This is a genomic window from Bifidobacterium tibiigranuli (assembly GCF_022655035.1).
GTDB lineage: Bacteria > Actinomycetota > Actinomycetes > Actinomycetales > Bifidobacteriaceae > Bifidobacterium > Bifidobacterium tibiigranuli_A.
The window spans coordinates 574,672-628,193 of the sequence record NZ_JALCUA010000001.1; the positions used below are offsets into that span (position 1 = coordinate 574,672).

The following is a 53,522-nucleotide window of genomic DNA, read 5'->3' on the forward strand; positions in this document are numbered from 1 at the left end:
GCGGCTCACCGATCAGGGCTGGGCATGGCACGATGCGGACATTCTGGGCTCGAAACAGGTCTTTGCGCGGTTGGCCTTGCAGCACGCTCCCCTCGTGCGCACCATCGATCTCGCTCTCAAACAGTCGGAAACCGGTCGTCTGCGCGGTGAACTGGTGCTCAATCTGCTGCGCAACCGCCACGAGGATGCCAAGGCATGGCAGCAGTTCCACATCGCCGTCACATGGGGCCGCTACGGCGAGCTCTTCGATTATGATGCCGACGACGACCTGCTCATCATCGACGAGGAGAACAGGTAATAAGCGTCACCTTTTGACCGCTAACACATGGCTGACGTACATTTCGTAACGTTAATAGGCTGATTTGCGTCGCCTTTTGTACGCCAGCCTCGCGTTATCGGTCAAAAAGCGACGCCGAGGCACGACGGCAGCGTCACAACGCCCGCACTATCTCCGTGATAGTGCGGGCGTTGTGACGTTCGAGGCGAGGAATCGCTGTCAGAACTGATATATCAGAACTTGCGGTGCTCGCGGTAGAACTTGATCAAGCCCTGGGTGGAGGCGTCCTGCTGCGCGAGGGCGTCATCATCCTGCGAAATCGCGGGAGTGATCTGCTTGGCGAGCTGCTTGCCCAGCTCCACGCCCCACTGGTCGTAGGAATCCAGGCCCCACACGGTGCCTTCGACGAAGGTGATGTGCTCATAGAGCGCAATCAGCTCGCCCAGCGAGAACGGGGTCAGCGCGTCGCCAAAAATCGAAGTGGTCGGGCGGTTGCCTGCGAAGACGCGCGCCGGCACGATCTCCTCGGCTGTGCCTTCCTCACGCACTTCGTCAGCGGTCTTGCCGAAGGCCAGCGCCTTGGTCTGCGCGAGGTAGTTGCCCAGGAACAGCTCGTGCACATCCTGGCCGCCGTCCTTGGTCGGGTTCGGCGTATTGGCGAAAGCGATGAAGTCGGCCGGAATGAGCTGCGTGCCCTGATGGATGAGCTGGTAGAAGGCGTGCTGGCCGTTCGTGCCGGGCTCGCCCCAGAAGATCTCGCCAGTCTCGGTGGTGACGGGCGTGCCGTCCCAGCGCACGGACTTGCCGTTGGATTCCATCGTGAGCTGCTGCAGGTAGGCCGGGAAGCGGTGCAGGTACTGGTCGTAGGGCAGCACCGCGTGCGACGCGGCCTTGAAGAAGTTGCGGTACCAGACGTTGAGCATGCCCAGCAGCACGACGGCGTTCTTATCGAACGGCGTGGTGGCGAAGTACTCGTCAATCGCGTGGAAGCCGTGCAGGAACTCCTCGAAGCGCTCCGGCCCGAAGACCACGGCGAGCGAGGTGCCCACTGCGGCGTCGACGGAGTAGCGGCCGCCGACCCAGTTCCAGAAGCCGAAGGCGTTGGTGGGGTCGATGCCGAATTCGGCGACCTTCTCGAGATTCGTGGAGACGGCCACGAAGTGCTTGCTCACCGCTTCGGAATTCTTCTCGTCCGAACCGTCGACAGCGCCGGCGGCCTTGAGGCCCTTCAGCAGCCAAGTACGCGCCTCGCGGGCGTTGGTCAGCGTTTCGAGCGTGGTGAAGGTCTTGGAGACGATGATGAACAGCGTGGTCTCCGGGTCCAGGCCCTTGGTCTTCTCAGCGATGTCATTGGGGTCGATGTTGGAGATGTAGCGTGCGCTGATGCCCGCGTCCGCATAGGCCTTGAGTGCCTCGTACACCATGACGGGGCCGAGGTCGGAGCCGCCGATGCCGATGTTGACGACCGTGGTGATCTTCTTGCCGCTCACGCCGGTCCACTCGCCGGAGCGAACCCTGTCGGCGAAGGCGTAGATGCGCGAAAGCACTTCGCGCACGTCCTTGACCGTGTCCTGGCCATCGACGATGAACTTGCCCTCGTCCTCGGCCGGGCGGCGCAGCGCGGTGTGGAGCACGGCGCGATCCTCGGTGTTGTTGATATGCACGCCGGTGTACATCGCCTTGGTGCGCTCATCGAGCTTGACGGCCTTGGCAAGGTCGGCGAAGAGCGCCAGCGTCTCGGGCTTGATCAGGTTCTTGGACAGGTCGAAGTGCAGATCGCCTGCGTCGAAGCTGAGCTTATCGACACGCGATGCATCATTGGCGAACCAGGTCTTGAGGTCTACGCCCTCATCCTGAAGCTGGTCGAAATGCTGCTGCAGCGCAGCCCATTCGGGCGTCTGCGTCGCATCGATAGGAGGATTGATGGCCATGTATGGTCCTTTCGTCGTCACTACGAACCAGTGCGGCATACGGACGGCTGCAATGCTCGCAGCGCGGTCACGCTGATTCCTTCAGTTCACAAGATACTCACAAAATAGGACAGCGGACGCGCCCCGGCGATGCTCCGGCGAGGCCCCGGCGACCCACGCCTACAAGGCCATGCCTACAGAATGGCGTCCCGGCCTTCGTCCTGCAGATGCGACACGACGGATTTGATCTCCTGGCTGCGGGCGCGGGGGGCGATGAGCAGGGCGTCCGGCGTGTCGGCCACGACCATGTCATTGACCCCGAGCAGCACGATCGTGCGCCCGGACATGGGCGCGACCACGTCTCCGGCGGAATCGAGGCACACCACCTGGTCGGTGTCTCCCATGACCTTGAGATTGCGCTCATTCACGCTGGGGAGCAGAGCCGCCACCGAGTTGAAATCGCCGATGTCGTCCCAGCCGAAGTCGCCCGGGATCACCGCGACGCCGCCGCTCAAGCTCAGCGGCTCCGCCACGGCGTAGTCGAAGGCAATCTTCTCGATGCCCGACCAGTAACGGGCCATGGCCTCGTCCACGGCCTCCTCCCTAGTTGCGGCAGGAGCCATATAGGCGTCGGCGATGCGCGAAATCGCCTCGAACATCGCCGGTCTGCTCGTGCTCAGATGACCGAGCAGCACGTCGGCGCGCATCACGAACATGCCGGCGTTCCAGCGGTATTCGCCGGTCGATAGGTACGCCAGCGCAGTGGAAGCGTCGGGCTTTTCCACGAAGCGCTCCACCTCGCGCGCGCTGGGCGCCTGCGGGATACGCGCGGCGAGCGAAGCCCCCTGATGGATGTAGCCGAACGCGGTGGAGGGACGCGAGGCGGCGATGCCGATGGTCGTGACATACCCGGCGCGCGCGGTCGCCACCGCCTGTCGCACCGATTCGGCGAAGGCCTCGCGGCCGCGTATCACATGGTCGGCGGCGAAGGAGCCCACGATGGTCTGCTCGCCGTAGCGCCGCGCGAGCACGGCCGTCGCCAGTGCGATTGCGGCCGTGGAATCGCGGGGAACCGGTTCGGCGAAAATGTTCTCGACATCCACATCGGGCAGCTGCTCGCGCACCGGCTCCACATACCGCCAGCCGGTGCTCACTACGACGTGGTCCTTCCCCGCGAGCGCCGCCAACCGGTCAAAGGTCGACTGCAGCAGCGTGCGCCCCTGGCCGAGCGGATCGAAAAGGAACTTCGGCTTGGCGACGCGGCTGAGCGGCCACAGCCGCGTGCCGGTGCCGCCGGCCGGAATAATCGCGTGGAAATCGCCAAAATCGTTCGTCTCGCTCATGTGCACCATTGTCGCGCAGCGACCGAACAAGGCGGGACACGGTGGAGATACGGCAAGGACACGGCAGGGCCGATCCGCATTGGACAAATTCTAGGGCTTCCAGTACACTCTATTTTTTGTGCGCGAGTGGCGAATGCCGCTCGGGCAGATGCCGCTTTAGCTCAGTTGGTAGAGCGTCTCACTCGTAATGAGAAGGTCGACAGTTCGATTCTGTCAAGCGGCTCCATCTTTTTCGTGTGTGCATATAGCGATTATCCCGCATTCCGCATTGCTTTATCGTGCTTTACCGTTCTTTATCGCTTCAGGTATTACCGTATTAAGCATTACTGCTAGGCATCACCGCATTACCCGTCCGTCCTAAAGACGGCTCGTCAGCCATGGAACGATGACATCGAAGCCGATGAAGCCAATCAGCCACAAGATGGCGATGACAACGTAGGGCCATATGTGGGCGCGGCTGATGGCTACGAATTCGCGGATGAACGCGGTCGGCCAGTAGTAGCCACTCGTGCGGCTGCCGACGCCGTCCGCCTTCAGCCCGATCTGATGCGCGTACTCGCTCGCGCGGAACACGTGGTAGTCGCTGGTCACGAGCGCGGCGCGATAGGCGTGCGGACCCGCGCCGCTGCGCCCGTCCATGATGTCCTTCGAGAATCGCAGGTTCTCCATGGTCGTCGTCGAGCGGTCCTCCATGAGTATGCTCTCCTCGGGAATATGCCGTTCCTCGGTCAGGTATGCGCGCATCGCGGCGGCCTCGCTGACGACTTCGTCGCTGCCCTGCCCGCCGGACACGATGAGCACGCCGTAGCGCTGCTGACGCTCCCACAGCTCCACGGCCTTGTCGATGCGCCCGCGCAGCAGCGGCGTCGGCTTGTCGCCACTCAGCCCCGCGCCGTGGATGATGATGTAGTCATAGCGCCGGTTGCGCGGCATGATGCGGTACAGCCATGAGTATGCGAGCAGCGCGGCGAACGAGAAGAAGAACCACAGGCCTTCGAGCAGCACCAGCCCGATCAGGCTGGCGAGCCAACGCGGCCCGCGGCCGGAGTCCCATGCGTACAGCGCGAGGAAGGCGACCACGGCGAGTGCCAGCGCACCCGGCAGCATGGTGGCCAGCGACAGCCCCTCATGCCGGATGACGCTCACCGAGTTGACCACGAGGAACACAATCACGAGGAACGGCGCCAGACCGACCACCGCAATCGCCAGCACGACAAGCCATACCTGCTGGGAGACCACCAGCCCCGCGCCGATCAGCGACATCACCAGCAGCATGAACCAGATGGCATTGCGGAACTGCCGCGGCTCCTTGATGAACGACACGAGGAACACGGTTCCGAACACGGCTGCGGGCACGAAAAGCACCGCAATCGCCCAAGGACTCAGACTCATCGCTGCACTCCCTTTCTCATCATGGAGCTTCATTGCCTCCCCATCCTACCGGTTCGGATTCGCCGTCGAAAGCTTCGCTCCACCCGCCCGAAATACAAAGGGGGGTCACAAACGCGCCAAACATTGCTATATTGGTAGGGTTTACGGTCGAAGAACGAGAGCGGGAGCGCATGTCAGTACAGCAGGAAATGGCGTTGCAATCGGATATGCGTCGCGTCGTCGAAACGCTTCACCGCGAAGAGACCAACGTCACACCCTACCGCAGCGAGTACCGCCAATTGCTGGACAACCACGGCAAGATGATTCGCGCCACGCTCGTCGTGCTCTTCGCGCGGACCGCCAGCAAAGATTCTGGGAGACTTGACGAGCAGGTGATAACCGGCGCCGCGGCAATCGAAATGCTGCATCTGGCCACGCTTGTGCACGACGATGTGCTCGATTCGGCGCCCATTCGGCGCAACCAGCCCACCGTGCACATTACGGCCGGCAACAAGGCCGCGATATACCTCGGCGATCTGATTCTGTCGCGATACATGGAGATCATGGCCGGAATCGCGCCGAGCACCGATTTTCTGCGTGAACAGGCCTCGACGGTCTGCGAGATCGTCGGCGGCGAGCTGCTGCAGGAATCGGCGCGCCATCACGCCGAGACGACGCTCGACTACTACCGCAAGGCCATCGGGGGCAAAACCGCCGCGCTCTTCCGACTTGCCTGCCTCACCGGCGTGCGGCTGGGTGCGCAAGGTTCGCAGGGTCCCAACGCGTCGCAGCCTGACCCAACGTTGGTGGATACCGCGCGGGCCTTCGGCAACCATCTCGGCATGGCCTTCCAGATCATGGACGACATCGCCGATTTCGACCTCGCCCACGACACCGGCAAGCCCAAGCTCGAAGATGTGGCGGACGGCATCTACACGCTGCCTGTGCTGCTGGCGCTGCGCGACGATCCCGATTTCGCCCAGTTGCTGAGCCGCGATGACCCGCAGGCCGTGGAAGACTACTTGCAGGCTCATCCCGAGCTGCTGGAACGCTCCCGGGACGAGGCCATGCAGCATCTTGACGACGCCGAGGCGTGTCTTGGCGACTTGGCTGGTACTGTCCGTCCAAAGGCGATTGTGCAGCTCAGCGACGTGCTGCACCGCATCCGCAAGCAGCTGTAGTTACAGGCAATTACCACTACAGGCAGTTGTATTACGCGGCGAGTTCGCCGACGTCGAGCCGGTAGAGCTCGCGGAAACGGGCGTTGCTGCGGTAGAGCTCGTGCGGCGCGCCTTGCATCGCGATGCGGCCTGATTCGAGGAACACCACACGGTCCGCATCCTCAAGGCCCTGCAGGTGATGGGTCACCCACAGCAGCGTGCGCTGCTGGCTCACTCGGAAAATCATGGTCATCAGCGCCCGCTCGGTAAGCGGGTCAAGGCCGATGGTCGGCTCGTCCAGCAGAATAACCGGCGTGTCCTTGAGCAGTATTCTAGCCAAGGCGAGGCGCTGGCGCTGGCCGCCGGAAAGCCGCTGACCTGATTCATCGACCGGCTCGGCAAGCTGCCCAGGCAAGCCACGCACGAAATCACCGAGCTGCACGTCATCCAGCGCCTGCCAGACCTCGCTATCCGGGGCGTCGGGCCGGCCGAGCCGCACGTTGTCGCCGATAGTCGTGTTGAATACGAAAGCCTGCTGGTTGAGGTAGCCGAACAGCCGCGTGCGCTCGGATTGCAGCGCCCGCACCGGTATGCCGTTGACGCGAATCTCGCCGCGCTGGGGCACAAGATCGCCGAGCAGCAGCTGCAGAATCGTGGTTTTGCCCTCGCCGCTGGGGCCGAGCAGCGCCACCTTCTGGCCGGCGTCGATATGCAGACTGAAATCATCGAGCAACATGGGCTGGTCAGGGCCATAGGAAAACGTCACATGGTCGAAATCGATGTTGCTCAGCGGCCCGGCAAGCGTCTGCTGCGGCACTTCGGCGGGCTGATGCGATTCCACGCGCTCGGTCAGCGCATTGAGATGTTCCAGCGAATCGCTGTACAACGGCACTTCGGCGAAGGCCTGCGCCACGACAATGAAGCAGTCGATCAGCGGGAACAACGCCAGCACCACGGCGGCCGCGAAATCAGCGCTATCGGCGTTGGATGTCAGGAACAGCGCCGAACCGGCCAGCAAACCTACCGCCATCACGGCGAAGATCATCTGGATGGCGAAGTTGCGCCAACGCTCGAAGCGCTTCTGCTCGGCCTGGCTGGCACCGATTGCCGAGAACTGCTCGGCCCCCGTTGCACCGAACTCCTCGCCGCGATGCGTGATAACCCAGTCGCCAAGCCCCAGATAGCTTTCGGTCACGGCCGTGTATTCGTGCTGCTGCGCCGCCTTCTCGCGCGCATAGCGGGCATCGGAGAACGCCAGCGATATCAGTGGTATGGCAATCAGCACCAGCGCGAAGAGTAGGAAGAGGATCAGGCTGGTCTGCCATGAGAAGACGCCGACCGCAATCGTAACGGCAACCCACATGATATAGGCCACAATCGTGGGGAAAATCGTGCGCAGATAGAAGTTCTCCAAATGGTCCAAGTCGTCGGCGAGCAGGCCGAGCACGGTGCCGGTGCGCTCGTGCTCGGTCAGGAAGGCCGCATCGCGCGACAGCGTGCGGTACAGCTGCACACGCAGCTTGGAGACCACGCGCAGCACCCAGTCGTGGCTGGCGATGCGTTCGAGGTACTTGAATGACGGCCGGCCGATGCCGAAGGCGCGCGTGAGCACGATGGGCACGTAGACCGCGAAGATGTTGTACGGGTGGCGGGCCGAGCGGCTGATGAGGAAGCCGGAGGTGAACATCAGTCCGGCGCCGCATACGAAGGTCAGCGCGCCGACAAGGAAAATCGCCGCCAGCAGCGCGCGATGCTGGCGCAGATAGGGCCAGAACCAGTGGTCTTTGCGCCAGATGCCCAGGTAGCGCGAGAAACCGGTGGAGCGTGAGGTGCTGCCGTTGCTGGAAGCGGCGCTGTCAGGATTGCTGCCGGAGTTCGCGTTAGTGTCCGTATTAGTGTCCGTATGCTGGGACAGCGAGTCCACGTTGATGTCGTTATCGTTCATGACATTGTCGTTGATGACTGTATCTTCGGCGTTATTCATTGAAGTACCCCTCAATCCGGTTGCCGCCCAGCTCGCCGATCAGCTCGCTCAGCGGGCCGCTGTGGCCTATCAGCTCGCGTGGCGTGCCAGCCTCCACGATGCGCCCGCCGTCCAGCACAAGCACCTTATCGACGTTCGCCAGCCAGTGCAGCCGGTGCGTGGCGAATATCACCAGATGATCGTCCATAAGCGGCAGCAGGGTCTGCTTGAGGTCATATTCGGTTTCGATGTCCAAATGCGCGGTCGGCTCGTCGAAGAGCAGAATCGAGCGCGAATGGTCCGCGATGACCCGGGCCAGGGCGATGCGCTGCGCCTGCCCGCCGCTGATGCCGCGATTGCCCTCTCCTATCAGCGTGTCAAAGCCGTCGGGAAGCGTGCCGAGCCAATCGCCCAATCCGGCCTGCTCGGCGGCGGCGCGCACGTCGCTGTCACTCGCCGACTGGTCATAGAAGCGGATGTTGCTGGCGATGGAGCCGCTGAAGATATACGGCGTCTGCGGGATATAGCTGATATGCCGCTGCCAGGCGGGCGCGTTGAACTGCGTGAGCTGCCGCCCATCGAGTTCGATAGCGCCGCTCTGCGGGATGTTGAAGCCGGCCAGCAGGTCAATCAGCGTCGATTTGCCTGCGCCCGACCGCCCGATGATGGCTACTTTCTCGAAGCCATGCAGGGTGAAGGAGAGATCGTGCAGCGCGGGGTGGGCGTCGTCAGATTGGTTGGCTGCTGCGGCATCGCTATGAGCCTCATTGCCACCTGCGGCATCATAAGCAAAGTCAAGCCCGCGCACGCTCAGCGTGCTATCGCTCCCCCAGCCTCGCCAGTCGAGTTCGTCGTCCGGCTCGGGTTCAGGCGTATCAAGCAGACTGTTGATGTCCTGCAAGGCGTTCTTGCCATTGAGTGTCGCATGGTAGTCGTCGCCGAATTGGCGGATAGGCAGGAAATACTCCGGCGCGAGTATCAGCGAGAGCAAGGCCGGAAGCAGTGCGACCGTGCCGTTGATCAGCCCGTTGCCCAAGGCCACGGCCATAATCGCAATCGCCAAAGTCGTGAAGAAGTCGAGCGCGAAGGTGGAGGTCATCGCCACTCTGAGAACGCTATTCGTGCGCTTGCGGAAGCGGTCGCTGGCACTGGCGACCGTGCGCTCGTACTCCTTGTCGACGCCGAGCATTTTCAGAGTCGGCAGACCCAGAATCGTATCGACGAAGGTGTTGTTCAGCTCGCGGAACTCCGCGTACTGCTTGTCGGATTTGTCGCGGGCGGCGATGCCCAGAATCGCCATGAAGAAGAACAGCAGCGGCATCATAAACAGCAGCACCAGGCCGCTGAGCCAGCTCTGCGACCACACGGCGACCAGCACGATAACCGGGATGAAGCCCATATCCATCATTTTCGGCAGCACGGTCTGGATATAGGTTTTGGTCTGGTCAAGCCCGTCGATGAGCATGGTCACCGAAGCGCCGGTTCCCCGCTTAGCCAACGCTGCCGGCCCGAGCCGGAAAATCTTGCGCTGCACCTGCGGACGCAGCTCGCCGACCACGCCGCCTGCGTAACTGGTGGCGACCCGCTGTTTGCCCACCTCGCACAGCTGGCGGCAGGCGAAGGCCACGGCGAATATCGCCACGGGCAGCGGCAGCGATGATATCGCGTGCCGCTGCCAGATCTCCACAAGCGCGCGGGTCAGGCCGTATGCCTGCGCCACGATGCTGGCGCCCTGCACCAGCGAAAGCACCGCCAGCAGCCCCATGGCCTGCCTGAACCCGGGGAAACGAAACAGGCTTTTGTCGATCACCGCACACCTTCTTTTCTGGGCTTGCACCGCACAGTACCCACTACCCAGTACCCGGTTACCCTGTACCATTACCGAGCGTCAATTCAAGCGAAGGCTGCGCCGGCATTCCGCCAACGCAGCCTTCGCAATTTTCGCAGTCTCACTGTGCAACGCAGCCTATAGATGCTAGGGGCGCTGCGCTGCACCAGCATTCGTTAGCCAGCGTATTCCAGATTCGCGTTGGGCTTGCTCTCAGCCGCGTCGATGGCCGGCAGGCGCTTGCGCTGCAGCGCATAGCTCCACACGAAGTACGCCACGACGACCGGCAGCAGCACGCACAGCACGACGGTCATGATGCCCATCGTGTACGGCGAGGCCGAAGCGTCCCTGATGAGCAGGTCGTTGGCCGGATTGGTCGCGATCATCACGCGCGGGAACAGCCCGTTGAAGATGAAGGCGATGATGCCCGCCAGCGTCACAGCTGAGGAAACGAAGGCCCAGCCGCCGCGATGCGCGAACGCGGCCGCATGCCCGGCGATGGTCGCCGCGAGAATCACCACGGTAATCAGCCAGCTCGAAACCGGGCGGGCAGCATAGAAATCAGTGAATATCAGCGCGAAAATCACGAACACTACCAGCGCCGGATAGGCAATCCAGTAGATCTTCTGCGTCACATTGAGCATTTTGCGCGACAGATCGCGGTCGAGCTTGAGGCTCAGGAAATGTAGGCCATGCACGAAGCAGAAGAACACGGTAGCGATGCCGCCGACCACGGAGAGCCAGTTGAACACATCGAAGAAGCTTGCCCAGACATTGCCTTGGCTGTCCATCGGCACGCCCTGGATGAGGCTGGTGAGCATCATGCCCAGGAAGAACGGCGCGAAGAGGCTGCCGACGAAATTCGCCCACTGCCACACCGAGCGTTCGCGGTCGGTGAGCGCGTGCGCGGCGAACTCGAAGGACACGCCACGCAAAATCAGCGCCACGAGCACGAGGAACAGCAGAATGTAGTAGCCGGAGAACAGGCTGGCGTACCACAGCGGGAAGGCCGCGAACATCGCGCCGCCTGCCGTGATGAGCCATACCTCGTTACCGTCCCAGTGCGGACCGATAGCGCGCATGAACAGGCTGCGTTCGCGGCCATTCTCCGCGACGAAGCGCGTGGACATGCCGACGCCGAAGTCAAGCCCGTCGAGCACCAGGAACAGCGCGAACAGCAGCGCAATGACAAAGAACCATAAACCTTGCAGGAAACTCATGAGAGTGCCACGCTCCTTTCAGCGCCCGACTTGCCGGCGATTGACCCAGCCGATGCGGCAGCACCAGCAGCCGCAGAGTCCGTTGATTTCGCCTTAGCCGCCTTAGCTGCCTTGGACTGCCTCACCGGCAGCTCGCCCTCGCCGTCCGGACCCTGGTACAGCACCCGGCGCGAGTAGAAGATCATCACCGCTCCCAGCAGCAGGAACAGCAGGAAGTAGACGATATTGGTGAACAGCAGCCCCGGCACGGTGGCGGTCGGGGAGACGCCGTCAGCAATGGTCAGCAGCCCGTAGACGATCCACGGGTAGCGGCCGAGCTCGGTGATGAGCCAGCCGCCGGTTGTGCCGATGAACGGCACGAAGGTGCACGCGCCCATGATCCACAGCAGCCAGCGGTAGTTCATCAGCGTGCCTGTGCCATCACCCTTGCCCTTGCGCGTGAACCACAGCGCCAGAATCGAGGCCAGCCCTGATATCGCCGCGGAAAGCGCCATGAATCTGAAGCTCCAGAACAGCGCGTTGACCGGCACGTAGTAGTTCATATCCTTGCCGAACTTCGCGTCGTACTGCTCGTGCAGCTCCTTGTCTACCGTATCCATGCCCTTGACCGAGCCGGAAGCCTTGTGATACGAGAGCAGCGAAAGCATGTACGGGATTTCGATGCTCTTGGCGGTCTTGTCATTCTCGTTGATCAGCGAGACGACGGCCCACGGCGCCGGATCCTTGGTGTCCTCGTAGATGGCCTCGGTCGCCGCGAACTTCATCGGCTGATCCTTGATGATGAACTGCGTCTGCAAATCGCCGGCATACGTGACGAACACGGCGCCCACGAGCGCGACCACCGCGCCGAAGCGGATCGACTTGGTGAAGAAGGCCTTGTCGCCGTCATGCTGCTGCGTGCGCTTGTGCAGCATGGCGAAGGCGCTCATGCCCAGGATGATCATGCCGCCGGTCATCACCGCTGCGAAGATGACGTGCGGGAAGGCTCGCCACAGCTGTGGATTGGCGACCACGTCCATGAAGCTGCGCAGCCGCACATGCCCGGTCGCCTTGTCGATCTCGAAGCCGGTCGGGTGCTGCATGAAGCTGTTGGCTGCCAGAATCCAGATGGCCGACAGCGTCGAACCCAGCCAGGTCAGCCAGATGAAAAGCGCATGCACGCCGGGCTTGAAGCGGTCCCAGGTGAACATCCACACGCCGATGAAGGTCGATTCCAGGAAGAAGGCGAGCAGCGCCTCGATGGCGAGCGGAGCTCCGAAGATATCACCCATGAAACGCGAGTAGTTCGACCAGTTCATGCCGAACTGGAACTCCTGGATGATGCCGGTGACCACGCCCACGGCGAAGCTGAGCAGGAAGATCTTGCCCCAGAATTTCGCCATTTTCAGGTACAGCGGGTTCTTGTTCACCGCGTAGATCGTCTCCATGATGGCCACGGCGAGCGCCAGCCCGATCGAAACCGGGATGAAGAAGAAATGATAGATGGTCGTCATCGCGAACTGGAATCGCGACAGCCCCAGAATGGATAATCCCACGATTATGCCTCTTTTCGAACGATGTTTCGCACGATATCTGCCCGGGCAGAGCCACGCGCCATGCCCGGCGGGCGGCTCTGCCCAGTTGCTCAGTACTTGGTGCTCAGTGCCTGTTAGCCAGTACTGTGCTTATTCAAGCACTGTGTTTATTGAGTACCAGTCTACCGAGCGCCGGTGTGCCGAATGTCTAGTTGCTTTCCAGCATTTCCTTGAGATGCGCCAGCTCGAATACGGAGCGGTCGTTGACCATGCGCTTGACCATGCTGACCTTGTGGCCCTTGAGTTTCCAATGGCCCATCACGTTCAGCTCGGCCACGCCGGTGTGCGGCCCGAGCGAGCAGACCGTGCCCAGGCTCTTGAAGATGAACTTGTGCGGTTCGCGGCCGACCAGGCGCGCCGCGACATTGGCTGCGACGACATCGGCCTGCGCGATGGAGATCTGCGCGGTCGTAGGGTAGAGCCGGCCCGATGTGGCGTCCGGCACGGCGCTGACATCGCCGACAAGAAACTCGTTCGGATGGCCCTTGACGGACAGATCGTCCTCGACGACCACGCGGTTGCGCTTCTGGTCATAGCCGGAGTCGCAGATCACATGGCTGCCGCGCACGCCGGTGGTCCAGATGATCGTGTTGGCGTGGAACTCCTGATCCGCCGTCACCACGACGCCGGGCCTGACTTCGGTGATCACGATGCCGTTATGGATTTCGATGCCCTTGGAGATGAGATAGTCCACCGCCCACTTCGAAAGATTGTCAGGCAGCATCGCCAGAATCTTCGGCGAGGCCTCGACGCAGGTGATGCGGATGAGGTCTTCGGGCAGCGAATACTGCTTCGCCAGCTGTGGCACGCGCCAGGCGAGTTCGCCAAGCAGCTCGATGCCGGTGAATCCGGCTCCGCACACCACGATGTGCAGGTCGTTCTCGTCGTGGCTGGTCGTGTAGTTCGCCAGCGTCTTCTCCATATGCTCGCGTACGGCGAGCGCGGAGTCGATGTTGTTGAACGACACGCTGTTCTCCTCGGCGCCCGGGATGCCGAAGGTCTCCGATTCGAAGCCCAGTGCATTGACCAGATAGTCGTAGGCGAGCGGCTCCCCTTCCTTGAGGATCACCTGGCTGTGCTCCCGATCGATGCGCTCCACCGTGTCGATGACGACCTCGACCTTGTCCGAGACGGCATCGCGGATGTCGAAGGTGATGTCGGACGGCTCCTTGGTCCCGGCCGCGATCTCGTGCAGCTGGGTGGATTCGTAGTGATAGGGATTGTTGTTGATCAGGACGATGCGCGCATCGACTTTCTCATGGACCAGTCGCTTGACCGTGCGCATGCCTGCATAGCCCGCGCCTAGAACAGCAATTGTCGTCATAATGCCACCTTCGTACGATGAGACTGCTTCTGCGTAGGCAGCGCCGAACGACGCCGCATCGCGCCGCGTCGAAACCACTGCCTGACTTATTCACCTAAAGTATATATACGGTCGTGTCTCGAAACGTGTAACAATGGGCGACGCGCAGCCGATTCACCCGATTATGAGGGAAATATCACATTTTGCGGACACGGTGTTGCGAAAACACAATGTGTGTGGTGCAGATGTGCGTGGTGCAGCAATATGCGTGTTGTGAAGGCCCTGCGTTTCAGAGCTGCCGCGTTTCAAAGACGCACCGTTTCACAAGCACCGCGTGCGCACAAAGGGGCTCGAACCCTCACGGCCGCAAGGCCACAGGAACCTAAATCCTGCGCGTATACCAATTCCGCCATGTGCGCGTGGCCAGCGCAACCGTAATGGTCGCATGGCCCCCATTAATCTAGCATGCCTTCGGGAGCGACGGACCGGCAGGCGCTCTGAGCATGTAAAACAGCATCGGCGATGATATCCAACCCATGCCCGATAACAGCGGGGGCCTATCATGGCTGGTGGCATACCAGCCGCGAACATCGCCGCCAGCCCAGAGAAGAGGAAGTCATGTCTGCGATCATCCAGCCGACGACGCTGTTGCTCATCATCCTGGCCGGGTACCTGTTCAAGCGCACGCGCCTGTTCGGGCCGCTCGACTATCGCGTGCTGCAGACCGCCGAATTCAATCTGGTGCTGCCCGGCGCCATCATCTACTCCTTCGCCACCAATCCGCACCACATCAGTCTGCTCGCCATCTCGGCATTCTCGCTCATGGCCGCGCTGCTGCCCGCGCTGGCGATCTTCCTGACTTCACGGCACCGCCCGGTGAGCGACCGCGCGTTCCTCATGCTCAACGGCTCCGGGTTCAACGTCGGCTGCTTCTGCTTCCCCATGCTGCAGTCCCTGCTCGGCCCGGCGGCGCTCATCCCTGCGGCGATGTTCGACATCGGCAACAGCGTCATGGTCGCGGCCGGCACCAACGTCATCATGCAGACTCTGCTGCACATCGAGCCTGGCAAGACCCTCACGCAGCAGCATGCCGGAGCTGCGCCGACTCTGCCATACACCCGCCCGGTCGACCGCGATGCCCGCAGGCTGCGGCGACGCGCCCTGCGACGCAATGTGGCGCGCGGTTTCCTCACATCGCCCTCATTCGACACGTATATGCTGATGGTGCTGCTGACGCTGATCGACTTCAAGCTGCCGGCGTGGACCGCGACGGTTGCGCAGCCCTTCGCTTCGGCCAACGCCTTCTGCTCGATGCTTATGGTCGGCATGCTCACCGAATTGCCACGGGATTCGCACGATGTCAAAGCCGTCCTTACGGTGATCGGCTGGCGGCTGCCATGCTCATTGATTTTCGCGGCGGCGGCCTGGTTCCTGCTCCCCTTCGACCCGCTCATGCGCGAGGCTGTGGCATTGTGCTGCCTGGCTCCGACGGCGATGTTCTCCACGATGTTCACTGACAAAGTGCTCGGCAACGCCCGGCTCGCCGGCTTCACGCTGTCGCTGACCGCCGTGATCGCCATCGTGATGATGATGGGATTCCACTTTTTGGTCGGTATATAGATGCGGCTCACACTTTTTAGCATCGCGTGAAAAAGTGTGAGCCGATATCACTGCAATAGCCGTTCGATGCTGGGCATCAGCGCGGCGATGGCCTTGCCGCGATGGGAGATGGCGTTCTTTTCGGCCGGCGTCATCTCGGCGCTGGTCAGCGGCTCGCCATGCTCATTCGTGCGGCCGGGCTGGTCATCGGGCACGAAAAGCGGATCGTAGCCAAAGCCCTGCTCGCCACGCGGCTTGCGGATGATGCGGCCCGGCATATCGCCGGTCTGCACATATTGCGCGGCGACGGTGTACGCGGTCGGGGCTGTATGGGTTGTGCCGTCATTATCGCTACGGTCGCCGTCTTCGGCGGCGCAGCGGTCGTCAGCATTCGCAGCCACGGCAACGCCAGCAGCAATTGTCGCAAGGCCCTCCGGCACCGCGAGCGCGGCGGCACAACGGAAGCGCGCGGTGCGATGCGCGTCGGGGATGTCCGCGATCTGGGCCAGCAGCAGGGCGTTGTTTGCCTCGTCGTCGCCGTGGACGCCGGACCAGCGCGCCGAAAGAATGCCGGGTGCAGCGCCCAGCACATCGACTATCAGGCCGCTGTCGTCGGCGATGGCCGGCGAAGCGGTGCGGCTGGCGACATCGCGCGCCTTGAGCAGAGCATTCTCCTCGAATGTCGTTCCGGTTTCCACCGGATCGGGCAAGCCCAGCGACCCTGCGGAGACCAGCTTCACCCCGTCCGCCAGCTCGCCCAGATCCTGCTGCAGGATGCGGCGAATCTCGACAAGCTTGCCTTCATTATGCGTGGCGACGATGATTCTCATGCATGCTCCCTCAATGTATGAATGCGTGGATGTGTGAATGTACGAATGCGCGAATGCGTGCGATCGATGACGCCCGCAGCCACCAGCGCGTCAGCCCTGTGCGAGGGCCTCGCTCTGGGCCTGCTGCAGTTCGCGGTTGCCCTTCTCGGCCAGGTCCAGCAGCGTGCCGAGCTCCTTGCGGTTAAAGGGGCGATGCTCGGCGGTGCCCTGAATCTCGATGAAATTGCCAGCGCCGGTCATAGCCACGTTCATGTCGGTCATGGCCTGGCTGTCTTCGACGTAAGGCAGGTCCAGCATCGGGGTGCCGCTGATCACGCCGACCGAAACCGCGGAAACGGCATCGGTGATGACCTTGTCCGCCGACTTGATGTGGCGCTGTTCCTCGGCCCAGCGCAGCGCGTCCACCAGCGCCACATACGCGCCGGTGACGGAGGCAGTGCGCGTGCCGCCATCGGCCTGCAGCACATCGCAGTCAAGCTGAATCTGATTCTCACCCAAGGCCTTCATGTCGATGATGCCACGCAGGCAGCGGCCCACGAGACGGCTGATCTCATGCGTGCGGCCGCCGATCTTGCCTCGTACCGACTCGCGGTCGGTGCGCTGGGAGGTGGCGCGGGGCAGCATCGCGTATTCGGCGGTGACCCAGCCGAGGCCGGAGTCGCGCCGCCAGCGCGGCACGCTGTCCGTGAATGTCGCCGTGCACATCACGCGCGTGTTGCCGCATTCGATCAGCACCGAGCCTTCCGGCGCATCGGTGAAGTGGCGGGTTATCTTCACCGGTCGCAGCTCGTCGATTGTGCGGCCATCGGCGCGAATCACGGTCGCGTCGCCCATCATATTCTTGATTTCAACCATGCTTTCAACCTATCACCACGCATGGCGCGGGCACCGTATCGCGCAAGCTGCCGCCCAGCGCAATCGCCCGGCCCAACCACCCGGACCGTTCACCCCGCTCAGCCCAGCAGCGGCTTCTTCGGCAGGATGCGGTCGATAAGAAACAGCAGCAGCCCCAGCAGCATGAAACCGATGAGTATGAAGCCGATGTTCTTGCCCATCTGCGCCCATCCCAGCTGCGCGAGATCGATGAAACCGTACGGGTAGGCGCTGCCGTCGGGCTGGGGGCCGGAGTGGGGCCAGAGCTGGGCGCGCACGAGCACGAAGGTGAGGTAGAAGGGGAAGTAGATGAGCCAGGTCAGCGGATAATGCCATGCGAAACGCCGGTGCTCGTCGAACAGCAGAAAATCGATGGTCGCGATGATTGGCACCGCCTGATGCAGAATCGTGTTGGTCAGGATGCCGAAGACGTACTTCGATGTCGCCGGGTCGGGCGGTGGCAGCAGCGTCGCCGCCACGATGCCGGTGACGGCGATATAGAAGGTCAGGCAGCCTTTGAGCCAAGCGGGCGGCTGCTTGCCGCCGATAAGGCTTGCGGCACCCGCCCACAGCATCACGAGGCCGAGCACGAAGCCGGTCTGATAGGTGAAGTAGACCCAGTAATTTGGTGTATGCCAGGCCACGCTCGTGGCCGCAAAGCACAGGAACGCGCACGCCAAGCGCCAGAGCCCTGCAACGAATCTCATCGTGCTTCTCGATTTCATAGTGAACCACCCTATCGCCAGAATCTGACTGGGCGACTAGGATGAATCGGCAAAGGCCCGCTTTCCGGCGGCAATGCGTGTCAACGGCACAACGAAAGGGCGACGATGGCTGACTGCTCAACGGCACTGATGACGGATATGTACGAATACACCATGCTGGACGCGGCGCTTCGCGACGGCACGGCACGGCGCAAGTGCGTGTTCGAGGTGTTCACCAGGCATTTGCCCGAAGGCCGTCGTTACGGGGTCGTGGCCGGCACCGGGCGCATTCTGGACGCGCTTGAGCGTTTCCACTTGGGCGACGAAGAGCTCCGATTCCTTGCCGATCGCGGCATTGTGGGCCGCGAAACTATCGATTGGCTTGAGCATTTCCAGTTCTCCGGGTCGATTACCGGCTACCGCGAGGGCGAGATGTTCTTCCCCAATTCGCCGATCCTGCAAGTGGAGGGGACCTTCGGCGAATGCACGCTGCTGGAAACGCTGGTGCTGTCGATTCTCAATTATGATTCGGCCGTCGCCTCGGCGGCTTCGCGCATGGTGACTTCAGCCAAGAACCGCCCGTGCATGGACATGGGGGGTCGCCGCGCCAACGAATCGGCCGCAGTCGCCGCCTCGCGCGCCGCCGTGATCGGCGGGTTCCAGGGCACCGCGAATCTGCTGGCCGCGCAACGCTACGGTCTCAAGGCGATCGGCACCGCCGCGCACTGCTTCACGCTCGTGCATGACTCCGAACGCGACGCCTTCCAGGCGCAGATTGACGCGCTCGGCAAGAACACCACGCTGCTCGTCGATACCTATAACATCGAGGAAGCCGTGAAAACCGCCGTCGAAGTGGCTGGGCCGGAATTAGGCGGCGTGCGCATCGACTCGGGCGATTTGGCGTCGCTCGCGCAGCGCGTGCGCAATCAGCTCGATGCGCTAGGCGCGAAGAACACCAAAATCACCGTGACCAACGATCTGGATGAATACGCGCTGGCCTCGCTGCAGTCCGCCCCCGTGGACTCCTACGGCGTGGGCACGATGCTCGTCACTGGCTCCGGCGCGCCGACCTGCGCGATGGTCTACAAGCTGGCAGAGCGCGAGAACAGCGCGGGCGTGATGCAGCCGGTGGCCAAGAAATCCAAGGACAAGGCGAGCGTGCCCGGCCGCAAGCTGGCCTATCGCTCGTACGAATACAGCCTCGCCGACTGCGAGCATGTCATCTCCGGCTCGGAGTCCGGCCTCGCCGATTATCAGGTGCCGAGCGACTGGAAGGACTTGCTGGTGGACTATGTCGACCACGGCAGCATCGACGCCCAGTACCAAGGCCATGACGCGATCATGACCGCGCAGGCATACCGAGCGCAGGCCCTAGCCGAACTGCCAATCACCGCGCAGTCGCTCATGAAGGGCGATCCGGCAATCCCAACCGAGGTGACGGTGCTGTAACCCTGTGAACCTGTAACTCCGTAACCCTATAACCCGCAGCGTTTCGCGGTCTCGTATTGGAAAACGTACACTGAATGCCCGTCAGTGTACGTTTTCCGATATGGCCCACGTCTCACTTGCCGCCGGTCATCTCCTCGTAGATGCGCTTGCAGTCGGGGCATACTGGGTACTGGGACGGGTCGTGCTTCGGCACCCAGATCTTGCCGCACAGCGCCACAACAGGCCGGCCGGTGATGCGCGACTGCATGATGCGGTCCTTGGAGACGTAATGGGCGAAGCGGTCGGCGTCGCCGTCGTCCGACCTGCTCGTCTGCTCCTCTGTCTGCGGGCGTTCCAGAACCGCAGTGCCGGTGCTGGAATCGGGGTTCGAAAGCGGCGAGACCGGATCGGCGTCGTCGAACGCGCGCACGCTCACGGCCGCGCTGGCGTCAGGCTCGCCATTCATTATCTCAGCCATATATCCGTGCCTTTCCTTAGCCATTCATTAGCCATCGTCGTGCGTCGGTCATTGCTCTGGCCTGTGCACCGTTATGGCGCAAGTCCTTGGGTTTCGCGCCACCACCGCGCCCTGCGATGCCGCGATTCTGTTTGCCTTCCATCATAGAAGACACGGTGTTCATCACAACACCCCCTTGTTAATAAACACTGTAGTTAATAAACACTGTATTGAGTAAGAGCAGTAAGAGCACTGTGTTCATACACAACTTCATACGCAACTCACTTCCATGAAACACCCGCATGCCATCATGGCGTTTATGGAAAACGCCCTGCCGAATGCAGTACAGCACCGGGCACAGCGCCGGACACGCCCACTTGGCGGCTCGCAGCGTTACCCTAGAACCATGACTATCGCAGTGTGCCCCGGCTCATATGACCCCGTGACCGCCGGACATCTCGACGTGATCGAGCGCAGCGCGCGCTTCTTCGACGAAGTGCATGTCGTGGTAGCCGTCAACGCCGCGAAAACGCCGATGTTCACGGACGCCACGAGGGTCGATTCCATCCGCCGAGCCTTGGACGAGGACGGCTACTCACAGGTCAAGGTGGCCTCCACCTCAGGGCTGATCACCGATTACTGCCAGCAGGTCGGCGCAAGCGTGATCGTCAAGGGGCTGCGGCAGAACGGCGACTACGAGGCCGAACTGGGCATGGCGCTGGTGAACCGCAAGCTCGCGCATATCGAGACGCTGTTCCTGCCGGCCGACCCGGTGCTTGAGCACATTTCCAGTTCGATCGTCAAGGATGTGGCGCGCCACGGCGGGGATGTGACCGGCATGGTGCCCGATTGCGTCGTGCCGCTGCTTGCTGACGCGCTCAAAGAAGAAGGGAGCCGATAATGGCCGGCACGAATGCCATGAACGACGGTGATTACCCGGGCGAACCGGCCGACGACACTGCGGATTCGATGCGCTCCAATCTGGGCAGCCAGCCCATTCGCAGCGAATCGCCGAATGCAGGCGGCGCTGCGGATTCGGATTCGCCCAATCAGGGCCAGGTCCGCAATCTTTTCCCGATGTCATCGCTGCCCGATCTGCGCGAGGACTCTGGCGCAGATGCACCGGATTCGGCTCAGAGCCGAAGTCGTGCCGAATTCACCACGGTCTACGACATCCTCGACCATCTTGAGGAAACGCTGCACGAAGCCAAGGGCAGCCTTTTCTCGCCCGGCACGGTGAAGGTCGATCGCATCGAATTCGAAGAACGCATCGACGAGCTGAAGGACAAGCTCCCCGTGCAGCTCGAGCGCGCGTCCTCCCTGATGCGCGAATCGGAGCGGCGCCTGGAGAACGCGCAGAGCCAGTCGAACGCGATCATCGCCTCGGCGCAGAGCCGGGCCGCGCAGATGGTGCAGGAGGCGCAGGATCAGGCGCAGTTCCTCGCCGGGCAGGAGAACGTCACCGAACTTGCCCGCCAGAAGGCGCGTGCTATCCTCGATCAGGCGCAAGCCAAGGCCGAACAGCTCACGCAGGGCGCGAACCAGTACTGCGCCACGGTGATGAGCGGCCTGCAGGAGCAACTGGGCAAACTCGGCCACGATGTGCAGGCCGGCCTCGACGTGCTGAACGAGCGTCAGCAGGCCGCCGCCGAACAGCTGCCGCATCTTGATCGCAACGACTATCCGGAAGGCTGATTGCAACACATGATACGTCCTGAAGATTCCGCATGGGCCATACCCGTGGCCCAGGTTTCCTCGCGCCCGGGGCAGCGCCAGGAAATCGACGCCGCGTACCCGGCCCCCGATGGCATCGGCGACCAGATTGTGGGCGTGCAGGAAGGCAGCGACATTCGCGTGGATGGCGCCTTCGATTCGATCGTGGACGGACTCGTGTTTCAGGCGCATGTCGTCGCTCCGCTGCATGCGGAGTGCACGCGCTGCCTCACGCCCATCAATCGCGATTGGGGGCTGGACACGACCGTCTTCTTCCCTTATGCGCCGCAGCCTACGGGTGCCATGCACCACAATGCGCGCGCTGCCGAAGACAGAGCCAATAGCGAGGTGGAGATCATCGCCGGCGAGGACGAGTCCGAGGATACCTACCCGCTGAGCGCCGATGGCGCATACGCCGATATCGAGGCGCTGCTGCGCGATACGCTAGTCGAGAACCTGCCCCTGCAATTGCTGTGCAAGCCGAACTGCCGCGGCCTATGCCCGCAATGTGGCATCAATCTCAACGAGCATCCCGACCACCGCCACGACGTCACCGATATGCGTTTCGCCTCGTTGGCTGGTCTCAAGGCCCAGTTGGAGCAGGAGCAAGGCGACCAGGAATCGTCGGGAAGAGCCTAACTGCGACAGGCCTGTACCGAACAATGGACAATGTACGGCGGTCGCGTTACGATATTGGACGCTTAAGCTCAATTGTTCGAACGAAACAGAGGAATTACCATGGCATTGCCTAAGTACAAGACTTCGCGCGCCAACACGCATTCGCGTCGTGCCAACTGGAAGGCGTCTGCTGCGCCGACCATCACCTGCCCGAACTGCGGCGCTCCGTCGCTGTCGCACATGGCCTGCCCGAGCTGCGGCTCGTTCCGCGGCCGTGTCTACCGCGAGGCCATCCAGTCCGGCCACACCAAGTGAGCGTAGTCACATCCGGGCGATACGTCCGGCTATGAAAGCTATGAAACCCTGCCATCGACGGGTGGCGGGGTTTTTGCGTACTGTGAGGAACATCCGTGAAGGAAGAATCCACGATGCATACCGCGACAACACCCGCGAACAATCATCAAGCTGCTGAATCGTCGTCGCCCAACAGCGCACCGGCGTCGGCGGGCACCGCCCCGGCGGGCGGCTCATCCAGCAGCGCACCGACCGACGAACTGCTCGCCGTGCTGGGCACTACTATCGAGCCCGAGCTGCTGGTGCAGGCGCTTACGCATCGCTCGTTCTCGCACGAGCACGCCGGTGCCGCGAACTACGAACGCCTTGAATTCCTCGGCGATGCGGTGCTCGAACTCGTTTCGACCGAAACGCTCTACCGCTTGCATCCGGATATGAATGAGGGCCAACTGGCGAAAATGCGGGCAAAGGCGGTCTCCGAGGAGGCGCTTTCCCAAATCGCACGGGAGAAGCTGCATGTCGGGCCGTATATTCTGCTGGGCAACGGCGAGGCCGAAAGCGGCGGTGCGGATAAAAGCTCGATTCTGTGCGACATCGTGGAATCGCTTATCGGCGCGACCTTCGTGCAGCACGGCATCGACGAGGCGCGCGCCGTGGTGCACCGGCTGATTGACGACACGCTCGAAGAGGTCTCCCATGAAGGTCCGGCCCTTGATTGGAAGACTTCGCTGACGGTCAAAGCTCATCAGTTGGGTCTTGAGGATCCGCAATACCGCATGGCGGTGTCAGGCCCCGAATACGCGCAGACCTTCACGGCCCGCGCTGTGCTGCCCGATAATGACGAAGTGCTGGGCACCGGCTCCGGGACCAGCAAGCGCAAGGCGCAGCTCTCGGCAGCGCAGGAAGCCTGGAAGGCTTTGGACGCCAGAAGCTCCGGACACGCGAAGCACTGATCCGGCTCACCTCGTGAGAACCTCTGCTACCTCGCGATAATCCACCGCCTAACCCTGCGAAACCGACACAACCCGTGCAAATCCGCCACAATGTGGGCGCTCGGGCGTTTCTGCTGTCGCTTGCTATTACCATGATGGCAACTGTGCCCTGTCGTTCGCGCCGCCACAAGCGGACACGCGTCAGGCGCGCGCATTCATCCGCCACGCCACGACCATGCAATGCGTCTGACGCTGGCGACCTCCAGCAAACCGAGAACAAGTAAGAGGAATTATGGTGTCACCAACGCCTCTCCAGGCATTCAGCGGCGTCCCCCGGCCTTCCGCGCCGGAACACCGGCAGGCGATAGTCGACGGCGAGAAGATGACCGGCGCTCAGGCGCTGGTCCGATCCCTGGAAGATCTGGGGGTGAAAGACGTATTCGGCATTCCCGGCGGCGCTATTCTGCCGGTCTACGATGCGATCAACGACAATACCTCATTCCGTTTCGTCCTGACGCGCCATGAGCAGGCGGCCGGGCATGCCGCCGAAGGCTATGCCATCACGACCGGACGGGTCGGCGTATGCATCGTCACCTCCGGCCCCGGCGCCACCAACGTCGTCACGGCCATCGCCGACGCGAATATGGACTCGGTGCCGCTGCTGGTCATCACCGGCCAGGTCGGCGTGAGCGCCATCGGCACGGATGCCTTCCAAGAGGCCGATATCGTCGGCATCACCTACCCGGTAGCCAAGCATTCCTTCCTCGTGACCCGCGCGCAGGACATCCCGCGCGTCCTCACCGAAGCGCATTACATCGCCAACTCGGGTAGGCCCGGGCCGGTCGTCGTGGACGTGACCAAGACGGCGCAGAAGGAGCTGATGTACTACTCCTGGCCGCAGCGCATGATTCTGCCCGGCTATAATCCGGTCACCAAGGCCCACGGCCATGTGCTCAGCGAGGCCGCCAAGCTCTTCGAACAGTCCTACCGGCCGGTGCTCTATGTGGGCGGCGGCGCGGTGCGCTCCGACGCCGGAGCGCAGGTCAAGACGCTGGCGGAGCTGGTCAACGCTCCTATCGTCACGACGCTGCCCGCGCGCGGACTCGTTTCCGACCGCGATGCGAAGGTGCTCGGCATGCCCGGCATGCACGGCACCATCGCCGCGACCGGAGCCATTCAGCGCTCCGACCTGCTGGTCGCCATCGGCGCGCGCTTCGACGACCGTGTGACCGGCGACCTCAACGCCTTCGCGCCAACGGCACGCGTGATTCACATCGACATCGACCCGGCTGAAATCGGCAAGAACCGGCAGGCCGACGTGCCAATCGTCGGCGACGTAGCCACCGTGCTCGACGATCTGATCGTGGAGATCAGGCGCACGCAGTCCATTCAGGGCAGGCCGGAGCATGCGGCTTGGTGGCAGCAGATTAATGCATGGCGCAAGGACTATCCCAATGCCTACGCCGAGTCCGACGACGGCTCGCTGGCTCCGCAGTGGGTTGTCGAGCAGCTTTCGGATATGGCCAATCCGCTGACAATCTGGGTTTCGGGCGTAGGCCAGCACCAGATGTGGGCCTCGCAGTTCATCGACTTCCAGACCCCCCATTCCTGGATTTCCTCGGGCGGGCTGGGCACGATGGGCTACGGCCTGCCTGCGGCGCTCGGCGCATGCGTCGGCTCGGAGCGCGATTTCAAGGGCGCCAAGCCAGTCTGGCTTATCGACGGCGACGGCAGCTTCCAGATGAATCCGCAGGAGCTGGCCACCGCGTTCCAGGAGCATATGCCGATAAAAGTCGCGATACTCAACAATTCCACGCTCGGCATGGTGCGCCAGTGGCAGACGCTGTTCTACAAGCAGCACTATTCGCAGACCGATCTCTTCGATGGCGATGACGTGCCCGAGGAGAGCGACATCCCCGACTTCGTCAAGCTCGCCGACGCCTACGGATGCGTGGGGATGCGCGTGCGCACCAAGGACGAGGCGATTGCCGCAATCGAGAAGGCCAATGCCATCAACGACCGCCCGGTGCTCATCGACTTCCGCGTGTGGAAGGATGCGATGGTCTGGCCGATGATCGCCGCCGGCACGTCGAATGACGAGGTGGTCTACAAGCCGGGCGTCACGCCGCTGAAGGCGGGTGGTGCAGCATCTTCCACCGCAGCACCTTCCACCGCGCAGCAGAGTACGAACGACTAGGGCTAGTCAAGGAGACAAGGAGCTTCATCATGGCCAATTATCCTGCTTCACAGCCCGGTTCCAAGCGCCACACCCTTTCGGTGCTGGTGGAGAACCGCCCGGGCGTGCTCGCCCGCATCGCCGGCCTGTTCGCACGCCGCGCATTCAACATCAACTCGCTGTCGGTCTCCCCCACCGAGCGCCCGGACATCTCCCGAGTCACGGTCACCGCCGATGTGGAGGATGTGCCGCTTGAGCAGATCATCAAGCAGCTCAACAAGCTGCTCCACGTGCTCAAGATCGTTGATCTCGATTCGAACACCACCGTCGAGCGCGAACTTGTGCTCATCAAGGTTGCCGCCGACGAGTCGAGCCGTTCCGACGTTTTGGAGATCGTGCGGCTCTTCCGCGTGCGCGTGGTCGATGTGCATACCGAATCGCTCACCATCGAGGCGACCGGCGCCGAAGGCAAAATCGACGCGCTGCTTGGGCTGCTGGGCCAGTACGGCGTCATCGAGCTCGTCCGCTCCGGCGCAGTCGCAGTGACCCGCGGCCCCCACGCCCTGAGCGAGAAGGTCATCGGCTCGGAGATCACTGGGCGCTGACCGATCCGCATAACGATGAAGAGGGAATGCACACGTAGTGCATTCCCTTTTCATATTCTTGGTAATATCAGCCTTGGCAATATCCTTCCGATGGAATTACCTCAATCCGGTCAGCAGAGACTGCCTCATTTCATGCTTGCATGATGACAGCACTGCATGCTTGCACAATGACAGCATTGTATGCTAGCATTATGCCAGCAACAAGAAGGTGCATTATGGCAACACTGACTCTGAGAAAAGTACCCGATGAATGCGTAGCTGTGCTCAAGCAGGCGGCCCAAGACAACAATCGATCCATGGAATCTGAAGTGCGATCAGTTTTGGAAGAATATACAGCTCAGTACATCACGCATCGTGTCATATCGAATGCCGATCTCGTTCAAGAGATGTGGCGTCTGCTTGATGGTGATGGCCTTGACGAAGACGAGGAATTAGCTCCGCCTCGTAACACATACGATGTCGAGCCTCGCCCCATCGATTTCGGAGACGATGATGATCGTCCTTGACACTAACGTAGTGAGCGAAATCCTCAAAGAAGGCAAAGGCAATTCACATGTCATCGACTGGTTCATCACGCTGCCACCCCAAAATTGTCATACCACCGCAATCAATGCAGCAGAACTACTGTACGGACTCGCCCTTCAACCCGCCGGACGAAAACGAAACGCGATGTCTGACGCCATACAGTCTTTTCTTCGAGTTTACGAACAACGAATCCTGCCGTTCAGTCGAGAAGTCGCGCCACATTATGCGGCCATCGTCGCTGAACGGCGGCAGGTCGGCCGACCCATCGGCGCACAGGACGCGATGATTGCCGCTATCGCTCGCGCTCATGGCGCAGCTGTTGCCACACGCAATGTCAAGGACTTCGAAGGCACCGGCGTGGCATTGATCAATCCTTGGGAATGTGAATAGCTGAATGCATATGGGCCCGACTCACCCGGGCGTATCAACAGCTGAGCCTTGGGCACAGCAGCCCTATTTCAACCGCACCTGAGTAAAGGCCCCGGCAAAACCTGCCGAGGCCTTCTGAACGTTGCGGTTTCTCCCGCTATTCGACCTGCTCGGAAAGCTCCATCCATTCGTCCTCAAGGGACTGGGATTCGTCCTGCACGCTGTTCAATTCCTGATTGAGCGCGTTGAGCCCTTGGAAATCGCTGGGATCATGCGCGGCCATGCGGCTTTCGATGTCGGCTTTGCCCTCTTCGAGCTTGGCCAGCCGCCGTTCGATGGCCGAGATGCGTTTGGTCGCATCGTGGAAGGCCTTGCCGGTGAGCTTCTCGTCATTCGACGCGTCGCCGGACTGCGCGTTTGCGCCATTGTCGATGCCAGCCGCGCTGGAACCGGCGGAATGCGATTGCTCTGAAGCCTTCGCAGCGGCCGCGTCGCCGCCTGACTGCGCCGCCTCGATCATCGCAAGATAATCGTCCACGCCGCCGGGCAGATGGCGCACCTTGCCGCCGATAAGCGCGTACTGCTGGTCGGTGACGCGCTCGAGCAGGTATCGGTCGTGCGAAACGACGATGAGCGTGCCGGGCCAGGTGTCGAGCAGGTCCTCCATCACGGCGAGCATATCGGTGTCCAGATCGTTGCCCGGCTCGTCCATGATGAGCACATTCGGCTCGTCAAGCAGAATCAGCAGCAATTGCATGCGCCGCTTCTGGCCGCCCGACAAGTCGCCGATGGGCGTCATGAGCTGCGCCGATTCGAAGCCGAGCCGCTCCATGAGCTGCGCCGGCGTGACTTCCTTGCCATCGACGATGTAGCTGGGCTTGTAGCGGCTGAGCACCTCTTTGACCTTGTAGGCGTTGAGCTTCTCCAACTCGTCCAGACGCTGCGAGAGCACCGCGAACTTCACGGTTTTGCCGATATTCACCCGCCCGGCGGTCGGAGTCAGCGTGCCGTCGATGATGCTCAACAGCGTCGATTTGCCCGCGCCGTTCGCACCCACGATGCCGAAGCGGTCGCCCGGGCCGATCAGCCAAGTCACGTCGTCAAGAATCATGCGGCCGCTGACACGCACGCGACGCGCCGCCGAAGTCACCTCCGAGTCGGCGTCGTCATCGGCAGCAGCGAGCGCAATCCCGGCATCCGCAACGGAATCAACGATGTTGCCATTGTCAGCAGCATCGTCAGTGTGAGCAGTAACCCCAGCATCCGCCAGACGCGGGTCGTCGGCATCGTCAACATCCAGATCGAGGGAACCGTTGAGCATCGGCTCGGCGTATAGCGCCGGCACGATATCCATCTGCGTGGGGGACGCGCCCGACAGCGCGGCCGACGCCACGTCCGACGCCTGAGTATCGCCGTCTCCACCCGCCACAGCCGCATCCCCCGCAGCCGCACTCCCCTGCACACGATCCTGGAAAATCTGCGTCACATCGATGAGGTCCACCACCTGCTTGCCCAGCCGCGAGGTGGCCATCTGCCTGAGCTGCAGGGTGTTGCGCAGCGGCGGCACGTCGGCGATCAGCGCATTCGCCTGCTTGACATGGAACTTCTGCTTCGTGGCACGGGCGCGAGCGCCGCGCGAAAGCCATGCGAGCTCCTTGCGCGCCAGATTGCGCCGATGCTCCTCGCGCACCCCGGCCTGCCGGTCGCGCTCGACGCGCTGCAGCATGTAGGCGCTGTACCCGCCTTCAAACGGGTCGATGACGCCGTCGTGCACCTCCCACATGGATTCGCACACCTCATCGAGGAACCAGCGGTCATGCGTCACCAGCAGCAGCGCGCCCTGACCCGCAGACCAGCGCTGGCGCAGATGCTCGGCGAGCCAGTGAATCGTCACGATGTCCAGGTGGTTCGTCGGCTCATCAAGCGCCAGAATATCCCAGTCGCGCAGCAGCAGCCGGGCCAAGTCGGCGCGGCGGCGCTGGCCACCCGACAGCGTGCCGATTGTCGCTTCGAGGCTCAGGCCCCCTAAAAGTGCCTCGACTATCTCTCGTGAGCGCGAGTCCGCAGCCCACTCATAGTCTTCGCGGCCCTCAAGCGCGGCTTGCCGCAGCGTGGCATTGTCGTCCAACGGGTCGCGCTGGTCAAGCATGCCGAAGGTCAGTCCGTTGCGTCTGGTGACGCGCCCGGAGTCTGGCTCCTGATTGCCGTCCAGCAGGTGCAGCAGCGTGGATTTGCCGTCGCCGTTGCGGCCGACGATGCCGATGCGGTCCCCTTCGAACACGCCCTGTGTCACGTCGGTGAATACGGTTTTGGTGGCGAAGCTGAGCGAAACATGCTCTAATCCCAAGTCATACGTAGGCATAAGGATTCAAATTATACCGCCAGCCCTAGGCACCGCTCACGCAAGACGCCGTCGAAGCCCGCGATGCTATGACGCCCATGTGTCGCAATACCTGTGTCGCCGATACCTGCGTCACACGCCTACGGCATGCGGACGTTATGCCGTGCGTCTACGCCTTCAGCGTGCGGGCGTAGGTGCTGCAGCGAGCGGCGAAGCTGGAGAACACCTGCTCGGCGAGCGGCTGCAGCTGGGCATTGTATTCATCGAAATCGTCACGCATCTTTGCGATATTCGCCTTTTTCAGACCCTTCGTCATCGCGGGCTCGCTCAGCCATTCATCCAGCAACGGCCGGCTGACTTCGAGATGGAATTGCAATCCCAGCGCCGAGCCGAATCGGAAGGCCTGATTGGGAGTGCCCGGCGACTTTGCCAGCAGCTGCCCCCCTTCCGGCACGGCCACCACGTCCTGATGCCAGTGCAGCACGTTGAGCTGCTTGCTCCACATCGAGAAGTAGTCGTGCTTGGCGACGCTTTTGATAGGCGCGAATCCGATCTCCGGGCTGTCGTTCGTACTGAGCTTCGCGCCGAGCGCGGTGGCGATGATCTGATGGCCCAAGCATATGCCGAGCACCGGCTTGCCTACGCTGATTGCCGCCCGCACTAGCTTCGCCTCGTTTTTCAGCCCCGGGTACTGGTCGAAATCGGTGGCGCCCATAGGCCCGCCCATAATCACCAGCCCTGCGAGATCTTCGAAATCAGGCAGTTTCGCCTTCTTGCTCTTGGCAATGTTCACGGTCGTTGCGGGCAGACTCAGATCTTCGAGATTGTCGAGTATCCGACCTGGTTTCTCCCACGGGACATGCTGCACGATAAGCACTTTCGGTGAAGTCATACCCTCTATTGTGGCATTGCCCATGTAAAGGGCGCGCGCACGGCGTTCTTATCAACTGTGCTGCCAACATTCTTGCCGGTGTTCTTGTCGCGGAACGCTAATACCCTCGAAGTCATGACAGATGCCGAGAAACCGCTCGATTCCAACAGTTTGCAAGCCCATGCGGCCACCGAACTGCGGCTGTACGACACCGCTTCGCACGCGGTGTCGCGCTTCGTGCCCATCGTGGCAGGCAAGGTCGGCATCTACGTGTGCGGGGCGACGGTGCAGAGCTCGCCACATATCGGCCATATCCGCGCGGCGGTCGCCTTCGACATCGTGCGCCGATGGCTGCTGCGGCTAGGGTACGACGTCACATTCGTACGCAATGTGACCGATATCGATGACAAGATTCTCGATAAGGCCGCCGCCGCTGGTCAGCAGTGGTGGGAGCGGGCGTATTTCTACGAGCGCGAGTTCACGCAGGCCTATGATGCGCTCGGCGTGCTGCCGCCGACCTATGAGCCGCGTGCCACGGGCCATGTCAGCGACATGGTCGAGCTGATCGGGCGCATCATCGACAACGGGCATGGCTACGTCGTGCGCGACGAGCAGGGCGAGCCGACCGGCAATGTGTACTTCGATGTGGCGAGCTGGCCGCAGTATGGTGAGCTGACGCATCAGAAGCAGTCAGGCGGCGCGAATTCGGTTGCGGGGGTGCCCGACGAAGCCGCTGCGGTCGCCGATCGCATGGGGCCGAGCGTGGATGCGGCTGGTGACGACAAATACAATCCCGTCGACCCGGCCGATGCCTTCCCCGACAAGCATGACGTGCGCGACTTCGCGCTGTGGAAGGCCCCAAAGCCCAGCGACCCGCAGACCGCACGCTGGGCGACGCCGTTCGGCACGGGCCGCCCCGGCTGGCATATCGAATGCTCCGCGATGAGCCATCGATATCTTGGGCGTATGTTCGACATCCACGGCGGCGGGCTGGACCTGCGCTTCCCCCATCACGAGAACGAGATGGCGCAGACCAAGGCCGCTGGCTGGAATTCTGCGGCCCGTTGGATGCATTCGGCATGGGTGACCGCCAAGGGCGAGAAGATGTCGAAGTCACTGGGCAACGGCCTGTCGGTGCCGGCCGTGCTGGCACAGGATTCGCCGTGGGTCGTGCGCTATGCGCTGGGTTCCGTGCAGTACCGCTCGATGCTCGAATGGTCGGATCAGACGCTTGCCGAGGCGCGTTCGGCCTTCGAGCGCATCAGCAACTTCATCGAACGGGCCGGCGCTGCTCTGGCCGGTACTGCTCTGGCGACTGACGGGCAGCCCTCGCGCGAGGAGGTCAGGGCTGTTTCGGCCGACGACCTGCCTGCCGATTTCGTCACTGCCATGAACGACGACATCAATGTTTCGGGCGCAGTCGCCGCGATCTTCACCGCAATCCGCAGCGGCAACACGCTGCTGGCGGCGCTGGCTGCGGGCTCTGCGAAGGGTGCTACGACAGGTTCTGCGGCAACCGAGACTGAAAACCTGCGCGCCGCACTGCTTTCGGTGCGTGCGATGCTCGACACGCTCGGCCTCGACCCGCTGGCCGAGCCGTGGGTTGGCGATGCCGGCAACGGTTCTGCCGCCGCCGGTGCCGGTGCGTCCGAGCACAAGGCCTTGGACACGCTCATCACCGAGCAGCTCGACGCCCGCGCCCAAGCCCGCAAGGCCAAGGACTTCGCCAAGGCCGATGCGATACGCGACGCCCTGAACGCCGCCGGCATCACCATCGAAGATGCCCCCCAGGGCTCCACATGGAGCTTGGCGTAGCGGCGCTATCGTCGCCGGTACGCCAACAGTGCTAACAGTGCTAACTGCGCTAACCAGCCAGCGTACGTTTTCTGTCACGCTTCGCAACCTCGTGTTGGAAAACGTACACTGAGCATCAGTTATCGTACGTTTTCCAATACGAACCTCGGCAATGTGACAGAAAACGTACGCTGACTCGGGCACCAGCTGCACTGTGACCACGGAAACGCAAAGGTGCCTGCGGTCACGCGGACCGCAGGCACCTCGTTACATCAGGTACTAGAACCTAGAACCTAGAATCCGCCCTGCTCGACGGTTTCGATGCGGGCTGCGAGGCCTTCCTTCTCAAGGAAGTAGCTCAGCGGCTTCAGATCGTCGGCCTCGTAGCGCTTCTTGAAGGCGTCGATCTGCTCAGCCGGGTACAGGCGCGGCTCAAGCTCGAGCATTTCGGCCGGCAGCGGGCGCTCGTTGCTGATCTTGGCGTCGATGACGACGACCTTGCCCTCGCGCACCTCCTGCACGGCCTGCGCGAACACATCATGCACCTGGCTGATCTCGGTGACCGTGTGACCCACAGCACCCATCGCGTCGGCCAGCTTGGCATAGTCGATGTCCATGAACTGCACGCCGAGGTAGCCGAGGTTGGTGTCCTCCTGCTCGTCCTTGATGAAGCCGAACTGCTGATTGTTGAAGACCACGTGGAGCGTCGGCAGCTTATACTGCACGGCGGTCGCGAGATCCTGCATCGTCATGTTGAAGCCGCCATCGCCCGCGAGGTTCCACACCTGGCGGTCGGGGAAGTCGAGCTTGGCGGAGATCGCGCCGGGGATGCCGATGCCCATCGTGGCGAAGAGCGAGGAGGTGCGCCACATCTGCTTGGGGTTCATGTGCAGGTGGCGGATGGAGGTCTGGGTCACGTCGCCGACGTCGACCGAGAAGATCGCGTCCTCGTCGGCCACCTCATTGATCGCGTTGTAGACCTGATAGAGCTGCAAGTCGCCCTCGGTCTTCTTCTCCAGCTTGGTCACGTACTCGCGCCAGTTGGCGACGTTGTCGAGGTTCGCACGCCACCAGCCGGTGCTTTCCTTCTCCTCGACCTTCTCGTAGATAGCGCGCAACGCATCGCCCGCATCGCCCAGGATGGCGACGTCGGCGTGATGGAGCTTGCCCAGCTTGGAGGGGTCGATATCGATCTGGATGAACTTCTTGACGTTCTTGAAGACCTTGGAGACTTCGGCGAAGGGGTAGTTGTTGCCCACGAACAGCACCGTATCGGCCTCGGGGAAGCATTCGACCGATGGCTTGGTGGAGACGCGGTTCGGGCTGCCGAGCAGCGCCTCGAAATCGGACGGGAAGTTGTCAAAGCTGATGCCGGTGTTGGCCAGCGGGGCCTTGATCTTGCGGCACAGGTCCAGCACGATCTGATGCTCGCCGCGCGTGCCGATGCCGGCGAAGACGACCGGGCGCTCGGCCTGGTTCAGCAGCTCGACGGCCGCGTCGATGTCTTCGGTGTTCAGCACCGGGTTCGGGTAGGGGCGATGCGCGTTGGCGGCGGAATACCAGCCGTCCTGCGGGATGTCGACCCAGCCGAGATCGACCGGGATCTGCACGACGGCGACGCCGTTCTTGGCGTAGGCCTGGCGAATCGCCTCATCGATGACGTGCGGCATCTGCTCGGCGGTGGAGACCTGGCGGTTGTAGATGGAGACGTCGGCGTAGATCGGGTTCTCGTTCATCTCCTGGAAGGTATCCCAGTTGAGGCCGGCCGTGCCGAACTGGCCGATGAGCGCCAGCAGCGGCACATGCTCTTCGCGCGCATCGTACAGCCCTTGCAGGGTGTGCGTGCCGCCGGGGCCCGCCGAGCCGAAGCACACGCCGATGTGGCCGGTGTACTTGGCGTGCATGGAGGCGGCCAGCGCGCCGACTTCCTCGTGGCGCACCTGAACGTAGTCGATGTTGTCGCGCTCGACGTAGAGCGCATCCATCAGCGAGTTGATCGAGCCGCCCGGAATGCCGAAGATATGCTTGACACCCCAGGATTCGAGGACCTTGACGGTGGCGACGCCGGCCTTGATGGTCCCCTCCTCATGCTGGTTCGCGGTTTTCGCATCGAAACCGAACTGAATGACGTTCTTTGCCATGACTCTCCTTTGCGTTGCAGCCTTGTGAGCTGCGAGTAGCCGGGTTAGCAGTATCGCTTATTATCATTTGCCCGTGCGCGCGGCCACCACAATCGACCGACCCCATTGTTGTCTTCAGTCCGCCGACTCGCCTTTGCGTTCGCTGCGGCAGGCGTCGTGCGACACGTTTACTGCCAGATTACCATTCCAGTTTTTCCGCACTCCGAGCTTTCCTATGACCTTCATCACACTGGCTTTGCTGCACTGTTTTCATCACGCTGTGATAAAGCTTATATTCCTTTGGATTCATGGGACAACAAGCCCGAGGGGGTGGCTTCTTCCCTCGGACTATTCACATGCCGCTGCCTCAGCTCTTGTCAACCGGACCGAGCAGTTTCTTGAGCGCCGCGAGATAATGGTCGAAGGCATCCCTGCCCTGCTCGCTCACGGTGACGAAGGTGGCAGGCTTGCGGCCCTCGAAGGTCTTCTCGATTGCCACATACCCGGCCTTTTCCAGCTTGGTCAGGTGCACCGAGAGGTTGCCCGGAGTCATGTCGAGCAGATCGGCGAGCTTTGCGAACGACAGCGAGGAATCCTTGCCGATGGCGGCCAATGCCGTCATAATGCGCAGCCGAGACGCAGCGTGGATGACGGGGTCGAGTTCGTCCTCCATATGCTCACCGCCTGCCCATGAGCGGGGCGAAGGAGGCGTTGCGGCTGCCCAGCGTTACCGCCCAGAGCGCCAGCAGCAGCATGGCACCGCCGCCGAGGAATGCCATGACGAAAAAGCCTGCGATGACGCCGAGCATCGGCAGCACAAAAGCAATCACAATCATCCATACGCCGATAATCAGCTGCGACAGATCGTTCCACAGCGCGCCGCCGACCATGTACAGCACACCAACCAACAGAATCGAAATCATATTATAGAGAATCGTAGTAGCCTCGTCGGCAAGCGCGAAACGGTTCACGAACATGCTCAGCCCGCCCATGCCGAAGAAGAAGGCGGCGAACCACGTCCAGCCATAGATTGCGCCCTGTTTGGCATAGCACCGGGCCTGCTGGGCCGATGACTTGTACCCCGGAACGCCCCTGATGCCGATGACTACCGAGAGCGCGACCGAGGCAATCAGCAAAGCCGCTGCGACACACCACGCCCACCAAGGCGTCGCTCCGTCGGCGGCCTTGGTCGCAAACCCGAGCACTCCGTATCCGACGAGCCACGACAGGCCCCACACCAAGCAGAATTTCCAATGAAACACATTGAACATGCGGCCTATGCGCTGGGTTTGATGCTCGATGAGCCTGAGCGCCTCGTGCGGGTCGGATAGCGATTCGCCGTCGAGCGCTGCTGCCGTCTGCGGACTTGTTGGCACATCTATCTGCGGGGAGTCCTGCGCGCTCGGCTTACCAAGACGATTATGAGTTCGCTGTTGCTGTCCCACGGTCACCACCTCTTTCTTATTGCCTATCTGCATTCCCTGCTTTACGAATGCAGTTTACTTTGCGTTACTATTTAACTTTATAACACAAAGTACACTATGTCAACAAACGGTGGTTGCGGGCGGCCTCGAACACTGGTTTTGCTTCCCGCTCGCCCAATTGCCCCCCATCGGCACCTCAGATACCCTTTTCCGCCTCCACGAGGCACCAGTTCAGCCGTATCTACGTTATGTGAGGCGCTAATTCGCCCTTGCAGAGGTCTATCTGCGTTGTGTGAGGCGTTAATTCCTTGGCACCCCAAGTATCGCTGGCCGAAAACGGCGGTTTTGGCCGCCCGATACTCGACCTTCCGAAAAATAGCGCCTCACATAACGCAGATAGACCTCCGCGGTACCCCAATAACGCCACACATAAGCGAGATACCCCTTGCCAGCGGTGGCTGAAGGAGATTATGCAGCAGATTTGTGCGCGCGGATGCATATGCCGCCGGTCTGTGCCGCGCATATGGTGTTCGGCCGCAGGCGTGCACGTGCGAATGCGCAAAACGGCAGTGAGAATATCCGCCGCCAACCCCGATCTGCGCACAGTGCAGCACCCGTCCCAGCCCATACCCCGCCAACGCAAAGACTTCTAGGTCGGTAAATATTGAATCTTCGGCTTACATTCTCTCTTCTTAAAACCGCACAAGCCCGGGAACGTCATAGAGCCTGCTATTCGGAATCCGCTCTGCAGCACGCGTGAGAAAGTTGAGTTTCTCGATGCGCTCGCCGGAACGAGGGGCACCATTCTTCTGGAATGGAACCTGAAGACCAACGGACAGGTCCATGACGACGTCATCAATCACGCCGCCTGAGCGCCCGGACGGCACGGAGATGATTCCGTTTTCAACAGCGTATGCGTGTGTCTCGAGCGACTCAGTAATTGTGCCGATCTGGTTTGGCTTGAGGATGAAGCCGTCGACCGCATGGGTCTTGACAGCTCGTTGCAACCGCTTGCGGTCTGTCACGATGAAATCGTCGCCTAAAATGATGGTCCGATCAAGTTCACTCACCGCGAGCGGCCAATGCTCCCAATCGTTTTCGTCGAGAAGATCCTCAACGAAAACGAAGTCGAAGGTCTCCGTCATCTTCTTGGCATAGGCAATGATGTCTTCTGCTTTCACACGTTTGCCGAGAAGAAGATAGGTGTCCGTCTCTTTGTCATACATTTCAGAAGAGGCACAGTCTAAGGCGAACGCAAACTTGCCTGTGTATCCCGCCTCCTCGATCGCCTCGGCAAGAACGCCGACCACTTCCATAGGGTCCTCGGAAGGCGCGGCATATCCGTAGGAGGCGGCCACTTGGGGCGCATGACCGAGGCGACGCGACAGCACGCCGCGGAGCGTCTCGAAGACATTGACGCTCATCTCCACAGCAGAGTAGATGTCGTCTGCCTTGTAAGGCATGACAATGAATTCGTTGAACGGCTGAACGAGATCGTCATACCTGCCTCCGTTAATCATGTTGAAACTAGGGACAGGCACCGTGGAAAGCTTGCCATCTCCGATGATTTCATACGGATGCTTTCCAACGGCTGCTGCAGCCGCGCGGAACACCGCAATTGATGTGGAATAGATAGCATTGCCACCAAGCTTTGATTTGAACTCGGTTCCATCCAGCTCGACCATGAGTTTATCAATGCCCTTCTGATCAGCCGCATCGTGACCGATGAGAGCTGGGGCAATAATCTCCTCGACATTGCGAACTGCCTTGTGCACGCTGAGGCCGCGATACTCGTTCGGATCGCCATCACGAAGCACCGTGGCCTCGTACATGCCGACGGAAGAACCAGTTGGCGCTGCACCTCGGGCGACGAACCCGCCCTCGGTCTCCACCTTCACTTCAACCATAGGGCGGCATTTGCAATCGAGAATCTGGCGAGCCTTGACAGAGGTGATGTTCATTGGATGTTGCTCCTCACTGGAACGTAGAGAATATTAAGGTCACAAAGATTGGTACCGGTGTTTCCGGTGAAGACGGAGTCACCGACGGCGGCAAGTAGTTCATGAGTCGCGTGACCGCGCAATGCGTCATGCACATTGAGATTGACTTCGTCCGCACGGGCGAGAGTCGTTGAATCCGTGAGTCCGCCCGCTGCCATCGCAGTGCCGTCAGTTCCTTCAGAATCAATGGAGAACAGTACCGAACCCGGTGCATTCGGTGCAGTCAACGAAAAACCTGTCGTCATCTCACACCCAGGACCCCCGGTGCCTGTAATCTCCGAGTTGCTTGGGATTCGTGTGGTGACCTCGCCGGAAGACAGCACAATGCAGGGGGCAGGAACCGGGTTGCCATACTGCTGGATTTCGCGAGCGATAGAAGACATCACCATGCCAGCATCCTTGGCCTCCCCTTCGAGGAAGGAAGTGAGAATGATGGCTGGAACACCGAGTTCCTCAGCGGCTTCCTTAGCATAAATACAGGAATCAGGGAGCGTGTTGAGAAGGTAGTAGGTGTTGTGCGGGAAGCTTTTTGGCGTCTCGCCCTCGTTACCGACATTCATGAGGTAGTTGACAACAGAAGCAGGCAGTCGATTTTCAAGGGCGTAGTCACGAATCACCCGACGAGCATCAGCGAGGGTGGTCTTGTCTGGTCCAATAGGCGTCGAGGCGTAGTTGGCGTAAGGAACACCGTAATCGCCGGTGGGCGGCGTTCCAACGGCATCCGAGATTCCGAAGCCGATGAGTTCAGCTCCTTTCTCGGCGATTGCCTTGGCAAGCATTCCACCGTTCATACGTGAGATATGGCGTCGAATAGCGTTGATTTCGTATATGCCAGCACCGCTTTTAAGCAGGATGTCGGTGGTGTCCATCTCGTCCTGCAGCGAAATTCCCTCGACTGGACAGCTCATGAGCGCGGAGGAGCCGCCCGAGATGACGGCAATGAAAAGATCGTCCGCCGTAGCTTGCTCGACGAGATCGAGGATATCGAGCGAGGCGGCGTATCCCTCTTCGTTGGGAATGGGATGGCCGCCCACCCTGATATCCGTCCTATGGAAGACATCTCCCTCCTCAGCGATCTTGACAATCACAATGCCCTGGGTGAGTTTGTCGCCCAAGACCTCGTCCACTGCACGAGCCATATGATTGGCGGCCTTGCCCGCTCCGACGAGGTAGACGTTGCGCTTCGTGGACAGATCCCACACTTTGGTGCCAATCCGAAGCACATTGCCTTCGACGGCCGTAATCGCCTTGATACGGTTGTAAGCGTCAAGGCGGCCAAGGGTGGCTTCGGCAACATCCAGCACGATGGTGCGGGATTCGGTATCGCCACGAGAGACAAGCTCATCGTAGTTGCGTATCTTTCGCATCGTATTCCTTACTCCACGTAAGGTTCGTCCCACAACGCGAGCTGTGTTCCGATGTTCTTGGAAAGCGCGTTTTGGTAGAGCTGGTAAGCCCATCCGAGATCGAATACAGACATTCCGCAGGCAACGAAGGTAATCTTCTCAGTGTCGTTGGTTCGGCCGCCCGTACCGGAGTTGATGATGCCGCCCAAATCGATTGAATCTTGAAGCGCTGGCAGCCGCCCGGAATCGATGAGGCGGTATATAGGTCCACCAATTACACCCGAGTAGTATTCGTCTTTGTCGCCGGAAGCGACAGCTTCCTCGACATAGGCTTCATGCAGACCGATATTGTCATAAACAATCTTGTTCTTCAGCCAGAAGTCCTCATCGGGATGAATCGGGCCTGAGGTGAGCACAGTGCAGCCCTCCTTGAGCCACTCGTCCTTGAAGACGAGTGGCTTGATACGCGAGGCAGCGATGGTGACGACGTCGGCATCCCTCACGGCTTTCTCAAGATCAGGCTCGACCGTCGCGGTCTTACCATGCGCAACCGCGAAGTCGGCAACCGATTGTGCTGCCTTCTCAAAGAGGTCATAGCAGACCACATGCTCGATTGTGTCGATTTGGGTCAGAATAGCCTTGACACAAGCCTTGTTAATGGGGCCGCAACCCAGCACAGCGAGGGTCTTCGAACCTTTTCGTACGAGGTAGCGGGCAGCCACTCCCGGCACCGCTCCGGTACGTGCCGAACTAACCAGATTGGCTGACATGAGGCAGAGTGGCTCACCGGTGTCCTTGTTGTTGAGGAGGACGGTGAGCACCGAGCGTGGCAGACCTTTCTGGATATTGGCTTGATTGGAACCGTACCATTTGACGCCACAGACGTCGAACCGCCCGCCGAGATAACCTGGCATGGCGACAAACCGACGGTCTGGGCCGGAGACGGGCATGTTGGGGAACTTCGTCTCCTTGGGAAAAACAATCCCCAATCCATGACTGTTGTGGTTGGGGCCACCCATGAGGTAGTCGCCAGCGTTGAGCAATGAAAAGACCTCTTCGCAGACGTTGACGCACTCGTGTGCATCGAGGACACCCGCTGCGATCATGTCTGGTTCCGAAAGATACAGGAATTCGGTTTTAGGTTTCTTTTCCAAGTACACTCCTTGATAAATTTTGCCTTGTACAAGGCATATTTGATTCGGATGCATTCAACGGATGCTTCCGTTTTGCTATTTGGCTACAACTGTCTCGTTAGCCTTACGAGCCAGCCAGTTGAGATGATGTTTTTTACGAAAAATCGGGGATTGATGTCTTGCGTTGGGTCGCACGAGGCCCGGATGCCGGACGCTCAGGACCAGAGTCCCAGCGCCCGGAGCCCATTCAGGTCCCGGCTCTCAGATCTCCTTGAGCAGGGCCTTCATCTTGTCGCTTTGCGGGTTGTCGAACACGGATTGCGCCGGGCCCTGCTCCACGATCCGGCCATCGTCCATGACGATGATCTGATCGGCGATGCCACGCGCGAACGCCATCTCATGGGTCACGATCATCATCGTGGTGCCCTCGTCGGCGATCCTGCGAATCACCTGCAGCACCTCGCCCACCAGCTCGGGGTCCAACGCGCTGGTCGGCTCGTCGAACAGGATCGCATGCGGCTTCATAGCCAGCGCCCTGGCGATGGCCACGCGCTGCTGCTGACCGCCCGAGAGCCGGTCGGGGTACATGTTGAACAGCTCCTCGGCGATCCCGACCTTGTCAAGGCTGGCCACGGCCGCCTCGCGGGCCTCGTCGCGGCCCAGCCCGCGGATGTCGCGCAGCGGCATCATGACATTGCCGATCACGTTCTTGTTGGCGAAGAGATTGAAATGCTGGAACACCATCGCGATCTCCGAGCGCTGCGAGGCCAGCTCGCTCGTCTTGGCCGGCATGTTCACGCCGTTGATCGACTGCATGCCCATCTCGCGGCCATTGACCACGATCTCCCCGGAATCCGGTATCTCCAAGTGGTTGATGCAGCGCAGCAGCGTGCTCTTGCCCGAGCCGCTCGACCCCAGCAGCGCGAACACCTCGCCCTCGCGCACCGCCACGTCAATGCCCTTGAGCACCTCCTTGGCCCGCCGCTCGCGATGGAGCCGCTGCCCGAACGTGGGATGCTCGAGCCGGATCATGAAGCTCTTATGCACGTCCTTGCATTCGATGATGAACGGCCTGTCGGCCTTATCGGGATTATCAGCCATATCGGCCCTGTCATTTGGCGACATTGCGGTTCACCCTCCATTCGGCGACCTTCACCAGCCCCGACAACGGCAGGCTGATGACGAGATAGAGAATCGCAGCCGCCGTGTAGGCCTCGGTGACCTGGAACGTGGTCGAGGCGAGCACATTGGCCTGCTTGAGAATCTCGGTCACGGCTATCACCGAAGTCAGCGCCGTGTCCTTGACCATCGAAATGGCATAATTGCCCAGCGGCGGCACCGAGACGCGCAGCGACTGCGGAATAATGATCTTCGCCATCGCGCGCGGCGGCGTATAGCCCAAGGACAACGCCGCCTCCATCTGCCCCCGATCAATCGAATTAATCGAGGAACGGAACACCTCCGACATGTATGCGGAGTAGTTCAGGCCCAAACCAAGGATGCCCGAGGTGATCGGGTCGATATTGATGCCGATTTTGGGGAACACGTAATAAGATGTAGACGAGCTGCACCAGCAGCGGCGTACCACGCAGAATCTCAACGATGACCGTCGCTATCTGACGCAGCACGGGAATCCGCGCAATGCGAACGAGCGCGATGACTAGGCCGAACACTACGGCCAGCACCAGCGAGCCGAGAGTGAGGTTGATGACCACGGGAGCCGTCTGCACCATCGAAGGAATCATCGAAAAAGTATCTTTAAGGAATTGCATCATGACCTTTCATCAGGCGGCAACGCCGGTGATCCGCTCCGAACGAATCACCGGCGAGCGAAGGGAGCGCACACAGTTTTCGCGCCCTACCGCCGGCTTCACAGCATCCACTGGCTTCACTTGATATACGCGGTCTTGGGCATATCCCATTTCTTCATGATCTTGTCGTACTCTCCGTTGGCCTTAATCTTCTTCAAGCCTGAATTGATGGCCGCGAGCCGGGTCTTATCATCCAGACGCACTGACGGAGCAACTGGACTGAGGAAATAGGGGGTGGGAGCGTTTACAACGCGGATTTTCAAGCTCGGATCTTGCTTGAGGCTGTAAGCCGCAACTGGCTGATCGGTGACCCCTCCGAAGATGTCGCCATTCACAATCGCTTGGATCATGGTCGCTTGGGAATCAAAGAGTTTCACCTTGCCCGGAGAAAGTTTATTGAGCAAATCGGGGTAGACCGTACCGGTGACCGTCCCCAGCGGCTTTCCTTTGAGCTGATCGTATCCAGTGACGGCGGTCTCCGATTTCTTGACGATGATGGAATCAGACAGGTTGTAGAAGGGATCAGAGAAGTTAACCTTCTTTTGCCTTTCTGGCGTGATTCTCATGGAATCGTTGATGATGTCGATTTTATTTGTATTCAGGCTGGCGATAAGCGTGGAGAAGTTGCTGACCGAGTTCTTAACCTTCCACCCGTTCTCCTTCGCGACGGCCATCATGATGTCGCCGTCGATGCCGGTAAGGTTGCCGCTCTTGTCGATGAAGGCGAGCGGTGCGTCATTCGACGTGCCAATCGTCACCGTCTCAGCGCCGGAACTGGAACTTCCCCCGGTGGCACTACTTGACCCGCACGCGCCGGCAAAGGCGAGCATGGCGACCGTGACGGCCGCAATAGCTGTTCTGGCAAACTTCTTCATGAAACTGACCCTTCTTTTGATTGCTGACGATTGGCGCTGGCCGGCTCGGTTGGCATCGCCTCCCAGCCGCCGTAGGCACCTCTCAGATTCATGCTTCATGATGGGGGGGATGTCGTTTCGATTTCGTCATGATTAATATGGCGTTTCAATTGGGTTACGGCCATGTGTTGCCTATATGTCCACCTTGTTACGCCCCTGCACGTTCCAACGAAGTTTGGATGCGCCCCAGCCCTTGGCAGCATGGGGGTTGGCGCGACAAGACGCCGCCTCCCCGCTTCTCCCTACGAACGGTTAGACTGAATGGCATTATGGCAGCATTTAGTTCTTTGACAGACCGGCTCTCGAATGCCTTCAAGCATTTGCGGGGCAAAGGCAAGCTTTCCGAGGCGGATATCGACGGGACCATCCGCGAGATACGCCGTGCGCTTCTCGACGCCGATGTGTCGCTCGAAGTGGTGCGTTCCTTCACGGCGAAGATACGCGAACGGGCGCTCGGCGTGGAGGTCTCGCAGGCGCTCAACCCCGCGCAGCAGGTGGTGCAGATCGTCAATGAGGAGCTGACGGCGATTCTGGGTGCGGGCGTCGACCGGCCGCTGAACTTCGCCAAGAACCCGCCGACGATTATCATGCTCGCCGGACTGCAGGGCGCGGGCAAGACCACGCTCGCCGGCAAGCTCGGCTATTGGCTCAAGGACGCCGGGCATACGCCGCTGCTCGTGGCGGCTGATTTGCAGCGCCCGAACGCGGTGACGCAGCTGCAAGTGGTCGGCGAACGCGCAGGTGTGCCGGTCTACGCGCCGGAAAAGGGCGTCCAATCAGCCGGCGGCGACGCGGTTTCCGCCCCCGGGGCAACGAGCGGTGACCCGGTCAAGGTGGCCCGCGACTCGGTCGAGCTGGCGAAAACCAAGCTCTATGACACGCTGATCATCGATACCGCAGGACGTCTCGGCGTTGACGAGGCGCTGATGAAGCAGGCCCGCGACATCCGCGACGCAGTGCACCCCAACGAAATCCTCTTCGTCATCGACGCCATGATCGGCCAGGATGCAGTGCAGACCGCCAAGGCCTTCGATCAGGGCGTGGACTTCACCGGCGTCGTGCTCTCCAAACTCGATGGCGATGCCCGCGGCGGCGCGGCGCTTTCGGTCGCCAGCGTGACCGGCAAGCCGATTCTTTTCGCCTCGAATGGCGAGGGCCTGAAGGACTTCGAGGTGTTCCACCCCAACCGCATGGCCTCGCGCATCCTCGACATGGGCGATATTCTCACCCTCATCGAGCAGGCGCAGAAGCAGTTTGACGAGGAAGAGGCCAAGAAGGCCGCCGAGAAGATGTCGAAGGGCACCTTCGGCCTTGACGACTTCCTTGAGCAGCTGCAGCAGGTGCGCAAGCTCGGCTCGATGAAGAGCCTGCTGGGTATGATTCCTGGCATGGCGCAGCATCGCAAGGAACTTGAGCAGTTCGACGAGCACGAGATCGACCGCACGGAGGCCATTATTCATTCCATGACGCCGGCCGAGCGTCGCGACCCCTCAATCATCGACGGCTCGCGCCGAGCGCGCATCGCATACGGCTCCGGCAACACCGTCTCCGCAGTAAACGGACTCTTGCAGCGCTTCGAGCAGGCTGCAAAGATGATGCGTCGCATGTCGAACAAGTCCGGCATGGGCGGCATTCCCGGCTTCGGCGGCCCTGCTGCTGGCTCCGGCAAAAAGAGCGGCAAGAAGGGCAAGAAGAAGAGCTCGAAATCCGGCAATCCGATGAAGCGCGAGGCCGAGGAGAAGGCGTTGCGCGAGCGGCTTGCCGGCAAGGGCGGCCCCAAGTCCGGCGGCTCGGCCTTCGCCAAGAAGCCGCAGAACCCCGCACTGCCCGCAGGCTTGCAGGAGGCGCTGAGCGGCGCAGGCGAAGGCGAACCGACGCTGCCGCCGAATCTGGGCGGCGGATTGGCCGGGCTGCTGCACTAGTTGCGTGCGCTGCAATGAGCATAGCCATCGCCATCGTATTGGCGCTTATCATCGGCTGGGCGTGTCTGCGATTCCTTCCCTCGGGTGCGGAAGGGCGCATGCCGCTGCCGTATCTGATTGCGTTCATTCATTTTCTGTGGATTCCCAGCACGCTGTGCGGCGTGCTTGCCGCAGCACAGGGGTACTGGTATCTGGCCGTTCTGGCAGTGGTTTTGGCAGTCTTTATCGCCGCTTTCAATCTGCCGTATTACCGGCATACCCTACGTATGCTGCGCCGCAACGCTCAGCCGGAGGACAGTGCGCAACACGACCTGCAGCAGAGTTCGCAACACACCAGTGACGCTGCACAGCGCATACCATATGAGTTCTCGGTCATGACCCTGAACTGCCGCTACGGTCGGGCGGATGCCCGAGCGATTGTCGAGGCAGCGCGCAGCAAAGACGTCGCCGTGCTTGCGTTGCAGGAGATGAGCGAGGATCTGCTGAACCGCCTCGCAGCCGCAGGACTCGATCAACTGCTCCCGCACCATCAAATCGGCACCATGCGTGACACTGACAATGGCGGATTCAATGGGATTTGGACCAATCTGCCGGTCACCGCTGCCATCGCCGACACTGTCGACATCCCCGCTGCCGCTGTGCCCAGCCTCGTGGTGACGATCCCGCAGCAGTGCGCTGCCGATTCACACACAATCCTGTGCACATCCGCCCACCCGAAGTCGCCCATGCGCGGGTGCGCGCAATGGTCACGGGGAATCATCGGCCTTGCCGGCGTTAATAGCAACACGCGCGCTGCAGGCACCATCGTCATGGGCGACCTCAACGCGAACCTACATCACCCTAGTTTCCGCGCGCTGCTGCGCTCGGGTCTACGTGATGCCACCCTGAGCCAAGGAACCGGTCGCATCCCGACCTTTCCCTCATGGCTGCCCTGGCCGCGCCTCGAACTCGACCACGTCGTGTTCAGCAACGGCCTCGAAGCGCGCGCCGTGGAATCCTTCGCAATCCCCGGCAGCGACCATCTGGCGCTTGCAGCAACGCTGAGCGTCACGCGCTGACCGCGCCGGCCACCTGTCTGCGCGGCGAACGTAATACAGCCGCACTCAGCCCCGCCGTCTTCCCACGCAACGCCCAGCCCTGCAACGCCTCCGCCGACACCGCACGGCGCGCTATCCATGCCTGTGTTGTATAATGTCTCAGTTATTCACGGATGCGGGGCCCTCTCATTCCCGCACGCCGCGAGGAACACGCTGGTCGGAGGTTTTTGTGTCCCCACAGAAAACCGACAACCGGCAACCTAAGTAACAAGGAGAGCCATTTTGGCAACCAAGATTCGTCTGAAGCGACTGGGCAAGAAGTCCTATGCCTTCTACCGTGTGGTCATCACCGATTCACGCAACAAGCGCGACGGCCAGTCCATCGAAGAGATCGGCATCTACGACCCGAACAAGCAGCCGTCGCTCATCCAGATTGATTCCGAACGTGCGCAGTACTGGCTGGGCGTCGGCGCGCAGCCGTCCGAAGCAGTTTTCAAGCTGCTGAATATCACCGGTGACTGGCAGAAGCACAAGGGACTCGATGGTGCCGAAGGCACGCTGAAGGTCGCCGAGGACGGGCCGGACGCAGCAGCTCGCGTCGAAGCCGTCGAAGCCGAAGCGCAGAAGGTCAAGGCCGCGAAGTCTGCGGCAGCGGCCAAGGCTGCAGCTGAAGCGGAAGCCGCCAAGGCCGACGAAGCAGCTGAGTCCGAACCGGCCGAAGCCGAAGCGGAAGCCTCGGAAGCGCAGGCTGAGTAATCATGCTCGCGCAGGCCGTTGAACATCTGATCACCAACATCGTCGATTTTCCCGATGATGTGTCCGTCAAGTCCCATGAGAACCCTCGCGGCGAATTGCTTCGCGTGCGCGTGAACCCGGAGGACATCGGCCGTGTGATTGGCCGCAACGGCCGCACCGCGAACGCGATCCGCACCGTGGCGCAGGCTTTGGCCGACCACAAGGTGCGCGTTGACATCATGGATGTCCGCAAGAAGTGACGAGTTCAGTGCATGACGAGGACCCTCAGCAGCGCGAGCTGTTGAGGGTCTGTCGTATCGGCCGGGCGCAGGGTCTCAAAGGCGAGGTCAACGTCCGCATCACCACCGACGAGCCCGGGCGGCGCTTCTCCCCCGGCGCGTCGCTGTTCACCCGCGACGGCTCAGACGAATACACCGTCGAAAGCGCGCGGACCTTCAAGGACCGCTGGATTGTGCATTTTGACGGCGTAGACAGCCGCGAGGCAGCCGAAGCCCTGAACGGCGTCGAGCTGTACGGCGAGGCCGACGACCCCGAGGAAATGGCGCAGGAAAATGCCTGGTATCCCAAGGATCTCATCGGGCTTGAGGCGCGACTTGCCAGCGATAACGCACTTGGTCTGCCCGGTGGCAAGGTTCTGGGCAAGATTGTCGACGTAATCGACGGCCCCGCACAGTCGCTGCTGAAGCTGCGGCTGGCGAGCGACTTAGTAGGCAATGAAATAGGCAATGACTTGACGTCTGGCAGCTCGGCGGCAGGTGACGCTGAGACTGCCACCGACGAAACCGCGCCCACCGCGCCCACCACGGCGCTTATCCCCTTCGTGGACCCCATCGTGCCCGATATCGACCTGGACGAGCGAACGCTCACCATCGACCCGCCCGGAGGTCTGATTCCCGGATTAGGCTAGCACGCGCAACGGCTGCATTCGTGTGATGGCCGCACTCGCCACGGTTGTATTCAAGCAACCGTGGTATTCGAGTAGCGGCTGCACTCGCACAACGACAGTTCTCGCGTAATAGCCGTTCTCACAAGACAGCTGCACTCGCAAAACAGTGTTTCTCACAAAGACCGAGGCATGGCATGAGGCTGATTTTCGGGTATGTGCGCAGGCATTGGGGTCTGGCGGCAATCGCTGTGGCCTTCCTGACCATCGAGACCCTGAGCGATCTGCTGCAGCCGACCTTGATGTCGATGGTTGTCGATGACGGCGTCGCCAGGCGCAATGTGAACGCCGTGCTGAACTGGGGCGTCGTCATGCTGGCCGTGGCATTCGCCGGGGCTATCGGCGCGGTGGTGCGCAATATCTACGCCTCCCGCGCTTCGCAGCTCATCGGCAAGGACATCCGCTCGGACGCCTACAGCAAAGTGATGTCGCTGACCTTCGAAGAGGTCGACCGACTGCAACCGGGCGCCATCATCACGCGCATCACCAATGACGTGACGCAGATCCAGAACTTCACGCAGGGGCTGATGCGCGTCATGCTCAAATCACCGATCACCTGCATCGGCGCGATTGCGCTCATCATCATTCAGATACCCGACCAGGCACCGGTCGTCGCGGCGATTCTCGCCATCGCCGGAGTGCTCATCTGGATGAATATGACGCGCAGTTTCCCGCGTTTTCTGACTGTGCAGAAGGCACTGGACAAGCTCGGCACCATCAGCCGCGAATTCCTGCGCTCGGTGCGTGTCGTCAAGGCCTTCGGAGCGCAACGACAAGAAGCTGAGCGCTTCGATACCGCCGCTGGAGACTTCGCAACGGCGAACATCCGCGCTACGCGGGTCAACGCCACCTACGGACCGCTGATCAATCTGACGGTGAACATGGGCATCGTGGCGCTGCTTTGGCTCTCCCGCGCGCAGAATCCCGGACGCATCGGTGCGCTTATGGCCTCGATGAACTACATGACGCAGGTGCTGTTCGCGCTTGGTCGCGTCGCGATGATCTTGAATTCCTCAGTGCGTGCAAGCGCCTCGTCCCGACGCATCGGCGAAATCTTCGAGCAGCCCAGCGAGGAGCACGTCATTACTGGCGGCACAGTGCCGGTTGGCAGCGGCGTCGTGCCGGCTGGCAGCGGCAAAACTGCACCATCCGATAACCGCAATCAACCAAACCCGATAGACGCCGAGCGCCCGGCGCTGCGGTTCGCATCTGTGTCCTACCGCTATGCCAGCGCTGCGGACGACGCCGTGCATGATGTCGACTTGAGCGTGCCGCGCGGCGTGACGCTGGGCATCATCGGCCCGACCGGCTCGGGAAAATCGACGTTGGTCAGCCTGATACCGCGATTCTACGAGCCTTCGCGCGGCCGTATCGAGCTGGATGGAGCTGATATCGCATCCATCGATGTCGAAATCCTGCGCGAACGCATCGCGCTGGTGCCGCAGGAACCGGTGCTGTTCTCCGGCACCATTCGCTCCAATCTGCTGTGGGGCAATCCCGAGGCCAGCGAAGCCCAGCTGCGCGAGGCCGTGCGCCTAGCTTGCGCCAGCGAATTCATCGACGAGCTGCCGAACGGATTGGACAGTGTGATTGGCCAGGGCGGCGTGAACCTGTCCGGCGGCCAGAAGCAGCGCATATCGCTGGCCCGCGCGTTGACGCGGCGGCCCGAAGTGCTGATTCTGGACGATTGCACCAGCGCGCTGGACAGCACGACCGAGCAGCAAGTGCTTGACCATCTGCGCGAGCTGGCCGCGCACGAACAGGGCCTGACCACGATGCTCATTTCGCAGCGCATCTCGACCGTGCGCCGGTGTTCGAGCATCGCGGTGATGGACGGCGGCACGGTGGTCGCCACCGGCAGCCATGACGCGCTTATGGAGCACTCGCCGCAATATCGCAGCATCTACGACTCGCAAATCGGGGAAGAACACAGCGGTAAGCAACACAGCAACGAGCTACAAACAGGCGAGGAGGCACGGCAATGAGCGAGAACCAAACCCCAACCTCCCCTGCGCCAAACCCCGCATCCACCGCATCCGCCTCACAGCCCACCCCAAACACCATCGGCGGCCCGCAATTCGGCGGCGGACTGGCCAAACGCGGCGCGGCCGTCGTTAAGCCGAAGAACATGCGCGGCACGCTGCGCCGGCTGTTCGACATGACCGCAGGCCAGCGCCGCGAACTCATGCCAGTGTTCGCGCTTTCAGGACTCGGCGCCGGCTCGGCGGTCCTCTCGCCGCTGCTGGTCGGCCGCGTCATCAGCACCATCGCCAAAGGCGACCCGATCGCGACGATACTGCTGGTGCTGGCGGCGGTCTACCTCGTGGATTGGCTGGTCAATTTCAGCCAGCAGTATCTTATGGCGGCGGCCGGGCAACATATCGTGCTGCATCTGCGCGTGTCCCTGTTCCACGCGCTTGAGGCGCTGCCGCTGCGCTTCTTCGACCGGCATCAGCACGGCGAGCTGATGAGCCGCCTGACCAATGACGTCGACAATATCAGCGAAACCATCTCCGATTCCTTCGCCGACCTCATGGTCTACGTCTTCACGATTCTGGGCACGCTCGCCTGCATGATCTGGCTGAGCGTGCCGCTGACCTTGGTTTCCTTAGTGCCAGTAGCGCTGGTGTTCATCCTCGCCAAGGTCATCACCACGCGCACCCGGCCGCTCTACGCCAGGCAGCAGCAGGTGCTCGGGCGGCTCGACGGGCAGGTGGAGGAGAGCGTTTCGGGCCTGAGCATGGTCAAGGCCTACGGTCGCGAGCGCGCGATGATCGAGGAATTCGAGCAGGCGAACGACGAACTGTGCGAAACCGGCACGAAGGCCCAGACGCTGAGCGGGTTCCTTATGCCGCTGTCGAATGCGATCAACAACTTCGGCTTCCTCATGGTCGCGGTGGTCAGCGGACTCATGGCCGTGCACGGTCAGGCCGATGTGGGCGTCATCACGAGTTTCCTGCTGTATGTGCGGCAGTTCTCGCGGCCTTTCACCGATATCGCCAACATCTACAACACCTTGCAGACCGCCGTGGCCGGGGCCGAGCGCATGTTCGAAATCATGGACGAGCCGACCGAGCCGGCGGATGCACCGAATGCCATTCCTGCCAGCAATCCGCGCGGGCATATCGTCTTCGACCATGTCACCTTCGGCTATGACGAGGCGCATGAGGTCATTCACGATATCAGCTTGGACATTCCTGCGGGCGCGCGGGTCGCCTTCGTGGGGCAGACCGGCTCAGGCAAGACTACGATGGTCAATCTGCTGGCACGCTTCTACGATGTCAGCGGCGGCCGTATCCTGCTCGATGGCCACGATTTGCGCGACTACAAGCTCGCGGACCTGCGCCGCGCCTTCGGCACCGTGCTGCAGGACCCTTCGCTTTTCGAGAGCACGGTGGCCGCCAACATCGCCTACGGCAAGCCCGACGCCACGCGCGAGGAGATACAAGCCGCCGCCCGCACGGCCGGTGCCGACGGGTTTATCGGCCGCCTTGAACACGGTTACGATACGGTGTTGGAAGGCTCCGGCGCGGCGCTGAGCCAAGGCGAACGCCAACTGCTGACCATCGCGCGGGCGCTGCTCGCTGATGCGCCAATCGCCATCCTCGACGAGGCCACGAGTTCTGTGGACACGGTCACCGAGCAGTCGATTCGCCGCGCGATGATGCGCATGACCGCCGGACGCACGAGCATCGTCATCGCGCACCGCCTCTCAACCATTCGCGACTCCGACCTCATCGTCGTCATCGATCACGGCCGCATCCTCGAACAAGGCTCGCACGCCGAGCTCATGGCCCGCCACGGCACCTACGCCCGCATGGTCGCCGACCAAAGCGCATAGGTGCGTAAATCCTTCATGATTATGCACACTCCATAAAGCACACTCCATAAATCATTGACGCTCACTCATCAGCGAGCCAGTCGGTAGCGCGAACAATGCGGATGCCATCTTCGGTCGTTCCCGCTGAGAATGGATCGAGCGTGATGACGTATCGCGGGAAGGCATCGGACAGTGCGCGCAACGAGGCCAGTTCGCGCTCGCGCACCGACTCATCCAGCATCGTGGCAGTCACTTGGACGTAGCGACGGTCGCTGCCGCGCGACGCAACGAAATCAATCTCCCCGCCGGTAACCGCCCCTACGCGCACCATATAGCCCCTCCTGCGCAGCTCCATGTAGACCACGCCTTCGAGCTGTGCGCCGAAATCCTTGGACGTGAAGCCGTTGGCAAGGTTGCGGAAACCATTGTCCACTGGATAATACTTGTTGGTAGGGCGCAGTATCTGCTTGCCGGACAGGCCCGTCTGCTCCGCACGATAGATGACAAACGCCCGTTCAAGCGCGTCGACCTGCGCATCGACCGTTTTCGGGGCGATGCCAAGGCCTGCGCTTTTGAGCGTGTTGGCGACATTGCGCACCGAGAAGAGGTTGCCGGACGTGGCAAACAGATACCGGCTCACCTTGCTCAACGCGGCGATATCGCGAATGCCGCTGCGTTCGGCCACATCCTTGACGACTATCGAACGATACACATCTTCCAGGAACTGCCTGGCATTCTCCTCTGTCGGCAGCCCGTATTTGAGCAGCCCGGGCATGCCGCCGAATCTCATATAGTCGGCAAGAAGGTCATCCGTGGAAATTCCAGTGTCACCGAGCAATTGCCGATATTCCATATACTCTGAGAACGAGAGCGGGTAGACCGGTATCTCCATGTAGCGCCCGGCGAGATAGGTGGCCAGGTCGCCCGACAGCAGGCGCGCGTTCGACCCGGTGATGGTCACGTGTGTATTGCCTCGCGTATGCAGTCTCCTGACGACACGCTCCCACTGCGGAACGTCCTGTATCTCGTCAAGAAACACATAGAAAGGCTTCGCCGCGTCGGACTGCGCGATAGCCTGCTGAAGCTCCTCGTACAGGTCAGATGCATCGTAATCCAGCGGTATATCGAAATCGTCGAAACGCTTGAAAAACATATTCGTTGCAGGCATGCCATCATCTGCAAGACGTTTCGCATATTGCCGCATGAGCGTCGATTTGCCGCACCGTCGCACACCGATGAGCACCTTAACCTCATCCGTCTCATCACGCTGCATGAGGTTGCGCATCAGCGCCCGACGTGGGATGGAAACTGATGTCGCAAGATGTTCAGAGTAAGACATATTGATAATTATAATACACAATTACTGTTAAATTATATGAATTGTGACTTATAATACTCATTATAGAAGCTCATACTCCTTGTACGCAGGGTTCCACGTAGTCCGTCCCCGGAGAAAAGAGACGGTAAGATAAGCGCAGAATGATTGACTGGCGTGCTCAAGGGGGCAAATGATGAACGTAGGGATTATCGGAACTGGCTGGATATCACGTCAGTTCGCCGACGCGGTGCAACAGCAGCAGGGCGCGCGGCTGGCGGGGATTCTTTCCAGAACACGCGAGGCTGCGGAGGGATTCAGACGCCCCGACGAAACATATCCTGCATATGACGATATCGAGGAGTTTCTCGCGGATTCGCAGATCGACACGGTGTACATCGCCTCGCCCAATTCGATGCATTATGGGCAGGCAGCCAAAGCCATCAGCGCCGAAAAGAACGTCATCGTCGAGAAACCTGCATTCTCGAATCCGGCGGAGTTCGCCAAGATCGAGGCGCTGCTCCTTCAGCATCCGCACGTGCGTTTCTTCGAGGCGGCCCGGCATATCCACACCGACGCATTCCGCAGCATCGCAAGCCAAGTGGGAGATATGGGAGCAATCAGCGGCGCGGTGTTTTCGTATATGAAATATTCCTCGAAATACGATGCCTTCCTCGCAGGAGAGACGCCGAACATCTTCACCGCGCGGTTCTCGGGCGGGGCCCTGCAGGATTTGGGGGTATATCTGGTCTATGACGCGATAGCGCTGTTCGGGACGCCGCTTTCCGCGCAATACCATCCCCTGCTGCTTCCGACCGGCACTGACGCCATGGGCACCGGAGTGCTGCATTATCAGCATTTCGACGTCACCCTGCTCATCTCGAAAACCGTCAACTCTCAGTT

General features: G+C 61.2%; 48 protein-coding genes and 2 tRNA genes (1 of these 50 running past the window's edge). 24 read left to right on the forward strand and 26 right to left on the reverse strand.

The window, feature by feature from the left end; translation table 11 throughout:
- Nucleotides 1-298, forward strand: the 3' portion of a protein-coding gene (locus tag LKK40_RS02365; RefSeq protein WP_304308842.1) for an ABC transporter ATP-binding protein. Its footprint begins 1,394 nt before the window's first position; only the last 298 of its 1,692 coding nucleotides appear in the window; its start codon lies beyond the left edge, outside the window; it ends in the stop codon at nucleotides 296-298.
- A 212-nt stretch (nucleotides 299-510) separates the two neighbouring features.
- Here the strand turns inward: LKK40_RS02365 and pgi are convergent, their stop codons facing one another.
- Nucleotides 511-2,208, reverse strand: a complete 1,698-nt coding sequence (pgi, locus tag LKK40_RS02370) for a glucose-6-phosphate isomerase (protein ID WP_304308843.1) — start codon at nucleotides 2,206-2,208, stop codon at nucleotides 511-513.
- A gap of 173 nt (nucleotides 2,209-2,381) precedes the next feature.
- The gene (locus tag LKK40_RS02375; RefSeq protein WP_304308845.1) at nucleotides 2,382-3,530 is read right to left on the reverse strand and encodes a mannose-1-phosphate guanylyltransferase; all 1,149 of its coding nucleotides are present in this window, start codon (nucleotides 3,528-3,530) and stop codon (nucleotides 2,382-2,384) included.
- Nucleotides 3,531-3,680: 150 nt separating this feature from the next.
- On the opposite strand from LKK40_RS02375, the gene LKK40_RS02380 reads away from it, so the two are divergent.
- Nucleotides 3,681-3,756, forward strand: a tRNA-Thr gene (locus tag LKK40_RS02380).
- A 131-nt stretch (nucleotides 3,757-3,887) separates the two neighbouring features.
- Here LKK40_RS02380 and LKK40_RS02385 read toward each other — a convergent pair.
- Entirely contained in the window at nucleotides 3,888-4,922 is a 1,035-nt protein-coding gene (locus tag LKK40_RS02385; protein ID WP_304308846.1) for a YdcF family protein, read from the reverse strand.
- A gap of 170 nt (nucleotides 4,923-5,092) precedes the next feature.
- Between LKK40_RS02385 and LKK40_RS02390 the strand changes: the two genes are divergently transcribed.
- Entirely contained in the window at nucleotides 5,093-6,082 is a 990-nt protein-coding gene (locus LKK40_RS02390) for a polyprenyl synthetase family protein (protein WP_304308848.1), read from the forward strand.
- Nucleotides 6,083-6,113: 31 nt separating this feature from the next.
- Here the strand turns inward: LKK40_RS02390 and cydC are convergent, their stop codons facing one another.
- The 6 genes from cydC to LKK40_RS02420 all read right to left on the reverse strand — a co-directional run bounded on the left by cydC (nucleotide 6,114) and on the right by LKK40_RS02420 (nucleotide 14,368).
- Entirely contained in the window at nucleotides 6,114-8,045 is a 1,932-nt protein-coding gene (cydC, locus tag LKK40_RS02395; RefSeq protein WP_304308850.1) for a thiol reductant ABC exporter subunit CydC, read from the reverse strand.
- On the reverse strand, nucleotides 8,038-9,834 hold the full coding sequence (gene cydD, locus LKK40_RS02400) for a thiol reductant ABC exporter subunit CydD (RefSeq protein WP_304308852.1): 1,797 nt from the start codon (nucleotides 9,832-9,834) through the stop codon (nucleotides 8,038-8,040). Before cydD ends, cydC begins: the two co-directional genes overlap by 8 nt.
- 194 nt (nucleotides 9,835-10,028) lie before the next feature.
- Nucleotides 10,029-11,072 (reverse strand): cytochrome d ubiquinol oxidase subunit II, encoded by a 1,044-nt coding sequence (cydB, locus tag LKK40_RS02405; protein WP_304308853.1) that lies wholly within the window; start codon nucleotides 11,070-11,072, stop codon nucleotides 10,029-10,031.
- A complete protein-coding gene (locus tag LKK40_RS02410) occupies nucleotides 11,069-12,607 on the reverse strand; it encodes a cytochrome ubiquinol oxidase subunit I (RefSeq protein ID WP_304308855.1) in 1,539 nt (512 codons plus the stop codon). The genes cydB and LKK40_RS02410 overlap by 4 nt, the downstream gene beginning before the upstream one ends.
- Before the next feature lie 187 nt (nucleotides 12,608-12,794).
- Nucleotides 12,795-13,970 carry an NAD(P)/FAD-dependent oxidoreductase gene (locus tag LKK40_RS02415; RefSeq protein WP_304308857.1) on the reverse strand — a complete coding sequence of 392 codons (1,176 nt, stop codon included), beginning with the start codon at nucleotides 13,968-13,970 and terminating at the stop codon, nucleotides 12,795-12,797.
- Nucleotides 13,971-14,284: 314 nt separating this feature from the next.
- Nucleotides 14,285-14,368 (reverse strand) — tRNA-Leu (locus LKK40_RS02420).
- A 199-nt stretch (nucleotides 14,369-14,567) separates the two neighbouring features.
- Between LKK40_RS02420 and LKK40_RS02425 the strand changes: the two genes are divergently transcribed.
- Nucleotides 14,568-15,569, forward strand: coding sequence for an AEC family transporter (locus tag LKK40_RS02425; protein ID WP_304308858.1), 1,002 nt, complete (start codon nucleotides 14,568-14,570; stop codon nucleotides 15,567-15,569).
- 47 nt (nucleotides 15,570-15,616) lie between these two features.
- On the opposite strand, the gene LKK40_RS02430 is transcribed toward LKK40_RS02425, so the two are convergent.
- From LKK40_RS02430 to LKK40_RS02440, 3 genes are all read right to left on the reverse strand, one after another.
- Entirely contained in the window at nucleotides 15,617-16,378 is a 762-nt protein-coding gene (locus tag LKK40_RS02430) for a non-canonical purine NTP pyrophosphatase (protein ID WP_304308860.1), read from the reverse strand.
- A gap of 90 nt (nucleotides 16,379-16,468) precedes the next feature.
- Nucleotides 16,469-17,233 carry a ribonuclease PH gene (rph, locus tag LKK40_RS02435; RefSeq protein ID WP_304308862.1) on the reverse strand — a complete coding sequence of 255 codons (765 nt, stop codon included), beginning with the start codon at nucleotides 17,231-17,233 and terminating at the stop codon, nucleotides 16,469-16,471.
- A 98-nt stretch (nucleotides 17,234-17,331) separates the two neighbouring features.
- Nucleotides 17,332-17,958: a Pr6Pr family membrane protein gene (locus LKK40_RS02440; RefSeq protein ID WP_368491379.1), complete on the reverse strand. Its 627-nt coding sequence runs from the start codon at nucleotides 17,956-17,958 to the stop codon at nucleotides 17,332-17,334.
- A 63-nt stretch (nucleotides 17,959-18,021) separates the two neighbouring features.
- Here LKK40_RS02440 and LKK40_RS02445 point away from each other — a divergent pair, with 63 nt between their 5' ends.
- Nucleotides 18,022-19,404 (forward strand): nicotinate phosphoribosyltransferase, encoded by a 1,383-nt coding sequence (locus LKK40_RS02445; protein WP_304308966.1) that lies wholly within the window; start codon nucleotides 18,022-18,024, stop codon nucleotides 19,402-19,404.
- 112 nt (nucleotides 19,405-19,516) lie between these two features.
- Here the strand turns inward: LKK40_RS02445 and LKK40_RS02450 are convergent, their stop codons facing one another.
- Nucleotides 19,517-19,849: a DUF3039 domain-containing protein gene (locus LKK40_RS02450; protein WP_304308968.1), complete on the reverse strand. Its 333-nt coding sequence runs from the start codon at nucleotides 19,847-19,849 to the stop codon at nucleotides 19,517-19,519.
- 397 nt (nucleotides 19,850-20,246) lie between these two features.
- Between LKK40_RS02450 and coaD the strand changes: the two genes are divergently transcribed.
- From coaD to LKK40_RS02495, 9 genes are all read left to right on the forward strand, one after another.
- On the forward strand, nucleotides 20,247-20,741 hold the full coding sequence (coaD, locus tag LKK40_RS02455) for a pantetheine-phosphate adenylyltransferase (RefSeq protein WP_152580619.1): 495 nt from the start codon (nucleotides 20,247-20,249) through the stop codon (nucleotides 20,739-20,741).
- Between the two features lie 68 nt (nucleotides 20,742-20,809).
- On the forward strand, nucleotides 20,810-21,535 hold the full coding sequence (locus tag LKK40_RS02460; RefSeq protein ID WP_434735106.1) for a cell division protein: 726 nt from the start codon (nucleotides 20,810-20,812) through the stop codon (nucleotides 21,533-21,535).
- A gap of 9 nt (nucleotides 21,536-21,544) precedes the next feature.
- Nucleotides 21,545-22,192 (forward strand): YceD family protein, encoded by a 648-nt coding sequence (locus LKK40_RS02465; RefSeq protein WP_304308869.1) that lies wholly within the window; start codon nucleotides 21,545-21,547, stop codon nucleotides 22,190-22,192.
- A 99-nt stretch (nucleotides 22,193-22,291) separates the two neighbouring features.
- Complete coding sequence (gene rpmF / locus LKK40_RS02470; protein WP_152580616.1) at nucleotides 22,292-22,486, forward strand: 50S ribosomal protein L32; 195 nt, start codon at nucleotides 22,292-22,294, stop codon at nucleotides 22,484-22,486.
- Nucleotides 22,487-22,581: 95 nt separating this feature from the next.
- Nucleotides 22,582-23,418 carry a ribonuclease III gene (rnc, locus tag LKK40_RS02475; RefSeq protein WP_304308871.1) on the forward strand — a complete coding sequence of 279 codons (837 nt, stop codon included), beginning with the start codon at nucleotides 22,582-22,584 and terminating at the stop codon, nucleotides 23,416-23,418.
- A 271-nt stretch (nucleotides 23,419-23,689) separates the two neighbouring features.
- Entirely contained in the window at nucleotides 23,690-25,594 is a 1,905-nt protein-coding gene (locus tag LKK40_RS02480; protein ID WP_304308872.1) for an acetolactate synthase large subunit, read from the forward strand.
- Nucleotides 25,595-25,623: 29 nt separating this feature from the next.
- Nucleotides 25,624-26,178 carry an acetolactate synthase small subunit gene (gene ilvN / locus LKK40_RS02485; protein WP_304308873.1) on the forward strand — a complete coding sequence of 185 codons (555 nt, stop codon included), beginning with the start codon at nucleotides 25,624-25,626 and terminating at the stop codon, nucleotides 26,176-26,178.
- A 215-nt stretch (nucleotides 26,179-26,393) separates the two neighbouring features.
- The gene (locus LKK40_RS02490; protein WP_304308874.1) at nucleotides 26,394-26,684 is read left to right on the forward strand and encodes a FitA-like ribbon-helix-helix domain-containing protein; all 291 of its coding nucleotides are present in this window, start codon (nucleotides 26,394-26,396) and stop codon (nucleotides 26,682-26,684) included.
- 10 nt (nucleotides 26,685-26,694) lie between these two features.
- Entirely contained in the window at nucleotides 26,695-27,093 is a 399-nt protein-coding gene (locus tag LKK40_RS02495) for a type II toxin-antitoxin system VapC family toxin (RefSeq protein ID WP_304308876.1), read from the forward strand.
- A gap of 136 nt (nucleotides 27,094-27,229) precedes the next feature.
- On the opposite strand, the gene LKK40_RS02500 is transcribed toward LKK40_RS02495, so the two are convergent.
- Together LKK40_RS02500 and LKK40_RS02505 are read right to left on the reverse strand one after the other, a co-directional pair.
- On the reverse strand, nucleotides 27,230-29,434 hold the full coding sequence (locus LKK40_RS02500) for an ABC-F family ATP-binding cassette domain-containing protein (RefSeq protein WP_304308878.1): 2,205 nt from the start codon (nucleotides 29,432-29,434) through the stop codon (nucleotides 27,230-27,232).
- A gap of 148 nt (nucleotides 29,435-29,582) precedes the next feature.
- On the reverse strand, nucleotides 29,583-30,305 hold the full coding sequence (locus LKK40_RS02505; protein ID WP_304308880.1) for a type 1 glutamine amidotransferase: 723 nt from the start codon (nucleotides 30,303-30,305) through the stop codon (nucleotides 29,583-29,585).
- A gap of 114 nt (nucleotides 30,306-30,419) precedes the next feature.
- On the opposite strand from LKK40_RS02505, the gene cysS reads away from it, so the two are divergent.
- The gene (gene cysS / locus LKK40_RS02510; RefSeq protein WP_304308882.1) at nucleotides 30,420-32,099 is read left to right on the forward strand and encodes a cysteine--tRNA ligase; all 1,680 of its coding nucleotides are present in this window, start codon (nucleotides 30,420-30,422) and stop codon (nucleotides 32,097-32,099) included.
- A 272-nt stretch (nucleotides 32,100-32,371) separates the two neighbouring features.
- On the opposite strand, the gene spxB is transcribed toward cysS, so the two are convergent.
- The 9 genes from spxB to LKK40_RS02555 all read right to left on the reverse strand — a co-directional run bounded on the left by spxB (nucleotide 32,372) and on the right by LKK40_RS02555 (nucleotide 41,876).
- A complete protein-coding gene (gene spxB / locus LKK40_RS02515) occupies nucleotides 32,372-34,219 on the reverse strand; it encodes a pyruvate oxidase (RefSeq protein WP_304308883.1) in 1,848 nt (615 codons plus the stop codon).
- A 346-nt stretch (nucleotides 34,220-34,565) separates the two neighbouring features.
- Entirely contained in the window at nucleotides 34,566-34,871 is a 306-nt protein-coding gene (locus LKK40_RS02520; RefSeq protein ID WP_304308884.1) for a winged helix-turn-helix domain-containing protein, read from the reverse strand.
- Nucleotides 34,872-34,875: 4 nt separating this feature from the next.
- Nucleotides 34,876-35,643, reverse strand: coding sequence for a hypothetical protein (locus tag LKK40_RS02525; RefSeq protein WP_304308886.1), 768 nt, complete (start codon nucleotides 35,641-35,643; stop codon nucleotides 34,876-34,878).
- 671 nt (nucleotides 35,644-36,314) lie between these two features.
- Nucleotides 36,315-37,583: a phosphopyruvate hydratase gene (gene eno / locus LKK40_RS02530; RefSeq protein ID WP_304308888.1), complete on the reverse strand. Its 1,269-nt coding sequence runs from the start codon at nucleotides 37,581-37,583 to the stop codon at nucleotides 36,315-36,317.
- Nucleotides 37,580-38,989 carry a glycerate kinase type-2 family protein gene (locus tag LKK40_RS02535; protein ID WP_304308890.1) on the reverse strand — a complete coding sequence of 470 codons (1,410 nt, stop codon included), beginning with the start codon at nucleotides 38,987-38,989 and terminating at the stop codon, nucleotides 37,580-37,582. Before LKK40_RS02535 ends, eno begins: the two co-directional genes overlap by 4 nt.
- A gap of 8 nt (nucleotides 38,990-38,997) precedes the next feature.
- The gene (locus tag LKK40_RS02540) at nucleotides 38,998-40,122 is read right to left on the reverse strand and encodes a tyramine oxidase subunit B (RefSeq protein WP_304308891.1); all 1,125 of its coding nucleotides are present in this window, start codon (nucleotides 40,120-40,122) and stop codon (nucleotides 38,998-39,000) included.
- A gap of 240 nt (nucleotides 40,123-40,362) precedes the next feature.
- Nucleotides 40,363-41,202: an amino acid ABC transporter ATP-binding protein gene (locus LKK40_RS02545; RefSeq protein WP_304308892.1), complete on the reverse strand. Its 840-nt coding sequence runs from the start codon at nucleotides 41,200-41,202 to the stop codon at nucleotides 40,363-40,365.
- A gap of 10 nt (nucleotides 41,203-41,212) precedes the next feature.
- A complete protein-coding gene (locus LKK40_RS02550; RefSeq protein ID WP_304308893.1) occupies nucleotides 41,213-41,647 on the reverse strand; it encodes an amino acid ABC transporter permease in 435 nt (144 codons plus the stop codon).
- A complete protein-coding gene (locus LKK40_RS02555) occupies nucleotides 41,541-41,876 on the reverse strand; it encodes an ABC transporter permease subunit (RefSeq protein WP_304308894.1) in 336 nt (111 codons plus the stop codon). Before LKK40_RS02555 ends, LKK40_RS02550 begins: the two co-directional genes overlap by 107 nt.
- Here LKK40_RS02555 and LKK40_RS02560 point away from each other — a divergent pair.
- Nucleotides 41,875-41,997 (forward strand): hypothetical protein, encoded by a 123-nt coding sequence (locus tag LKK40_RS02560; protein ID WP_304308895.1) that lies wholly within the window; start codon nucleotides 41,875-41,877, stop codon nucleotides 41,995-41,997. The two genes, LKK40_RS02555 and LKK40_RS02560, sit on opposite strands and share 2 nt — an antisense overlap.
- Here LKK40_RS02560 and LKK40_RS02565 read toward each other — a convergent pair.
- Nucleotides 41,990-42,787, reverse strand: coding sequence for a substrate-binding periplasmic protein (locus LKK40_RS02565; protein WP_304308897.1), 798 nt, complete (start codon nucleotides 42,785-42,787; stop codon nucleotides 41,990-41,992). The two genes, LKK40_RS02560 and LKK40_RS02565, sit on opposite strands and share 8 nt — an antisense overlap.
- Nucleotides 42,788-43,095: 308 nt before the next feature.
- Here LKK40_RS02565 and ffh point away from each other — a divergent pair, with 308 nt between their 5' ends.
- The 7 genes from ffh (at nucleotide 43,096) to LKK40_RS02600 (ending at nucleotide 51,325) form a co-directional block, all read left to right on the forward strand.
- A complete protein-coding gene (ffh, locus tag LKK40_RS02570; RefSeq protein ID WP_304308898.1) occupies nucleotides 43,096-44,748 on the forward strand; it encodes a signal recognition particle protein in 1,653 nt (550 codons plus the stop codon).
- A 14-nt stretch (nucleotides 44,749-44,762) separates the two neighbouring features.
- Complete coding sequence (locus LKK40_RS02575; protein ID WP_304308900.1) at nucleotides 44,763-45,806, forward strand: endonuclease/exonuclease/phosphatase family protein; 1,044 nt, start codon at nucleotides 44,763-44,765, stop codon at nucleotides 45,804-45,806.
- Between the two features lie 261 nt (nucleotides 45,807-46,067).
- Nucleotides 46,068-46,541, forward strand: a complete 474-nt coding sequence (gene rpsP / locus LKK40_RS02580) for a 30S ribosomal protein S16 (RefSeq protein WP_304308901.1) — start codon at nucleotides 46,068-46,070, stop codon at nucleotides 46,539-46,541.
- Nucleotides 46,542-46,543: 2 nt separating this feature from the next.
- Nucleotides 46,544-46,780 (forward strand): RNA-binding protein, encoded by a 237-nt coding sequence (locus tag LKK40_RS02585; RefSeq protein WP_152580604.1) that lies wholly within the window; start codon nucleotides 46,544-46,546, stop codon nucleotides 46,778-46,780.
- A complete protein-coding gene (gene rimM, locus LKK40_RS02590; RefSeq protein ID WP_304308902.1) occupies nucleotides 46,777-47,448 on the forward strand; it encodes a ribosome maturation factor RimM in 672 nt (223 codons plus the stop codon). Before LKK40_RS02585 ends, rimM begins: the two co-directional genes overlap by 4 nt.
- Before the next feature lie 173 nt (nucleotides 47,449-47,621).
- Nucleotides 47,622-49,469 (forward strand): ABC transporter ATP-binding protein, encoded by a 1,848-nt coding sequence (locus LKK40_RS02595; protein WP_304308904.1) that lies wholly within the window; start codon nucleotides 47,622-47,624, stop codon nucleotides 49,467-49,469.
- A complete protein-coding gene (locus LKK40_RS02600; protein WP_304308906.1) occupies nucleotides 49,466-51,325 on the forward strand; it encodes an ABC transporter ATP-binding protein in 1,860 nt (619 codons plus the stop codon). The genes LKK40_RS02595 and LKK40_RS02600 overlap by 4 nt, the downstream gene beginning before the upstream one ends.
- Before the next feature lie 61 nt (nucleotides 51,326-51,386).
- On the opposite strand, the gene LKK40_RS02605 is transcribed toward LKK40_RS02600, so the two are convergent.
- Nucleotides 51,387-52,643, reverse strand: a complete 1,257-nt coding sequence (locus tag LKK40_RS02605) for an ATP-binding protein (RefSeq protein WP_304308908.1) — start codon at nucleotides 52,641-52,643, stop codon at nucleotides 51,387-51,389.
- Between the two features lie 169 nt (nucleotides 52,644-52,812).
- Here LKK40_RS02605 and LKK40_RS02610 point away from each other — a divergent pair.
- A partial coding sequence (locus tag LKK40_RS02610) for a Gfo/Idh/MocA family protein (RefSeq protein ID WP_304308910.1) occupies nucleotides 52,813-53,522 on the forward strand: 710 nt, incomplete at its 3' end.

What these genes read in the sequence shown, in the direction of transcription:
- pgi (WP_304308843.1), bottom strand. Translation starts at nt 2,208, where the DNA reads ATGGCCATCAATCCTCCTATCGATGCGACGCAGACGCCCGAATGGGCT.
- LKK40_RS02375 (WP_304308845.1), bottom strand. Translation starts at nt 3,530, where the DNA reads ATGAGCGAGACGAACGATTTTGGCGATTTCCACGCGATTATTCCGGCC.
- LKK40_RS02385 (WP_304308846.1), bottom strand. Translation starts at nt 4,922, where the DNA reads ATGAGTCTGAGTCCTTGGGCGATTGCGGTGCTTTTCGTGCCCGCAGCC.
- LKK40_RS02390 (WP_304308848.1), top strand. Translation starts at nt 5,093, where the DNA reads ATGTCAGTACAGCAGGAAATGGCGTTGCAATCGGATATGCGTCGCGTC.
- cydC (WP_304308850.1), bottom strand. Translation starts at nt 8,045, where the DNA reads ATGAATAACGCCGAAGATACAGTCATCAACGACAATGTCATGAACGAT.
- cydB (WP_304308853.1), bottom strand. Translation starts at nt 11,072, where the DNA reads ATGAGTTTCCTGCAAGGTTTATGGTTCTTTGTCATTGCGCTGCTGTTC.
- LKK40_RS02415 (WP_304308857.1), bottom strand. Translation starts at nt 13,970, where the DNA reads ATGACGACAATTGCTGTTCTAGGCGCGGGCTATGCAGGCATGCGCACG.
- LKK40_RS02425 (WP_304308858.1), top strand. Translation starts at nt 14,568, where the DNA reads ATGTCTGCGATCATCCAGCCGACGACGCTGTTGCTCATCATCCTGGCC.
- LKK40_RS02430 (WP_304308860.1), bottom strand. Translation starts at nt 16,378, where the DNA reads ATGAGAATCATCGTCGCCACGCATAATGAAGGCAAGCTTGTCGAGATT.
- rph (WP_304308862.1), bottom strand. Translation starts at nt 17,233, where the DNA reads ATGGTTGAAATCAAGAATATGATGGGCGACGCGACCGTGATTCGCGCC.
- LKK40_RS02440 (WP_368491379.1), bottom strand. Translation starts at nt 17,958, where the DNA reads ATGAGATTCGTTGCAGGGCTCTGGCGCTTGGCGTGCGCGTTCCTGTGC.
- LKK40_RS02450 (WP_304308968.1), bottom strand. Translation starts at nt 19,849, where the DNA reads ATGAATGGCGAGCCTGACGCCAGCGCGGCCGTGAGCGTGCGCGCGTTC.
- coaD (WP_152580619.1), top strand. Translation starts at nt 20,247, where the DNA reads ATGACTATCGCAGTGTGCCCCGGCTCATATGACCCCGTGACCGCCGGA.
- LKK40_RS02460 (WP_434735106.1), top strand. Translation starts at nt 20,810, where the DNA reads ATGCGCTCCAATCTGGGCAGCCAGCCCATTCGCAGCGAATCGCCGAAT.
- LKK40_RS02465 (WP_304308869.1), top strand. Translation starts at nt 21,545, where the DNA reads ATGATACGTCCTGAAGATTCCGCATGGGCCATACCCGTGGCCCAGGTT.
- rpmF (WP_152580616.1), top strand. Translation starts at nt 22,292, where the DNA reads ATGGCATTGCCTAAGTACAAGACTTCGCGCGCCAACACGCATTCGCGT.
- LKK40_RS02480 (WP_304308872.1), top strand. Translation starts at nt 23,690, where the DNA reads ATGGTGTCACCAACGCCTCTCCAGGCATTCAGCGGCGTCCCCCGGCCT.
- ilvN (WP_304308873.1), top strand. Translation starts at nt 25,624, where the DNA reads ATGGCCAATTATCCTGCTTCACAGCCCGGTTCCAAGCGCCACACCCTT.
- LKK40_RS02490 (WP_304308874.1), top strand. Translation starts at nt 26,394, where the DNA reads ATGGCAACACTGACTCTGAGAAAAGTACCCGATGAATGCGTAGCTGTG.
- LKK40_RS02500 (WP_304308878.1), bottom strand. Translation starts at nt 29,434, where the DNA reads ATGCCTACGTATGACTTGGGATTAGAGCATGTTTCGCTCAGCTTCGCC.
- LKK40_RS02505 (WP_304308880.1), bottom strand. Translation starts at nt 30,305, where the DNA reads ATGACTTCACCGAAAGTGCTTATCGTGCAGCATGTCCCGTGGGAGAAA.
- cysS (WP_304308882.1), top strand. Translation starts at nt 30,420, where the DNA reads ATGACAGATGCCGAGAAACCGCTCGATTCCAACAGTTTGCAAGCCCAT.
- spxB (WP_304308883.1), bottom strand. Translation starts at nt 34,219, where the DNA reads ATGGCAAAGAACGTCATTCAGTTCGGTTTCGATGCGAAAACCGCGAAC.
- LKK40_RS02520 (WP_304308884.1), bottom strand. Translation starts at nt 34,871, where the DNA reads ATGGAGGACGAACTCGACCCCGTCATCCACGCTGCGTCTCGGCTGCGC.
- eno (WP_304308888.1), bottom strand. Translation starts at nt 37,583, where the DNA reads ATGAACATCACCTCTGTCAAGGCTCGCCAGATTCTCGATTGCAAATGC.
- LKK40_RS02535 (WP_304308890.1), bottom strand. Translation starts at nt 38,989, where the DNA reads ATGCGAAAGATACGCAACTACGATGAGCTTGTCTCTCGTGGCGATACC.
- LKK40_RS02545 (WP_304308892.1), bottom strand. Translation starts at nt 41,202, where the DNA reads ATGGCTGATAATCCCGATAAGGCCGACAGGCCGTTCATCATCGAATGC.
- LKK40_RS02560 (WP_304308895.1), top strand. Translation starts at nt 41,875, where the DNA reads ATGACCTTTCATCAGGCGGCAACGCCGGTGATCCGCTCCGAACGAATC.
- LKK40_RS02555 (WP_304308894.1), bottom strand. Translation starts at nt 41,876, where the DNA reads ATGATGCAATTCCTTAAAGATACTTTTTCGATGATTCCTTCGATGGTG.
- LKK40_RS02565 (WP_304308897.1), bottom strand. Translation starts at nt 42,787, where the DNA reads ATGAAGAAGTTTGCCAGAACAGCTATTGCGGCCGTCACGGTCGCCATG.
- ffh (WP_304308898.1), top strand. Translation starts at nt 43,096, where the DNA reads ATGGCAGCATTTAGTTCTTTGACAGACCGGCTCTCGAATGCCTTCAAG.
- LKK40_RS02575 (WP_304308900.1), top strand. Translation starts at nt 44,763, where the DNA reads ATGAGCATAGCCATCGCCATCGTATTGGCGCTTATCATCGGCTGGGCG.
- LKK40_RS02585 (WP_152580604.1), top strand. Translation starts at nt 46,544, where the DNA reads ATGCTCGCGCAGGCCGTTGAACATCTGATCACCAACATCGTCGATTTT.
- LKK40_RS02595 (WP_304308904.1), top strand. Translation starts at nt 47,622, where the DNA reads ATGAGGCTGATTTTCGGGTATGTGCGCAGGCATTGGGGTCTGGCGGCA.
- LKK40_RS02600 (WP_304308906.1), top strand. Translation starts at nt 49,466, where the DNA reads ATGAGCGAGAACCAAACCCCAACCTCCCCTGCGCCAAACCCCGCATCC.
- LKK40_RS02605 (WP_304308908.1), bottom strand. Translation starts at nt 52,643, where the DNA reads ATGTCTTACTCTGAACATCTTGCGACATCAGTTTCCATCCCACGTCGG.